General features: G+C 46.9%; 60 protein-coding genes, 5 tRNA genes and 3 pseudogenes (2 of these 68 cut by a window edge). 50 read left to right on the top strand and 18 right to left on the bottom strand.

The window, feature by feature from the left end; genetic code table 11:
• The 20 genes from J4645_RS08770 to tnpA all read left to right on the top strand — a co-directional run.
• Nucleotides 1-366, top strand: the 3' portion of a protein-coding gene (locus J4645_RS08770; protein WP_023214779.1) for a cobalt-precorrin-8 methylmutase. The gene continues 267 nt to the left of window position 1, outside the view; the window shows 366 of its 633 coding nt (coding positions 268-633); its start codon lies off the left edge, out of view; it ends in the stop codon at nucleotides 364-366.
• Nucleotides 366-1,505, top strand: a complete 1,140-nt coding sequence (gene cbiD, locus J4645_RS08765; RefSeq protein WP_023214778.1) for a cobalt-precorrin-5B (C(1))-methyltransferase CbiD — start codon at nucleotides 366-368, stop codon at nucleotides 1,503-1,505. Before J4645_RS08770 ends, cbiD begins: the two co-directional genes overlap by 1 nt.
• Entirely contained in the window at nucleotides 1,499-2,104 is a 606-nt protein-coding gene (locus tag J4645_RS08760; protein ID WP_000958841.1) for a cobalt-precorrin-7 (C(5))-methyltransferase, read from the top strand. Before cbiD ends, J4645_RS08760 begins: the two co-directional genes overlap by 7 nt.
• On the top strand, nucleotides 2,094-2,672 hold the full coding sequence (locus J4645_RS08755; protein WP_000650985.1) for a decarboxylating cobalt-precorrin-6B (C(15))-methyltransferase: 579 nt from the start codon (nucleotides 2,094-2,096) through the stop codon (nucleotides 2,670-2,672). The genes J4645_RS08760 and J4645_RS08755 overlap by 11 nt, the downstream gene beginning before the upstream one ends.
• Entirely contained in the window at nucleotides 2,656-3,429 is a 774-nt protein-coding gene (locus J4645_RS08750) for a cobalt-precorrin-4 methyltransferase (protein WP_000004871.1), read from the top strand. The genes J4645_RS08755 and J4645_RS08750 overlap by 17 nt, the downstream gene beginning before the upstream one ends.
• On the top strand, nucleotides 3,410-4,465 hold the full coding sequence (gene cbiG / locus J4645_RS08745; RefSeq protein ID WP_023214777.1) for a cobalt-precorrin 5A hydrolase: 1,056 nt from the start codon (nucleotides 3,410-3,412) through the stop codon (nucleotides 4,463-4,465). The genes J4645_RS08750 and cbiG overlap by 20 nt, the downstream gene beginning before the upstream one ends.
• A complete protein-coding gene (locus J4645_RS08740) occupies nucleotides 4,465-5,190 on the top strand; it encodes a precorrin-3B C(17)-methyltransferase (protein ID WP_000953637.1) in 726 nt (241 codons plus the stop codon). The genes cbiG and J4645_RS08740 overlap by 1 nt, the downstream gene beginning before the upstream one ends.
• Nucleotides 5,187-5,978: a cobalt-precorrin-6A reductase gene (locus J4645_RS08735; RefSeq protein ID WP_023214776.1), complete on the top strand. Its 792-nt coding sequence runs from the start codon at nucleotides 5,187-5,189 to the stop codon at nucleotides 5,976-5,978. The genes J4645_RS08740 and J4645_RS08735 overlap by 4 nt, the downstream gene beginning before the upstream one ends.
• Before the next feature lie 2 nt (nucleotides 5,979-5,980).
• Entirely contained in the window at nucleotides 5,981-6,775 is a 795-nt protein-coding gene (locus J4645_RS08730) for a sirohydrochlorin cobaltochelatase (protein WP_023181990.1), read from the top strand.
• Complete coding sequence (locus J4645_RS08725; protein ID WP_023214775.1) at nucleotides 6,772-7,485, top strand: cobalt-factor II C(20)-methyltransferase; 714 nt, start codon at nucleotides 6,772-6,774, stop codon at nucleotides 7,483-7,485. Before J4645_RS08730 ends, J4645_RS08725 begins: the two co-directional genes overlap by 4 nt.
• The gene (cbiM, locus tag J4645_RS08720; RefSeq protein ID WP_000764336.1) at nucleotides 7,482-8,219 is read left to right on the top strand and encodes a cobalt ECF transporter S component CbiM; all 738 of its coding nucleotides are present in this window, start codon (nucleotides 7,482-7,484) and stop codon (nucleotides 8,217-8,219) included. Before J4645_RS08725 ends, cbiM begins: the two co-directional genes overlap by 4 nt.
• Before the next feature lies 1 nt (nucleotide 8,220).
• Nucleotides 8,221-8,502, top strand: coding sequence for an energy-coupling factor ABC transporter substrate-binding protein (locus J4645_RS08715; protein WP_000753212.1), 282 nt, complete (start codon nucleotides 8,221-8,223; stop codon nucleotides 8,500-8,502).
• Complete coding sequence (locus tag J4645_RS08710; RefSeq protein WP_000147126.1) at nucleotides 8,489-9,166, top strand: energy-coupling factor ABC transporter transmembrane protein; 678 nt, start codon at nucleotides 8,489-8,491, stop codon at nucleotides 9,164-9,166. The genes J4645_RS08715 and J4645_RS08710 overlap by 14 nt, the downstream gene beginning before the upstream one ends.
• Before the next feature lie 8 nt (nucleotides 9,167-9,174).
• On the top strand, nucleotides 9,175-9,990 hold the full coding sequence (locus J4645_RS08705; protein WP_000881544.1) for an energy-coupling factor ABC transporter ATP-binding protein: 816 nt from the start codon (nucleotides 9,175-9,177) through the stop codon (nucleotides 9,988-9,990).
• Nucleotides 9,987-11,507 (top strand): cobyric acid synthase, encoded by a 1,521-nt coding sequence (locus tag J4645_RS08700; protein WP_000189660.1) that lies wholly within the window; start codon nucleotides 9,987-9,989, stop codon nucleotides 11,505-11,507. The genes J4645_RS08705 and J4645_RS08700 overlap by 4 nt, the downstream gene beginning before the upstream one ends.
• Entirely contained in the window at nucleotides 11,504-12,049 is a 546-nt protein-coding gene (gene cobU, locus J4645_RS08695; protein ID WP_000973188.1) for a bifunctional adenosylcobinamide kinase/adenosylcobinamide-phosphate guanylyltransferase, read from the top strand. Before J4645_RS08700 ends, cobU begins: the two co-directional genes overlap by 4 nt.
• Nucleotides 12,046-12,789, top strand: coding sequence for an adenosylcobinamide-GDP ribazoletransferase (cobS, locus tag J4645_RS08690; RefSeq protein WP_000040002.1), 744 nt, complete (start codon nucleotides 12,046-12,048; stop codon nucleotides 12,787-12,789). Before cobU ends, cobS begins: the two co-directional genes overlap by 4 nt.
• A gap of 26 nt (nucleotides 12,790-12,815) precedes the next feature.
• Entirely contained in the window at nucleotides 12,816-13,886 is a 1,071-nt protein-coding gene (gene cobT, locus J4645_RS08685; RefSeq protein WP_001193968.1) for a nicotinate-nucleotide--dimethylbenzimidazole phosphoribosyltransferase, read from the top strand.
• 77 nt (nucleotides 13,887-13,963) lie between these two features.
• Complete coding sequence (gene ldtA, locus J4645_RS08680) at nucleotides 13,964-14,893, top strand: L,D-transpeptidase (RefSeq protein ID WP_001252827.1); 930 nt, start codon at nucleotides 13,964-13,966, stop codon at nucleotides 14,891-14,893.
• A 293-nt stretch (nucleotides 14,894-15,186) separates the two neighbouring features.
• Nucleotides 15,187-15,645 (top strand): IS200/IS605-like element IS200F family transposase, encoded by a 459-nt coding sequence (gene tnpA / locus J4645_RS08675; RefSeq protein ID WP_023377339.1) that lies wholly within the window; start codon nucleotides 15,187-15,189, stop codon nucleotides 15,643-15,645.
• A gap of 36 nt (nucleotides 15,646-15,681) precedes the next feature.
• Here tnpA and J4645_RS08670 read toward each other — a convergent pair whose 3' ends face one another.
• Nucleotides 15,682-15,855, bottom strand: a complete 174-nt coding sequence (locus J4645_RS08670; protein WP_001542575.1) for an Arm DNA-binding domain-containing protein — start codon at nucleotides 15,853-15,855, stop codon at nucleotides 15,682-15,684.
• A gap of 413 nt (nucleotides 15,856-16,268) precedes the next feature.
• On the opposite strand from J4645_RS08670, the gene J4645_RS08665 reads away from it, so the two are divergent.
• From J4645_RS08665 to arsB, 5 genes are read left to right on the top strand one after another with little or no spacing between them, the layout of a single operon-like run.
• Entirely contained in the window at nucleotides 16,269-16,643 is a 375-nt protein-coding gene (locus J4645_RS08665; RefSeq protein WP_001041817.1) for a helix-turn-helix domain-containing protein, read from the top strand.
• Entirely contained in the window at nucleotides 16,640-17,116 is a 477-nt protein-coding gene (locus J4645_RS08660) for an arsenate reductase ArsC (RefSeq protein ID WP_001101540.1), read from the top strand. The genes J4645_RS08665 and J4645_RS08660 overlap by 4 nt, the downstream gene beginning before the upstream one ends.
• Before the next feature lie 33 nt (nucleotides 17,117-17,149).
• A complete protein-coding gene (gene arsD / locus J4645_RS08655; protein ID WP_000849418.1) occupies nucleotides 17,150-17,512 on the top strand; it encodes an arsenite efflux transporter metallochaperone ArsD in 363 nt (120 codons plus the stop codon).
• Between the two features lie 43 nt (nucleotides 17,513-17,555).
• Entirely contained in the window at nucleotides 17,556-19,316 is a 1,761-nt protein-coding gene (gene arsA / locus J4645_RS08650; RefSeq protein WP_023214958.1) for an arsenical pump-driving ATPase, read from the top strand.
• Between the two features lie 17 nt (nucleotides 19,317-19,333).
• Nucleotides 19,334-20,383: an ACR3 family arsenite efflux transporter gene (gene arsB, locus J4645_RS08645; protein ID WP_001276043.1), complete on the top strand. Its 1,050-nt coding sequence runs from the start codon at nucleotides 19,334-19,336 to the stop codon at nucleotides 20,381-20,383.
• A gap of 18 nt (nucleotides 20,384-20,401) precedes the next feature.
• Here the strand turns inward: arsB and J4645_RS08640 are convergent, their stop codons facing one another.
• Both J4645_RS08640 and J4645_RS08635 read right to left on the bottom strand, forming a co-directional pair.
• Entirely contained in the window at nucleotides 20,402-20,704 is a 303-nt protein-coding gene (locus J4645_RS08640) for an Arm DNA-binding domain-containing protein (protein ID WP_001219028.1), read from the bottom strand.
• A gap of 165 nt (nucleotides 20,705-20,869) precedes the next feature.
• A tRNA-Asn gene (locus J4645_RS08635) sits at nucleotides 20,870-20,945 on the bottom strand.
• A 159-nt stretch (nucleotides 20,946-21,104) separates the two neighbouring features.
• On the opposite strand from J4645_RS08635, the gene J4645_RS08630 reads away from it, so the two are divergent.
• The 4 genes and pseudogenes from J4645_RS08630 to J4645_RS08615 all read left to right on the top strand — a co-directional run bounded on the left by J4645_RS08630 (nucleotide 21,105) and on the right by J4645_RS08615 (nucleotide 23,984).
• Nucleotides 21,105-22,562: an EmmdR/YeeO family multidrug/toxin efflux MATE transporter gene (locus J4645_RS08630; protein WP_001542574.1), complete on the top strand. Its 1,458-nt coding sequence runs from the start codon at nucleotides 21,105-21,107 to the stop codon at nucleotides 22,560-22,562.
• A gap of 140 nt (nucleotides 22,563-22,702) precedes the next feature.
• Nucleotides 22,703-22,778 (top strand) — tRNA-Asn (locus J4645_RS08625).
• A gap of 421 nt (nucleotides 22,779-23,199) precedes the next feature.
• Nucleotides 23,200-23,664, top strand: a pseudogene (locus tag J4645_RS08620) (STM2901 family protein).
• Nucleotides 23,658-23,984: a DUF1493 family protein gene (locus tag J4645_RS08615; RefSeq protein WP_000228161.1), complete on the top strand. Its 327-nt coding sequence runs from the start codon at nucleotides 23,658-23,660 to the stop codon at nucleotides 23,982-23,984. Before J4645_RS08620 ends, J4645_RS08615 begins: the two are co-directional and overlap by 7 nt.
• On the opposite strand, the gene J4645_RS08610 is transcribed toward J4645_RS08615, so the two are convergent.
• A complete protein-coding gene (locus J4645_RS08610; RefSeq protein WP_001531298.1) occupies nucleotides 23,973-24,134 on the bottom strand; it encodes a hypothetical protein in 162 nt (53 codons plus the stop codon). The two genes, J4645_RS08615 and J4645_RS08610, sit on opposite strands and share 12 nt — an antisense overlap.
• 45 nt (nucleotides 24,135-24,179) lie before the next feature.
• Between J4645_RS08610 and J4645_RS08605 the strand changes: the two genes are divergently transcribed.
• The 3 genes from J4645_RS08605 (at nucleotide 24,180) to J4645_RS08595 (ending at nucleotide 27,759) form a co-directional block, all read left to right on the top strand.
• Nucleotides 24,180-25,634: an AMP nucleosidase gene (locus J4645_RS08605; protein ID WP_000428191.1), complete on the top strand. Its 1,455-nt coding sequence runs from the start codon at nucleotides 24,180-24,182 to the stop codon at nucleotides 25,632-25,634.
• Nucleotides 25,635-26,514: 880 nt separating this feature from the next.
• Nucleotides 26,515-27,390, top strand: a complete 876-nt coding sequence (locus tag J4645_RS08600; protein ID WP_023214959.1) for a DUF6387 family protein — start codon at nucleotides 26,515-26,517, stop codon at nucleotides 27,388-27,390.
• Nucleotides 27,391-27,540: 150 nt separating this feature from the next.
• Nucleotides 27,541-27,759 (top strand): AlpA family transcriptional regulator, encoded by a 219-nt coding sequence (locus tag J4645_RS08595; protein WP_023214960.1) that lies wholly within the window; start codon nucleotides 27,541-27,543, stop codon nucleotides 27,757-27,759.
• A 129-nt stretch (nucleotides 27,760-27,888) separates the two neighbouring features.
• Here J4645_RS08595 and J4645_RS08590 read toward each other — a convergent pair whose 3' ends face one another.
• The 3 genes from J4645_RS08590 to J4645_RS08580 form a co-directional block, all read right to left on the bottom strand.
• Complete coding sequence (locus tag J4645_RS08590; RefSeq protein ID WP_023214961.1) at nucleotides 27,889-28,344, bottom strand: DUF4756 family protein; 456 nt, start codon at nucleotides 28,342-28,344, stop codon at nucleotides 27,889-27,891.
• Nucleotides 28,345-28,422: 78 nt separating this feature from the next.
• Nucleotides 28,423-29,223: a hypothetical protein gene (locus tag J4645_RS08585; protein ID WP_023214962.1), complete on the bottom strand. Its 801-nt coding sequence runs from the start codon at nucleotides 29,221-29,223 to the stop codon at nucleotides 28,423-28,425.
• 27 nt (nucleotides 29,224-29,250) lie between these two features.
• A complete protein-coding gene (locus J4645_RS08580; protein ID WP_023214963.1) occupies nucleotides 29,251-29,985 on the bottom strand; it encodes a replication/maintenance protein RepL in 735 nt (244 codons plus the stop codon).
• 851 nt (nucleotides 29,986-30,836) lie between these two features.
• Here J4645_RS08580 and J4645_RS08575 point away from each other — a divergent pair.
• From J4645_RS08575 to J4645_RS08565, 3 genes and pseudogenes are all read left to right on the top strand, one after another.
• On the top strand, nucleotides 30,837-31,106 hold the full coding sequence (locus J4645_RS08575; RefSeq protein WP_023214964.1) for a hypothetical protein: 270 nt from the start codon (nucleotides 30,837-30,839) through the stop codon (nucleotides 31,104-31,106).
• A gap of 84 nt (nucleotides 31,107-31,190) precedes the next feature.
• Nucleotides 31,191-31,595, top strand: a complete 405-nt coding sequence (locus J4645_RS08570) for a hypothetical protein (protein ID WP_024147079.1) — start codon at nucleotides 31,191-31,193, stop codon at nucleotides 31,593-31,595.
• Between the two features lie 36 nt (nucleotides 31,596-31,631).
• Nucleotides 31,632-32,595, top strand: a pseudogene (locus J4645_RS08565) (hypothetical protein).
• 109 nt (nucleotides 32,596-32,704) lie between these two features.
• Here J4645_RS08565 and J4645_RS08560 read toward each other — a convergent pair.
• Nucleotides 32,705-33,574 (bottom strand): restriction endonuclease, encoded by an 870-nt coding sequence (locus J4645_RS08560; RefSeq protein ID WP_023214929.1) that lies wholly within the window; start codon nucleotides 33,572-33,574, stop codon nucleotides 32,705-32,707.
• A gap of 502 nt (nucleotides 33,575-34,076) precedes the next feature.
• Here J4645_RS08560 and J4645_RS08555 point away from each other — a divergent pair.
• The gene (locus tag J4645_RS08555; RefSeq protein ID WP_023214928.1) at nucleotides 34,077-34,607 is read left to right on the top strand and encodes a membrane lipoprotein lipid attachment site-containing protein; all 531 of its coding nucleotides are present in this window, start codon (nucleotides 34,077-34,079) and stop codon (nucleotides 34,605-34,607) included.
• A gap of 11 nt (nucleotides 34,608-34,618) precedes the next feature.
• Nucleotides 34,619-34,894, top strand: a complete 276-nt coding sequence (locus J4645_RS08550; RefSeq protein WP_023214927.1) for a hypothetical protein — start codon at nucleotides 34,619-34,621, stop codon at nucleotides 34,892-34,894.
• Between the two features lie 58 nt (nucleotides 34,895-34,952).
• On the opposite strand, the gene J4645_RS08545 is transcribed toward J4645_RS08550, so the two are convergent.
• Nucleotides 34,953-35,789: a macro domain-containing protein gene (locus J4645_RS08545; RefSeq protein ID WP_023377136.1), complete on the bottom strand. Its 837-nt coding sequence runs from the start codon at nucleotides 35,787-35,789 to the stop codon at nucleotides 34,953-34,955.
• Nucleotides 35,790-35,925: 136 nt separating this feature from the next.
• On the opposite strand from J4645_RS08545, the gene J4645_RS08540 reads away from it, so the two are divergent.
• Nucleotides 35,926-36,435, top strand: coding sequence for a TIR domain-containing protein (locus J4645_RS08540; protein WP_023214926.1), 510 nt, complete (start codon nucleotides 35,926-35,928; stop codon nucleotides 36,433-36,435).
• 131 nt (nucleotides 36,436-36,566) lie between these two features.
• On the opposite strand, the gene tcpC is transcribed toward J4645_RS08540, so the two are convergent.
• Entirely contained in the window at nucleotides 36,567-37,490 is a 924-nt protein-coding gene (gene tcpC, locus J4645_RS08535) for an NAD(+) hydrolase TcpC (RefSeq protein ID WP_024147077.1), read from the bottom strand.
• A gap of 56 nt (nucleotides 37,491-37,546) precedes the next feature.
• A complete protein-coding gene (gene mobQ / locus J4645_RS08530; protein ID WP_023214924.1) occupies nucleotides 37,547-39,049 on the bottom strand; it encodes a MobQ family relaxase in 1,503 nt (500 codons plus the stop codon).
• 645 nt (nucleotides 39,050-39,694) lie between these two features.
• Here mobQ and J4645_RS08525 point away from each other — a divergent pair.
• The 4 genes from J4645_RS08525 to J4645_RS08510 all read left to right on the top strand — a co-directional run bounded on the left by J4645_RS08525 (nucleotide 39,695) and on the right by J4645_RS08510 (nucleotide 44,073).
• A complete protein-coding gene (locus tag J4645_RS08525; protein WP_023214923.1) occupies nucleotides 39,695-40,000 on the top strand; it encodes a conjugal transfer protein TraD in 306 nt (101 codons plus the stop codon).
• Between the two features lie 406 nt (nucleotides 40,001-40,406).
• A complete protein-coding gene (locus J4645_RS08520; protein WP_071667776.1) occupies nucleotides 40,407-40,964 on the top strand; it encodes a type 4 pilus major pilin in 558 nt (185 codons plus the stop codon).
• A 56-nt stretch (nucleotides 40,965-41,020) separates the two neighbouring features.
• Nucleotides 41,021-42,817 (top strand): tail fiber protein, encoded by a 1,797-nt coding sequence (locus J4645_RS08515; protein WP_023214921.1) that lies wholly within the window; start codon nucleotides 41,021-41,023, stop codon nucleotides 42,815-42,817.
• 323 nt (nucleotides 42,818-43,140) lie between these two features.
• Nucleotides 43,141-44,073 carry a hypothetical protein gene (locus tag J4645_RS08510; RefSeq protein WP_023214920.1) on the top strand — a complete coding sequence of 311 codons (933 nt, stop codon included), beginning with the start codon at nucleotides 43,141-43,143 and terminating at the stop codon, nucleotides 44,071-44,073.
• Nucleotides 44,074-44,241: 168 nt separating this feature from the next.
• Here J4645_RS08510 and J4645_RS08505 read toward each other — a convergent pair whose 3' ends face one another.
• The 6 genes and pseudogenes from J4645_RS08505 to mtfA form a co-directional block, all read right to left on the bottom strand.
• Entirely contained in the window at nucleotides 44,242-45,819 is a 1,578-nt protein-coding gene (locus J4645_RS08505) for a hypothetical protein (RefSeq protein ID WP_133184853.1), read from the bottom strand.
• Nucleotides 45,820-45,954: 135 nt separating this feature from the next.
• On the bottom strand, nucleotides 45,955-47,229 hold the full coding sequence (locus J4645_RS08500) for an integrase arm-type DNA-binding domain-containing protein (protein WP_023214917.1): 1,275 nt from the start codon (nucleotides 47,227-47,229) through the stop codon (nucleotides 45,955-45,957).
• Nucleotides 47,230-47,408: 179 nt separating this feature from the next.
• Nucleotides 47,409-47,484: transfer RNA gene (locus tag J4645_RS08495), tRNA-Asn, on the bottom strand.
• A gap of 168 nt (nucleotides 47,485-47,652) precedes the next feature.
• A pseudogene (locus J4645_RS22210) lies at nucleotides 47,653-47,917 on the bottom strand (Arm DNA-binding domain-containing protein); the annotation flags it as partial.
• Between the two features lie 167 nt (nucleotides 47,918-48,084).
• A tRNA-Asn gene (locus J4645_RS08490) sits at nucleotides 48,085-48,160 on the bottom strand.
• Nucleotides 48,161-48,260: 100 nt separating this feature from the next.
• Nucleotides 48,261-49,058, bottom strand: a complete 798-nt coding sequence (gene mtfA / locus J4645_RS08485; protein WP_023214916.1) for a DgsA anti-repressor MtfA — start codon at nucleotides 49,056-49,058, stop codon at nucleotides 48,261-48,263.
• Between the two features lie 88 nt (nucleotides 49,059-49,146).
• Here mtfA and J4645_RS08480 point away from each other — a divergent pair.
• The 5 genes from J4645_RS08480 to J4645_RS08455 all read left to right on the top strand — a co-directional run bounded on the left by J4645_RS08480 (nucleotide 49,147) and on the right by J4645_RS08455 (nucleotide 52,384).
• Nucleotides 49,147-49,236: transfer RNA gene (locus J4645_RS08480), tRNA-Ser, on the top strand.
• Between the two features lie 591 nt (nucleotides 49,237-49,827).
• Nucleotides 49,828-50,247, top strand: a complete 420-nt coding sequence (locus J4645_RS08470) for a translesion error-prone DNA polymerase V autoproteolytic subunit (RefSeq protein ID WP_000394197.1) — start codon at nucleotides 49,828-49,830, stop codon at nucleotides 50,245-50,247.
• Nucleotides 50,248-50,249: 2 nt separating this feature from the next.
• Complete coding sequence (locus J4645_RS08465) at nucleotides 50,250-51,518, top strand: Y-family DNA polymerase (protein ID WP_000457657.1); 1,269 nt, start codon at nucleotides 50,250-50,252, stop codon at nucleotides 51,516-51,518.
• A 454-nt stretch (nucleotides 51,519-51,972) separates the two neighbouring features.
• Entirely contained in the window at nucleotides 51,973-52,185 is a 213-nt protein-coding gene (locus J4645_RS08460; RefSeq protein WP_000208509.1) for a cold-shock protein, read from the top strand.
• 10 nt (nucleotides 52,186-52,195) lie between these two features.
• Entirely contained in the window at nucleotides 52,196-52,384 is a 189-nt protein-coding gene (locus J4645_RS08455; RefSeq protein WP_024131109.1) for a hypothetical protein, read from the top strand.
• Nucleotides 52,385-52,644: 260 nt separating this feature from the next.
• Here J4645_RS08455 and ompS1 read toward each other — a convergent pair whose 3' ends face one another.
• Entirely contained in the window at nucleotides 52,645-53,841 is a 1,197-nt protein-coding gene (gene ompS1 / locus J4645_RS08450) for a porin OmpS1 (protein ID WP_023214915.1), read from the bottom strand.
• 649 nt (nucleotides 53,842-54,490) lie between these two features.
• Here ompS1 and drpB point away from each other — a divergent pair.
• From drpB to J4645_RS08435, 3 genes are all read left to right on the top strand, one after another.
• Nucleotides 54,491-54,790, top strand: coding sequence for a cell division protein DrpB (gene drpB / locus J4645_RS08445; protein WP_000107430.1), 300 nt, complete (start codon nucleotides 54,491-54,493; stop codon nucleotides 54,788-54,790).
• A gap of 91 nt (nucleotides 54,791-54,881) precedes the next feature.
• Nucleotides 54,882-55,577, top strand: a complete 696-nt coding sequence (locus J4645_RS08440) for a phosphohydrolase (protein WP_208208950.1) — start codon at nucleotides 54,882-54,884, stop codon at nucleotides 55,575-55,577.
• A 73-nt stretch (nucleotides 55,578-55,650) separates the two neighbouring features.
• Nucleotides 55,651-55,847, top strand: the start of a protein-coding gene (locus J4645_RS08435; protein WP_001157312.1) for a DNA cytosine methyltransferase. Its footprint extends 1,234 nt past the window's final position; only the first 197 of its 1,431 coding nucleotides appear in the window; it begins with the start codon at nucleotides 55,651-55,653; its stop codon lies beyond the right edge, outside the window.

The following is a 55,847-nucleotide window of genomic DNA, read 5'->3' as shown; positions in this document are numbered from 1 at the left end:
AGATTACTGGCGACGTTTGGCGGCGAGTGTCGCTGTTATATCAGCGATCCGCGCGTGGTGCGCGCCGCAAAAATGCAGGGGATTACCCGTTCAATGGCCGCCGTCGATATCGCTATCGCCGAGGAGGAGAAAAACAAGCTCTTTGTTTTCGGTAATGCGCCGACGGCCCTGTTCCGTTTGCTTGAACATAACGTGACGGTGAGCGGCGTGGTGGGCGTACCGGTAGGCTTTGTCGGCGCGGCGGAGTCCAAAGAGGCACTCACCCATAGCCATTTCCCCGCGGTTGCCGCGTTAGGGCGTAAAGGCGGCAGTAACGTGGCTGCCGCTATCGTCAATGCGCTGCTCTATCACCTCCGGGAGGCCTGATGAGCGAGCTTTCTTTTGACGCGCCGGTCTGGCACCACGGTAAAGCGTTACGTAAAGGATATACCACCGGTTCCTGCGCGACGGCGGCGGCAAAAGTCGCCGCGCTGATGGTATTGCGTCAACATCTGATTCATCAGGTCTCCATCGTCACGCCGTCGGGCGTCACGCTATGCCTGAACGTGGAGTCGCCGCACATTGAAGGCCAGCAGGCGATAGCCGCAATTCGTAAAGATGGCGGCGATGATGTGGATGCCACGCACGGAATGCTGATTTTTGCCCGCGTTACGCTCAACGACAGCGGTGAGATTACGCTCACTGGCGGCGAAGGTATTGGTACGGTAACGCGTAAAGGGGTTGGGCTGCCGCTCGGGAGTGCCGCCATCAATCGTACGCCGCGCCATACCATTGAGTCAGCGGTGCGCGAAGCGATAGGCCCGGCGCGTGGGGCCGATGTGGAGATTTTTGCCCCGGAAGGCGAAGCGCGGGCGCAAAAAACGTATAACTCGCGGCTTGGCATTCTTGGCGGCATTTCCATTATTGGCACTACCGGCATTGTGACGCCGATGTCGGAAGAAAGCTGGAAACGCTCGCTATCGCTGGAACTGGAGATCAAACGGGCGTCAGGATTAACGCGGGTGATACTCGTGCCGGGCAACCACGGCGAACGGTTTGTTCGCGAACAAATGGGCGTCGACACACAGACGGTCGTCACCATGAGCAATTTTGTCGGCTACATGATTGAAGAGGCGGTACGGCTGGGATTTTGCCAGATAGTGCTGGTGGGGCATCCTGGAAAATTGATCAAAATCGCCGCCGGGATCTTTCATACCCATAGCCATATTGCCGATGCGCGCATGGAAACGCTGGTCGCGCATTTAGCTTTACTGGGCGCGCCGCTGGAGTTACTCACCCTGGTCAGCGATTGCGATACCACCGAAGCGGCAATGGAGCACATTGAAGCATATGGCTTCGGGCATATCTATAACCATCTTTCCAGGCGTATTTGTTTGCGAGTCATGCAGATGCTGCGTTTTACCAAAACGCCGCCTGTCTGCGACGCCATCCTGTTTTCTTTTGATAACCATATTCTCGGCAGTAATCGTCCCGTCGACGAGATTGCTAAGGAGCTGCAATGCTAACGGTCGTGGGTATGGGGCCCGCTGGACGGCATTTGATGACGCCTGCGGCGCTGGAAGCGATAGACCACGCCGATGCGCTGGCAGGCGGTAAACGCCATTTGGCGCAGTTTCCGGCGTTTGGCGGCGAACGATTTACGCTGGGCGCGGATATTGGCGCGTTGTTGTCCTGGATTGCCGCCCGTTGGGATAAAGGGATCGTGGTGCTGGCCTCCGGCGATCCGCTGTTTTATGGCATCGGTACACGCCTGGTGGCGCATTTTGGTATCGAACAGGTTCGCATTATCCCTGGCATCAGCGCCGTACAGTATCTGTGCGCACAGGCTGGAATTGATATGAATGACATGTGGTTGACCAGTAGCCACGGTCGTTGCGTCAGCTTCGAGCAGTTAGCGAACCATCGCAAAGTGGCGATGGTCACGGATGCCCGCTGCGGGCCGCGAGAAATCGCGCGGGAACTGGTCGCGCGCGGTAAAGGGCATCGCTTGATGGTGATTGGTGAAAATCTGGCGATGGAAAATGAGCGGATCCACTGGCTACCCGTCAGTGCGGTCAACGCCGACTATGAAATGAATGCAGTGGTGATCCTGGATGAAAGATGAGCTTTTTCTGCGCGGCGAGAATGTGCCAATGACCAAAGAGGCGGTACGGGCGCTGGCGCTGTCGAAACTTGAGCTCCACCGCGCCAGTCACCTGATTGACGTCGGGGCGGGAACGGGAAGCGTCTCAATTGAAGCGGCGCTGCAATTTCCTTCGTTGCAGGTGACGGCTATCGAGCGTAATCCTGCCGCGCTACGGCTGCTTGATGAGAATCGTCAGCGCTTTGCCTGCGGCAATATCGATATTCTCCCCGGCGAAGCGCCAATGACCATAACCGGGAAAGCCGATGCGGTGTTTATGGGCGGCAGCGGCGGGCATCTGACGGCGCTGATTGACTGGGCGATGGGCCATCTGCATCCCGGTGGCCGTCTGGTGATGACCTTTATCTTGCAGGAAAACCTTCATAGCGCGCTGGCGCATCTTGCGCACATCGGCGCATGTCGAATGGACTGTGTACAGCTTCAGCTTTCATCGTTAACGCCGCTGGGGGCGGGACACTATTTCAAACCGAACAATCCTGTTTTTGTTATCGCCTGTCAGAAGGAAGAAAACCATGTCAGAGACATTTGATCCACGCTGTGTATGGTTCGTCGGCGCCGGGCCGGGCGATCGCGAGCTGATCACGCTTAAAGGCTACCGCCTGCTGCAACAGGCGCAGGTAGTTATCTATGCCGGTTCGCTGATCAATACCGAACTGCTGGATTACTGCCCCGCGCAGGCAGAACGCTACGACAGCGCCGAACTGCATCTTGAGCAGATTATCGAGCTGATGGCCGCGGGCGTGAAAGCGGGAAAAACGGTGGTGCGGTTGCAAACGGGCGATGTCTCGCTGTACGGCTCCGTGCGTGAGCAAGGCGAAGAGTTAACCCGCCGTGGTATCGACTGGCAGGTAGTGCCTGGCGTCAGCGCGTTTCTCGGCGCTGCGGCGGAGCTGGGTGTGGAATATACCGTACCGGAGGTATCGCAGAGTCTCATTATTACCCGTCTGGAAGGGCGTACGCCAGTACCGGCGCGCGAACAACTGGAGGCGTTCGCCAGTCACCAGACGTCGATGGCGATTTATCTTTCCGTTCAGCGTATTCACCGGGTGGCGGAACGTCTCATTGCCGGCGGTTATCCGGCAACTACGCCTGTCGTGGTCATCTATAAGGCTACCTGGCCGGAAAGCCAGACCGTTCGCGGCACGTTAGCGGATATTAGCGACAAAGTACGTGATGCTGGCATCCGTAAGACGGCGCTAATCCTGGTCGGGAATTTTCTGGGTAAGGAGTATCACTACTCAAGACTTTATGCAGCGGACTTTAGCCATGAATACCGTAAAGCCTGAATCCATTGCGTTGTTTTGCCTGACGCCCGGCGGCGTGGCGCTGGCAAAGAGACTCGCCGCGATGCTGCCGTTAACCTGCTTTACCAGTGAAAAACTGCGGGAAGAGGGATTTATTCCCTTCGATGGCGGATTCGCTAATACCGCCCGGCAGGCTTTTACCACTTATACCGCGCTTATTTTTATCGGCGCGACCGGCATTGCCGTTCGTGTCCTGGCGCCGTTAGTGAACGACAAGTTCAGCGATCCGGCGGTGGTCGTCATTGATGAACGTGGTCAGCATGTCATTAGCCTGCTTTCCGGTCATGCGGGCGGGGCCAATGCCTTGACGCGCTACCTGGCAGGAATGTTAGGCGCCGATCCGGTGATTACCACGGCAACGGATGTCAATGAGATGTCCGCGTTGGACACCTTAGCTTTCCAGCTTAACGCCCGCATGTCCGATCTTCGAACGGCGGTAAAAACCGTTAACCAGATGTTGGTCAGTCATCAACGTGTAGGGTTATGGTGGGATGCCGAACTAACGGAAGAGATCGGCCAGTGTGATATTCGCGGTTTTATCCCTGTTGATGATTTGCAGCGGTTGCCTGAGCTGGATGCGCTTATCTGCGTCTCTTTGCGTAATGACCTCCCTGAGCTTCCCGTACTGCACTGGAAACTGGTGCCCCAGCGTGTGGTGGCGGGAATTGGCTGTCGCCGCAATACGCCATTTCCCCTGTTAGCGACATTACTGGCGCGCCAGCTTGAAGCGCAGAAACTCGATCCGCTGGCGTTAAAAGCGATTGGCAGCGTCACGCTCAAAAAAGGGGAGCCGGGGCTTATTCAGCTCGCCTCCTGCTGCCGCGTGCCTTTTAAAACCTTTACCGCCGAAGCGTTGCGCGAATTCGAACACCATTTTCCCGGTTCTGGCTTCGTCAGAAAAACGGTGGGCGTTGGCAGCGTATCCGGCCCGGCTGCGTGGTTATTAAGCCAGGGACAATTGTTAGGCGAGACCCTGCGAGAACAGGGCGTCACTATTACTTTAGGAGTTGCACACTGATGTTGAGCGTAATTGGTATTGGCCCCGGTTCGCAGGCAATGATGACGATGGAGGCGATTGAGGCGCTTCAGGCGGCGGAAATCGTCGTGGGCTACAAAACCTATACCCATCTGGTTAAAGCATTTACCGGCGATAAACAGGTGATCAAGACCGGCATGTGTAAGGAAATTGAACGCTGCCAGGCGGCTATTGAACTGGCGCAGGCCGGGCATAACGTCGCGCTCATCAGCAGCGGGGATGCGGGAATTTACGGCATGGCGGGTCTGGTGCTGGAACTGGTCGGCAAGCAAAAACTGGACGTCGAGGTGCGGCTCATTCCTGGCATGACCGCCAGCATCGCCGCCGCCTCTTTACTGGGCGCGCCGCTGATGCATGACTTCTGCCATATCAGCCTCAGCGACCTGCTGACCCCGTGGCCGGTAATTGAAAAGCGCATCGTTGCCGCCGGAGAGGCAGACTTTGTTATCTGTTTTTACAACCCGCGCAGCCGCGGGCGCGAAGGGCATCTGGCGCGCGCGTTTGACCTGCTTGCCGCCAGTAAAAGCGCGCAAACGCCGGTTGGCGTGGTGAAATCCGCCGGACGTAAGAAAGAGGAAAAATGGCTGACTACGCTCGGCGATATGGATTTTGAACCGGTAGATATGACCAGTCTGGTCATTGTTGGTAATAAAACGACCTATGTTCAGGATGGGCTGATGATAACGCCGCGAGGTTACACGCTGTGAATGAGGGAGATGTGCTGGTGGTGGGCGGCACCAGCGATGCGCGCGCGTTATGCCGACAACTGGATGCGGCGAACGTCGCATACACCTTATCCGTGGCGACGCCAGCCGGAAAAGCGCTGGCTGGCGACATTAAAGGACAGGTGCGCTGTGGTCGTCTGGAGTACGGGCAGATGGTCGCCTGGCTAAAAGAAAACCGTACTCGCTGGGTAATAGATGCATCGCATCCTTATGCAGAAATGGTCAGCCATAACCTCCTTCGCGCCTGTGAAACGGCAGGCGTGTTGTTAAGTCGTTATCAGCGTCCGGAGCAGCTTAGCAATCTGACGCATCCGCTTCTCTATACGGCGCGCAGTATTGCCGATGCCTGCGAGATAGCGAGGCGTTTTGGTTCGCGCGTGTTACTGACGACCGGCAGTAAAGATCTGGCCGTCTGGCGTGCCGGGCTGGCGGAAAAAACGTTGCTGGCGCGCGTACTGCCCGTGGCGGAGGTGATTCAACGCTGCAGCGAACTGGGGTTCGGCGTTGGAGAAATTTTCGCATTGTGTGGGCCGTTCAGCGCTGATTTTAACGCCGCGTTTTACCACCAGTGCCGGGCCGACGTGGTCATTACCAAAGCGTCCGGCGCGGAGGGGGGATATCAGGAAAAAGTTCAGCCCTGTCTGGATGCGGGCATTCCCTGCATCGTTATTGCGCGCCCGACGCCACTTGTGACGGGTGATGAGTTACTGGAAAGCCAGGCCGCCTTTGCGCAGCGTTTATCGCGCTGGCTGGCCGCAGCTAAGGAGTAAAAATGAAAAAAGCGCTTCTGGTGGTCAGTTTTGGCACCAGCTATCACGACACCTGTGAAAAAAACATTGTGGCGTGCGAACGTGATCTGGCGGCGTCCTGTCCCGATCGCGACCTGTTTCGCGCCTTCACTTCCGGAATGATCATTCGCAAGCTTCGCCAGCGTGACGGTATCGACATCGATACGCCATTACAGGCTTTGCAAAAGCTTGCCGCACAGGGATATCAGGACGTGGCGATTCAGTCGTTGCACATTATTAACGGCGACGAATATGAAAAAATTGTCCGTGAAGTACAACTCTTGCGTCCGTTATTCACTCGCCTGACGCTGGGCGTGCCGCTGCTGAGCAGCCATAACGATTATGTGCAGCTAATGCAGGCGTTGCGACAACAGATGCCATCGCTCAGACAAACGGAGAAAGTCGTTTTTATGGGCCACGGCGCCAGCCATCACGCATTCGCAGCTTATGCCTGCCTCGATCATATGATGACCGTGCAGCGCTTTCCGGCGCGCGTCGGCGCCGTAGAAAGCTACCCGGAGGTCGACATCCTGATCGACAGCCTGCGTGACGAAGGCGTCACCGGCGTACATTTGATGCCATTAATGCTGGTGGCGGGCGATCACGCCATTAATGATATGGCTTCAGACGACGGCGACTCATGGAAAATGCGCTTTAACGCGGCGGGCATTCCGGCGACGCCGTGGCTGAGCGGGCTGGGAGAAAACCCGGCTATCCGGGCGATGTTTGTCGCGCATTTGCACCAGGCGCTGAACATGGCGGTAGAGGAGGCGGCATGAACGGTAAATTATACGCATTAAGTACCGGGCCAGGCGCGCCCGACCTGATAACCGTCCGCGCAGCGCGGATTCTTGGCTCGCTGGACATTCTGTATGCGCCCGCCGGTCGTAAGGGGGGCGATAGTCTGGCGCTGTCGATTGTGCGCGACTATCTCGGCGAGCAGACGGAAGTACGTTGTTGCCATTTCCCTATGAGCGCTGACGGCGCCGAGAAAGAAGCGGTCTGGAACGAGGTTGCCGCCGCGCTTACCGTAGAGGTGGAAGCGGGTAAACAGGTCGGTTTTATTACCCTGGGCGATGCGATGCTATTCAGTACCTGGATTTTTTTACTCCAGCGAATCGGCTGCCCGGAGTGGCTGGAGATTGTCCCCGGCGTCACGTCCTTCGCCGCGATAGCCGCCCGCGCGAAAATGCCGCTCGCCATAGAACGGCAATCGCTGGCGGTTATTTCTTGTACCGCGCCGGAAGCGGAAATAGCCCAGGCGCTACAACAGCATGATAGCCTGGTGTTGATGAAAGTGTATGGCCGATTCGCCCGTATTAAAGCGTTGCTGGCGCAGGCTGGCCTGCTGGAATGCGCCTTAATGATGTCCGAGGCCACGCTGCCCGGCGAGCAGTGCTGGCGCCATCTCCACGAGGTCAACGATGATCGACCGTTGCCCTATTTTTCGACCATTCTGGTCAATAAACAGTGGGAGTATGCAGAATGAAACTTGAACAGCAGCTTCGACAGTTGTCTTTCAGTGGACTGGCTGCAGCGCTATTGCTGATGGTTGTCCCGCAACAGGCGTTTGCGATGCATATCATGGAGGGCTTTTTACCGCCAGTGTGGGCGCTGGCCTGGTGGTTACTGTTTTTACCCTGCTTGTGGTATGGGCTGGTGCGCTTACGGCGTATTGTGCAGGAGGATAATCATCAGAAGGTACTGCTGGCGCTGTGCGGCGCGTTTATTTTTGTCCTGTCCGCGCTCAAAATTCCGTCGGTAACGGGGAGTTGTTCACATCCGACCGGCGTTGGTCTGGCGGTTATTTTGTTCGGGCCCGGGGTGGTGGCGATTCTCGGCGCGGTTGTGCTGTTGTTTCAGGCGCTATTGCTGGCGCACGGCGGCCTGACGACGCTTGGCGCAAATGGAATGTCGATGGCGGTGATTGGCCCGGTTGTCGGTTATCTGGTGTGGAAAATGGCCTGCCGTGCCGGACTGCGCCGCGATGTCGCCGTTTTTCTGTGCGCGATGCTGGCGGATTTGGCGACCTATTTTGTGACTTCAGTCCAGCTTGGCGTTGCGTTTCCCGATCCCCATGCCGGAGCGACAGGGTCTGTTGTGAAGTTTATGGGGATTTTCTGCCTCACACAGATTCCTGTCGCCATTGCCGAAGGTTTATTAACCGTCATGATTTATGATCAGTTAACCAAACGGCAAGTGATTACCGTACAAGGACATTAAAATGAAAAAAACGTTGATGTTGTTAGCGATGGTGGTGGCGCTGGTGATTCTGCCGTTTTTTATTAACCATGGCGGTGAATATGGCGGTTCAGACGGCGAAGCGGAAAGCCAGATTCAGGCTATTGCGCCGCAGTATAAACCCTGGTTTCAGCCGTTATATGAACCCGCCAGCGGTGAAATTGAAAGCCTGCTGTTTACCCTTCAGGGCTCTCTTGGCGCGGCGGTGATTTTTTATATCCTGGGGTATTGCAAAGGTAAACAACGCCGTGATGACCGGGCTTGATCGACTCAGCTATCAAAGCCGCTGGGCACACGTTGCGCCGCAGCGCAAGTTTTTGCTGTGGCTGGCGATGATGATACTGGCGTTTGCTCTGCCGCCTGTAGGGCAGGGCATTGAGCTGCTGATCATTGCCGGATTGAGCTGTTGGCTATTGCGCATATCCCTCTGGCGCTGGTGTCGATGGATGGCGATACCTTTTGGATTTTTGTTGGTCGGCGTGATAACGATTATCTTCAGCATCAGCCGCGAGCCGCAAATGCTGCTGGCTGGCATATCTGTCGGGCCATACTGGATCGGGATTACCCGTGCGGGCGTGGTTACGGCGAATGAAACGTTCTGGCGTAGCCTGACGGCGCTGTCCGCGACGTTGTGGCTGGTGATGAACCTACCGTTTCCGCAGTTAATTAGCTTGCTTAAGCGCGCGCATATTCCACGCCTGCTTACTGAGCAAATCCTGTTAACGTGGCGCTTTCTCTTTATTCTTCTGGATGAGGCGGCGGCAATTCGTCGCGCGCAAACGCTGCGTTTTGGTTATTGCAGCCTGCCGAACGGCTATCGATCTCTGGCAATGCTGACTGGACTCCTGTTTACGCGGGTGTTAATGCGTTATCAGCAAATGACCACCACGCTGGATATCAAACTGTATCAGGGTGATTTTCACCTGTAAGGACTATTATGCTTGCCACTTCAGACCTGTGGTTTCGTTATCAGGATGAGCCGGTACTTAAAGGGTTAAATCTGGATTTTTCGCTTTCGCCTGTTACCGGTTTGGTGGGTGCGAACGGCTGTGGGAAGTCTACGCTTTTTATGAACCTGAGCGGCCTGTTGCGTCCGCAAAAAGGGGCCGTGTTGTGGCAGGGAAAACCGCTGGATTACAGCAAGCGCGGACTACTGGCGCTGCGCCAGCAAGTTGCGACGGTTTTTCAGGACCCTGAACAGCAGATTTTTTATACTGATATCGATAGCGATATTGCGTTTAGTTTACGTAATTTGGGGGTGCCGGAAGCGGAAATCACGCGCCGCGTCGACGAGGCGCTAACGCTGGTTGACGCCCAACATTTTCGCCATCAGCCCATTCAGTGTTTGAGTCATGGGCAAAAAAAACGTGTGGCTATCGCCGGAGCGCTGGTGCTACAGGCGCGCTATCTATTGCTGGATGAACCCACTGCTGGTCTCGATCCCGCAGGGCGCACTCAGATGCTTGCTATCATCAGGCGGATTGTGGCGCAGGGCAATCATGTCATTATCTCCAGCCATGATATCGATCTTATTTATGAAATTAGCGATGCCGTATACGTGTTACGTCAGGGCCAGGTCCTGACGCATGGCGCGCCTGGCGAGGTTTTCGCGTGTACGGAAGCGATGGAACAAGCGGGGCTAACCCAGCCCTGGCTGGTCAAACTTCATACTCAACTGGGACTGCCGCTGTGTAAAACAGAAACGGAGTTTTTTCATCGAATGCAAAAGTGCGCATTCAGGGAGGCGTCATGACACAGGCAGTTATGTTGCAGGGGACGGCATCCGACGTCGGCAAAAGTGTGCTGGCGGCGGGTTTATGCCGCATTTTTTATCAGGATGGTCTGCGTACCGCGCCGTTTAAATCGCAAAATATGGCGCTTAATTCTGGTATTACGCCGGATGGCAAAGAGATGGGGCGGGCGCAGATTTTTCAGGCGGAAGCCGCGGGGATCACGCCAGATGTGCGTATGAATCCGGTGCTGCTCAAACCGACCAGCGATCGCCAGGCGCAGGTCGTGCTGATGGGGAAAGTGGCGACCAATATGGATGCGGTTAGTTACCATGACTATAAACCGCGTTTGCGTGAGCAAATCCTTGCGGTCTATAACAGCCTGGCGCAGGAATATGACGTTATTGTGCTGGAAGGCGCCGGAAGCCCGGCGGAAATCAATCTGCGCGATCGTGATATCGTCAATATGGGAATGGCGGAAATGGCCCAGTGTCCGGTTATTCTGGTGGCGGATATCGACCGGGGCGGCGTATTCGCCGCTATTTATGGCACGCTGGCGCTGTTGCATAAACAGGAGCGTGACAGAGTAAAGGGCGTCATTATCAACAAATTCCGCGGCGACGTGGCACTACTCTATTCCGGTATCGAACAAATCGAATCGCTTACCGGCGTCCCGGTCCTGGGCGTGATGCCGTGGCTGGATGTGGATCTGGAAGATGAGGATGGCGTCGCGCTGCAAAACGATAAATATCGCGGTAACGCCCCCCGTGATATCACTATTGCCATTGTGCAACTGCCACATATTTCTAACTTTACGGATTTTAACGCTCTGGCGGCGCAGCCGGATGTGCGCATACGCTATATTCGCCGCCCGGAAGCATTGACTGACGTTGATCTGGTGATCCTGCCGGGCAGTAAGAATACGCTGAGCGACCTCGCCTGGCTGCGCGAAAGCGGGATGGCGGATGCGGTATTGCAGACACATCGGCAGGGCGTGCCGGTGATGGGAATTTGCGGCGGCTACCAGATGCTGGGCGACACCATTGTGGATGAGGTGGAGTCGGGGCTGGGTACGCAGCCGGGCCTGGGGCTGCTTAATACGATCACTCGCTTTGCACAGGATAAAACCACGACGCAGGTTAACGCGACAATGTCAGACGAGCTGCCCGGCTGGCTGGCTGCCGCAGCGGGGCTACCGGTACGCGGTTATGAAATTCACATGGGGGAAACGGTGCTGCAGGAAGGATGCTGTACGGCCATGACGTTACAGAAAAATGGATGCTCTGTGGCGGATGGTGCGGTCACCGCCGACGGACTGGCGTTTGGCACTTACCTTCACGGCCTGTTTGACAGCGATGCGTTTACCCGTGCGGTGGTCAATGGGTTACGGGCACGAAAAGGGCTTGCGCCGTGGGAAACGACTTTTTGTTATGCGGAGCATAAAGCGCGGCAATTTGATCTGCTGGCGGAAGCGATGCGGCAACATATTGATATTGATAAAATTTATACCATCATGCAACAACATCAGGAGCCGGTATGATGATTCTGGTGACGGGCGGGGCGCGTAGTGGTAAAAGCCGTCATGCTGAAACCTTAATTGGCGATGCGCCGCAGGTACTGTATATCGCCACCTCGCACATTCTTGATGACGAGATGGCGGCGAGAATTCAGCATCATAAAGATGACAGGCCGGCACACTGGCGGACCGCAGAATGCTGGCGGCATCTTGATACGTTGATTACCGCGGATCTTGCCCCTGACGACGCGATTTTACTGGAATGTATTACCACCATGGTGACGAATCTGCTGTTTGCGCTGGGAGGAGAAAACGATCCCGAACAGTGGGATTACGCGGCGATGGAGCGCGCCATTGACGATGAAATTCAGATTTTAATTGCAGCCTGCCAGCGCTGCCCGGCGAAAGTGGTACTGGTGACAAATGAGGTGGGAATGGGGATCGTCCCGGAAAATCGTTTGGCGCGCCATTTTCGTGATATTGCCGGTCGGGTCAACCAACGACTGGCGGCAGCGGCGGATGAGGTCTGGCTGGTGGTCTCAGGTATTGGAGTCAAAATTAAATGAGTAAGCTGTTTTGGGCCATGCTCGCTTTTATTAGCCGCTTGCCCGTGCCATCACGCTGGTCGCAGGGACTGGATTTCGAGCAGTATTCGCGTGGGATCGTGATGTTTCCCTTTATCGGGTTGATTCTGGGGGGCGTAAGCGGCCTGATTTTCATCCTCCTGCAATCCTGGTGCGGTATTCCGCTAGCGGCGTTGTTCTGTATTCTGGCGCTGGCGCTGCTGACCGGTGGTTTTCACCTGGATGGGCTGGCCGATACCTGTGATGGCATTTTTTCCGCGCGCCGCCGTGAGCGAATGCTGGAGATTATGCGCGATAGTCGTCTGGGAACCCATGGCGGGCTGGCGCTTATTTTTGTGCTACTGGCAAAAATTCTGGTGGTCAGCGAACTGGCGTTACGTGGAACGCCAATGTTGGCGGCGCTGGCGGCGGCCTGTGCGGCTGGGCGTGGCAGCGCCGTTTTATTGATGTACCGTCATCGCTACGCCCGTGACGAGGGGCTCGGCAATGTATTTATCGGTAAAGTCAGCGGACGGCAAACCTGCATTACTCTGGGATTGGCGGTAATCGTCGCCACGGTATTACTGCCTGGTATGCAAGGACTGGCCGCAATGGTGGTCACACTCGCGGCGATTTTCATCCTTGGCCAGTTGCTTAAACGTACGCTTGGCGGTCAAACCGGCGATACGCTGGGCGCGGCGATCGAACTTGGCGAACTGATCTTTCTGCTGGCTCTGTTATGAGCCGATTATTACGGACGAGACATCTTATGCAGACACTACACGCTTTACTCCGTGACATTCCTGCGCCGGACGCCGAGGCGATGGCGCGTGCGCAGCAACATATTGACGGCCTGCTCAAACCGCCGGGCAGCCTAGGCAGACTGGAAGCCTTAGCCGTTCAGCTCGCGGGAATGCCGGGGCTTAACGGTACGCCGCAGGTAGGTGAAAAGGCGATGCTGGTGATGTGCGCCGACCATGGCGTCTGGGATGAAGGCGTAGCGGTTTCGCCCAAAATCGTGACGGCGATTCAGGCGGCGAATATGACGCGGGGAACAACCGGCGTATGCGTGCTTGCCGCTCAGGCCGGTGCGAAGGTGCATGTCATTGATGTTGGTATTGATGCTGAACCTATTCCTGGCGTAGTTGATATGCGCGTCGCGCGCGGCTGCGGAAATATTGCCGTTGGCCCGGCGATGAGTCGCTCGCAGGCTGAGGCGCTTTTGCTGGAGGTTTCCCGCTACACCTGCGACCTGGCGCAACGCGGCGTGACCTTATTTGGCGTAGGGGAGCTGGGAATGGCGAACACCACGCCAGCCGCCGCGATGGTCAGCGTTTTTACAGGAAGTGATGCAAAAGAGGTGGTGGGGATTGGCGCGAATCTTCCGCCTTCCCGCATCGATAATAAAGTGGACGTCGTGCGGCGGGCGATTGCGATTAATCAGCCCAATCCGCGCGATGGCATTGATGTGTTGTCGAAGGTGGGTGGTTTCGATCTGGTCGGGATGACCGGCGTGATGCTTGGTGCGGCAAGGTGTGGCTTACCCGTATTGCTGGATGGCTTTCTTTCCTACTCGGCAGCGCTGGCGGCCTGTCAGATTGCGCCTGCGGTGAGACCTTATCTGATCCCGTCGCACTTTTCGGCGGAAAAGGGTGCCCGCATCGCGCTCGCGCATTTGTCTATGGAACCCTATTTGCATATGGCGATGCGGTTAGGTGAAGGAAGCGGCGCGGCGCTGGCGATGCCGATCGTGGAAGCCGCGTGCGCCATGTTCCACAACATGGGGGAGTTGGCGGCCAGTAATATTGTCCTGCCGGAGGGGAACGCAAACGCAACATAACCCGGGCGCACAACACCAGCCATGTGAGAAAAAAGCTATACTTAACGCACACCTGCCGCGACAAAGGAAGGGATATAATGCGTCGTATCACACCTTTTTTTCCGTTTTTCGTCTTGTTGGTAAGCCATTTCTCGCTGGCTATAAGCTATCCGTTGCCGCCCGAAGGCAGTCGTCTGGTAGGACAGCCTGTCACAATCACCGTACCGCAGAACAATACTCAGCCCTTAGAGTCATTTGCCGCCCGCTACGGTCAGGGGCTGAGTAATATGCTTGAAGCGAATCCCGGCGTGGATGTGTTTTTACCTCAGTCTGGTTCCACACTGGTGGTGCCGCAGCAGTTGATTCTGCCTGACACCGTTCGTGAAGGTATTGTGGTAAACGTCGCCGAGATGCGCCTTTATTATTATCCCGCAGGCACGAATACGGTTGAGGTGCTACCTATTGGTATTGGTCAGGCTGGCCGTGAAACGCCGCGCAACTGGGTAACTGCGGTTGAACGCAAACAAGATGGACCGGTTTGGGTGCCAACGGCTAATACGCGTCGGGAATATGCTAAAGAGGGAAAAACGCTGCCCGCGATGGTGCCTGCGGGGCCGGATAACCCTATGGGGCTATACGCAATATATATCGGCAGGTTATATGCCATCCATGGCACTAACGCTAACTTTGGCATTGGCCTTCGCGTCAGTCAGGGCTGTATCCGTTTACGCAATGACGATATTAAATATTTATTCGACCATGTTCCTGTAGGAACCCGCGTTCAGATTATCGACAGGCCCGTTAAATTTTCGGTAGAGCCGGATGGCAGTCGTTGGCTGGAGGTACACGAACCGCTTTCTCGTAACCGTGCTGAATTTGAGTCAGACAAAAAAGTTCCATTGCCCGTTACGCCAGTGCTGCGCACGTTTATCAAAGGGGATGACGTTGATACTTCGCGGGTTAATGAGGTGCTGGAGCGCCGTTCCGGAATGCCGGTCAACATTAGCGCGGGCAGGTCTGGCCTTTAAATATCCTGCCACATTGCTGGTTTTCATGGGCTGGAGTATCTGTATTAGTAGTGAGTGTCATGGCAGGGGCTTCATTTTCTCAGCGAACCGCGAGCCCTCCGATTAAGCTCAAAGTCATAAATCTTTTCTCCGGCATCGCCGGAGATTTTTGTCTATGGAAAACCCCCAGCTAGGCTGGGGGTTCCGGAAAGCTTTCAGCTTTAAGCCAGTTATTAAAACCCCTTTTGATTTGTTAAAACATCTTGCGGTCTGGCAACTGCAAAAGTTCAACAAGAAATCAAAAGGGGGTCCCAATGGGGGACGAAAAGAGCTTAGCGCACACCCGATGGAACTGTAAATATCACATAGTTTTCGCGCCCAAATACCGAAGACAAGCGTTCTATGGAGAGAAGCGTAGGGCAGTAGGCAGCATATTAAGAAAATTGTGTGAATGGAAAAACGTACGAATTCTGGAAGCGGAATGTTGTGCAGATCATATTCACATGCTTCTGGAGATCCCGCTGAAGATGAGTGTGTCGAGCTTCATGGGATATCTGAAGGGTAAAAGTAGTCTGATGCTTTACGAGCAGTTTGGGGATCTAAAATTCAAATACAGGAACAGGGAGTTCTGGTGCAGAGGGTACTATGTCGATACGGTGGGTAAGAACACGGCGAAGATACAGGACTACATAAAGCACCAGCTTGAAGAGGATAAAATGGGTGAGCAATTATCGATCCCTTATCCGGGCAGCCCGTTTACGGGCCGTAAGTAACGAAGTTTGATGCAAATGTCAGATCGTATGCGCCTGTTAGGGCTCTCTTATCCACCGCGCCGAGTATTCTTTTCGGTCGAAATGATATTTGAGATACCAGAGGCGGGAACCGCCCGGACTGACAAGCAGATACAGACCGTGAGAAGCGGTCAGTTTAAAGGGAGTTGGTGAAGGTTTAGTAGCGCGGATTTTACTGTCAGTAAGGGGCATGTGGTGATCACTCCTTTATCTAACTGAAATGACCCCAAATCAGACCACCAATTTGTCCCGATGCGGAGAGATAAATCAATATGCACTGAGACAGTTTTCTACGCTAACTCTCTGAATCAAAATACTATTGAGACATGCTGAGATGCCTGAAAACAGGAATTTGGCTCCTCTGACTGGGTGCGTTTTTTATCTCATTGAATAATAAAATATTTATTTTCTAAATTCAAAATAAGGCCCTTATAAAAGCCCCGATCGTAATGATGCACTAAGAATGTGATTTTTATCACATTTTAAAAGTGGGATTATTTCCCCCCATCTTGCCATTTCCACTAGATATTATTAACGGATACTTGAATTAATTCGATTATTCAATAATGATTGAAATATTGAATCATAGAGGGCCGCCCCACATTATGAACAAACAAACTGCCACAACCATCTTTGAATCCCTCTCCTCCGGCGTGCGTCTGGATGTATATCGCCTCCTGATCAAAATGGGTACCGAGGGCATGGTTGCCGGGGAGATCGCTTCAACGCTGGATATCCCGCCGACTAACTTATCGTTTCATTTAAAGGCGTTGACGCAGGCCGGGATGCTGACGGTAGAACAGGAAGGTCGTTACCAGCGTTATCGTGCCAACATCCCACTGATGCTGGATTTAATCGGCTGGCTGACCGAGGAGTGTTGTTCAGGCCACCCGGAACAATGCGCAGGTTTTCGTTCGGCTTCTTCCTGCTCAGAAGCCGTTTTACCACCACTCAACACCACGAAAAAGAGTAAATCATGAACGTACTTTTTCTCTGTACCGGCAACTCCTGCCGTTCCGTGCTGGCCGAAGCCACGTTTAACCATCTGGCTCCAGCCGGATGGCGCGCCATGAGCGCAGGCAGTCACCCGGCGGGTTACGTACATCCCCGAGCACTGGCGTTGTTGGCGCGGGAAGGCATTTCAACAGAAGGCTATTTCAGCAAATCGTGGAACGATCTGCCGCAGACGCCGGATATTGTCGTGACAGTCTGTTCAAACGCTGCCGGAGAAACCTGTCCGGCCTGGCTCGGTAACGTGATGCGTACCCATTGGGGCGTTGACGATCCGGCTCATGCTACCGGTAGCGATGCCGAAATCGATGCGGCTTTTGTCACTGCTTACCAGACATTACGTGCGCGTATTGAAGCCTTTCTGGCGCTACCGCTGAATGAATTACTGCACGATCGCGCTCGTCTGAAAGTCGAACTGGATCGTATTGGCGAAATTTTTTAACGACCTATATTTCAATAGTTGATGGAGAGTCAAATGAAGACGATTCAGATTTTCGATCCCGCTTTATGTTGTTCTTCCGGCGTCTGTGGCCCGGAAACCGATCCGGCGCTGGTCGCATTCGCCGCTGATTTTGAGTGGGCCAGAACGCAGGGCGTCAATATTGAGCGTTTCAATCTGGCACAGCAACCATTGCTCTTCGCACAGAACGAAATCGTTAAAGGCTTTCTGGCCCGTTCCGGCAAAGAGGCGCTACCGCTGATTCTGGTGGATGGTGAAGTCGCACTGGCTGGTCGTTACCCTCGCAGAGAGGAACTGGCGCGCTGGATGGGGCTTACCGTCTATTCGAGTTTTACGCCAGCGACTTCCTCCTGTTGCGGTGGCGATAAGTGCTGCTGATGGACTGATTTCCCGCTTTATTTAATTTAAAGGAGTCTTTTTTATGCTGATGCTTCGGCAGGTGCCCCCCTTTTTGTTTTTTACCGGTAAAGGCGGTGTGGGTAAAACATCGCTGGCCTGCGCTACCGCGATTCATCTGACCGCTTCCGGCAAGCGCGTATTGCTGGTCAGCACCGATCCGGCGTCCAATGTCGCGCAGGTATTTGAACAGACCATCGGCCACCAGATAACCCCGATTGCAGCGGTTAACGGACTGTCCGCGCTGGAGGTCGATCCGTCCGCCGCCGCTGCGAAATACCGTGAGCGCATTGTCGGCCCGGTGCGTGGCATTCTGCCGGATGACATCGTGGCGGGTATCGAGGAGCAGCTTTCCGGTGCCTGCACCACCGAAATTGCCGCCTTTGATGAATTCACCACGCTGTTGACCAATCAGCAACTGCGCGATGAGTACGACCATATTGTGTTCGACACCGCGCCGACCGGGCATACGCTGCGAATGCTGCAACTGCCCGGCGCATGGAGCGGCTATCTTGACAACAGCCAACACGGCGCGTCCTGTCTCGGACCGCTGGCCGGGCTGGAAAAACAGCGCAGCCAGTATCGCGCCGCCGTGGACGCACTGGCGAATGCAGAACTGACGCGCATGGTGCTGGTCGCCAGAGCGCAGACCGCAACGCTGAAGGAAGTATCGCGTACGTATGACGAACTGGCCGCCATCGGCCTGACGCAGCAGTATCTGGTCATTAACAGCCTGTTGCCTGAGCAGGAAACTGCGCACGATAAGCTGGCGCAGGCACTGTATCAGCGTGAACAACAGGCGCTGCAACATTTACCTGATAATCTGCGCATATTGCCCTGCGATCGCCTGCCGCTAAAACCGTTCAATATGGTGGGTCTGTCGGCATTACGTGGCCTGCTGGACGACAGCGCAACAGGCGCTCCGATGGAAACCGGAGATATCTCCCCCGTAGATCTCCCTTCATTGTCATCACTAATAGACGGATTCGCATCTCAGGGATATGGCCTGATCATGCTGATGGGCAAAGGCGGCGTGGGGAAAACCACGCTGGCTGCGGGGATTGCCGTTGAACTGGCCCGTCGCGGTCATCCGGTACATCTGTCCACATCCGATCCGGCGGCACACCTGACTAACACGCTGGACGGCTCATTCGACGGTCTGACCGTCAGCCGTATCGATCCGCAGGCCGAAACCGAGCGTTACCGGCAGCAGGTGATGGCTGAGCAGGGTAAAAACCTCGACGAACAGGGGCGCGCCGTTCTGGAAGAAGATCTGCGTTCTCCCTGCACGGAAGAAATTGCCGTGTTTCAGGCATTTTCCCGCATCATTCAGGAGGCAGGTAAACAGTTCGTCGTCATGGATACCGCACCAACCGGCCATACGCTGCTGCTGCTTGACGCTACTGGCGCTTATCATCGCGAGATTGCCCGACTGGCCGGTGAGCACTGTCAGCCCGTACTGACGCCCATGATGCGTCTACAGGACAGCGAACAGACAAAAGTTCTCATCGCCACGCTGGCGGAAACCACGCCGGTGCTGGAAGCCGCCCATTTGCAGGACGATCTGCGCCGCGCAGGGATTGAACCTTGGGGTTGGGTGATTAACAACAGCCTGATCAATACGCCGACCACATCGCCGCTGCTGCGCCAGCGCGCCGAACGTGAACGACCGCAGATTGATGCCGTCTGTACCCACCATGCCCGCCGCTGCGCGCTGGTGCCGCTACAGGCCGAAGAGCCTGTTGGTGTCGAACGTTTGCTACAACTGAGCACAACGGGAAAATAAACCCAAAGGAGTCTGCTATGTCCGCACAAACCCAGGCCGCTCCGGCCATGAACCTGTTTGAACGTTACCTGAGCGTCTGGGTTGCGCTCTGCATCGCCATCGGCATTTTGCTCGGACAGGTGGTGCCGGGCGTCTTTCGCGTTATCGGCGGTCTGGAGATCGCCCGCGTCAATTTGCCGGTCGGTTTACTTATCTGGGTAATGATTATTCCTATGCTGCTGCGCATTGATTTCGGGGCGCTGGGTCAGGTCAAAGCGCACTGGCGCGGGATCGGCGTAACGTTGTTTATCAACTGGCTGGTTAAACCCTTCTCAATGGCACTGCTTGGCTGGCTGTTTATCCGTTATTTATTCGCACCGTGGCTACCCGCCGATCAGCTTGAAAGCTACATCGCTGGGCTTATTCTGCTGGCCGCCGCGCCCTGTACGGCGATGGTGTTTGTCTGGAGCCGACTCACTAACGGCGACCCTTATTTCACGCTGTCGCAGGTAGCGCTGAACGATGCCATCATGATTTTCGCCTTTGCGCCGATTGTTGGGCTGCTACTCGGCCTGTCCTCCATTACCGTACCGTGGGCTACGTTGTTGACCTCTGTGGTACTGTACATCGTTGTGCCGGTTATTCTGGCCCAGCTCTGGCGTAAGGCTCTGCTACGCAAGGGGCAAGCGGCATTCGATAATGCGCTGACGAAAATCGGCCCGTGGTCAATGGCGGCATTACTGGCAACGCTGGTGTTACTGTTTGCGTTTCAGGGCGAAGCCATTCTGCAACAGCCGCTGGTCATTGCCCTGCTGGCGGTGCCGATTCTGATTCAGGTGCTGTTTAACTCGGCACTGGCCTATGGGTTGAATCGACTGGTGGGCGAAAAGCACAATATTGCCTGTCCATCCAGCCTGATCGGCGCATCGAACTTCTTTGAACTGGCTGTCGCAGCGGCAATCAGCCTGTTTGGTTTTCATTCCGGTGCGGCGCTGGCGACCGTGGTTGGGGTGCTCATTGAGGTGCCGGTGATGCTGCTGGTTGTGCGAGTGGTGAATCGTTCGAAAGGGTGGTATGAGAGAGCTTAGCGGAGATATTATCCCTCTCTAATTATCCGTTCGCGGCAAACATTCAGGCAGTTTCTCAAGGGGCAGGGCCGGGTAATGCTGTGTTTCAGGCGGCGTGAACTCACCATCCAGATTTTTCGCAGAGTTCGACCTGATTAACTGTTTTTTCACCGCATAAGGGCCAAAAGCCAGCTTCTTTTCTTTCCCGTCAATGCGGTACTTCATGTACCAGAGCTTTGAGCCGTTGGGTTTGATCAGCAGGTAGAGTCCTGAACTGTCGGTAATCTTGAAGGATTTATCGGTGGGTTTGATCTTGCGGATAGCGGTATCGGTTAATGCCATCGGCGGGGGCTTCATTTTCTCAACGAACCGTGAGGCCCCCGATTAAGTCCCCAAAAACCATGGATGTCAAAAAACCCGGCAAACCTTATCAGGTCAACCGGGTAAAGATAAGTTCTTGTTTTTTAAACGTCTCCGGACTCACCAGGATGTCCCGAAACTAAAATCTGGCTCCTCTGACTGGACTCGAACCAGTGACATACGGATTAACAGTCCGCCGTTCTACCGACTGAACTACAGAGGAATCGTGTGGGGTCGTATATTAGCGGCGGAAAAATTTTTGTCAAACCCCATTTAACCCCTTACAGATTCGATTGCGGGTTATCTCATCACTTTGTTGCATTTGCAGACATTTTTTCTGCAAAAAGCTTTGCAGCCTTACGATTTCTCGCTCATTATTGAAATGTGGTTTCAACTCTCTTCTTTAAGGTCCATTTTGAACGTCTCCACTGCCTTACGCCAGGTTGTCGTCCGTACGCCCTGGTATGCCAAACGCAAGAGTTACAAGGTGTTGTTCTGGCGTGAAATCACCCCACTTGCTATCCCCATTTTTCTGGAAAATACCTGTGTTTTGCTAATGGGCGTGCTCAGTACTTTTCTCGTCAGTTGGCTGGGCAAGGAAGCAATGGCGGGCGTGGGGCTTGCCGACAGTTTTAATATGGTAATTATGGCTTTTTTTGCGGCTATCGATCTTGGTACTACGGTGGTGGTCGCCTTTAGCTTGGGCAAGCGCGACAGGCGACGGGCAAGGGCGGCGGCGCGCCAGTCGCTGGTGATTATGACGCTATTTGCCGTTGTGCTGGCAGTGGTCATTCATTATTTCGGCAGTGAAATTATTAATATTGTCGCAGGCGAGGCGACGCCAGAAGTAAAGGGGCTGGCGTTAACGTACCTTGAACTGACAGTGCTGAGTTATCCGGCTGCGGCAATTGCGCTAATCGGTAGCGGCGCGCTGCGTGGGGCAGGGAATACGAAAATCCCGTTGATGATTAACGGCGGGATGAACATTCTCAATATTATCATCAGCAGCATCCTGATTTACGGGGCTTTCTCCTGGCAAGGGCTGGGTTTTGCCGGCGCGGGGCTGGGATTAACCATTTCGCGCTACATCGGCGCGGTAGCGATTATTTGGGTGCTGATGATTGGTTTTAATCCGGCGCTGCGCATTCCGCTGAAAAGCTATCTGAAGCCGCTGAATTTCGGCATTATCTGGGAAGTGATGGGTATCGGTATTCCGGCGAGCATTGAATCAGTGCTGTTCAACGGTGGCAAGCTACTGACGCAAATGTTTGTCGCAGGAATGGGCACTAACGTTATTGCGGGTAACTTTATTGCCTTTTCCGTGGCGGCGCTTATCAACCTGCCGGGTAACGCCCTTGGTTCGGCGTCGACTATTATCACCGGTAAGCGTCTTGGTACCGGACAAATTGGTCAGGCAGAGCGTCAACTGCGCCATGTATTCTGGATGTCGACTATCGTACTTACGGCAATCGCCTGGGGGACAGCGCCGTTCGCGGGTCTGTTTGCCTCATTTTATACCCAGGAGCAGGACGTAAAAGAGGTAGTGAAAGTTCTGCTCTGGCTTAATGCTGCCTTTATGCCAATTTGGGCGGCCGCGTGGGTGTTGCCGTCGGGTTTTAAAGGCGCGCGCGATGTGCGATTTGCGATGTGGGTATCGATGCTGGGGATGTGGGGCTGTCGCGTTGTGGCAGGGTATACGCTTGGTATTGTGCTGGGTATGGGGGTTGTAGGGGTTTGGCTGGGGATGTTTCTTGACTGGGCCGTGCGCGGCGCATTGTTTTACTGGCGTCTGGTAAGCGGGCGCTGGCTGTGGAGGTACCCGCGCGTAAAGAGGGAGTAAGCGCTTTTTGCTGTGAAAATCATCAGGAAACGGTGAATTTTAACCGAAGTGTGGAATAAAACAGCAAACGAACTTTTTTTGTGAAAACAGGCTTTGACAAGCCAGGGGCACCTCGTTAATATTCGCCCCGTTCAAACGATTCCTCTGTAGTTCAGTCGGTAGAACGGCGGACTGTTAATCCGTATGTCACTGGTTCGAGTCCAGTCAGAGGAGCCAGATTTTAGTTTCGGGACATCCTGGTGAGTCCGGAGACGTTTAAAAAACAAAAAATTATCTTTACCCGGTTGACCTGAGAAGGTTTACCGGGTTTTTTGACATCCATAGTTTCTTGAGGGCTTAATCGGAGGCTTCACGGTTCGTTGGAAAAATGGAGCCCCCACGTATGGCATTAACCGATACCGCTATCCGCAAGATCAAGCCCGTATCAGTATGCTGACATATAGATGTGTTCGGTTCAAACGGAGCGATCACACAAGCTTGCCAGGTGATGCCCCTGGTGGGAATCGCGACTGTCTCTTTCATCTGATTTCAGATATTTTCCGTGATCTTGATCCGTTCTTTCCCAAAAGATTGATTTCTTTCATTCGAAACAAGGCTGTACAATAAGTAAACCAAAATAGCAGCTATAGAGTTTCTAATGGATACAGTAGAAGAACTAAATGGAACATACTTCTATGCAGGAAAATCCAATCTGAATGCTGCCGAACTTCTGTTTATGATTTTTGTGAGAATACCGCAAGCCAGTTTGGGATTGGTGTTGCAGATTTCGGGGCCGTTGTTGCTCTGGTATCAGGTCGCAATAATCTCTGGACAAGGGCGAAACCCGCTGGAGCGACTAAAGGCACATCATACGCGTCCAGGACTGCACGTGCAGTGTTTAAAAAGTCAAAATTTCCCTTTGGAATATCCCTTCCGACATGGTTAGGGCGGTTACACCCCGTGGACAGCCAGACGTGTTATGGTTCGTAACATTGCGCCGTTTGTTGGACGTTCCATTCCTTTGATCGGGGAAATTATCCTTGCCGCAGATGTGTCACAAATAACATATCGCACTATACGCGACTACAATACCATTGCTCGGGGCAATGATAAGTTATGGTAGACAATATTGAACAGCAAGTTTACGAGCTTGTACGGCCTTATGTTGGCACATATCTGTTCAACATTAAGCAAGTGGAATTAACACCAGAGATTGACCTTGATACTGATCTGAGCATTGATGAACTTGAAGCCGAAGATCTCATGAATAAATTCTTCGAGAAACTCAATGTCGAGCGAGGTAACTTCAGAATAGAAACCTATTTTCCTAATCACCCTTTTTCATGGCATCCGTTCAAGAAAACGGAGCCTGTACCCGTCCCAGATTTCACTATCAGCATGCTGATCGAGTCAGCAAAAGCCGGGAAATGGTTATATGACTAATTGTAATGAACTTAACAAATGGCTGTACCAGTACCCTTCTTTTTGAGCGATGATGGTGGCGCTAAGATAGTTCTCTTTTCTTTTTAAAGGGTTCATGTTTACTGCCGCCGCCCTTACGCTAACCCTTTTAGTTTCTTCCTTTGCTGTCATACTATCGAATGACGTGCCTCACCTGTGAACGCTAAGGAGAATAATATGGAAAATAAAGGCACAAACCTGACGCCCGAGCAGGCGCTGGATCGCCTGGAGGAGCTGTACGAGCAGTCGGTTAACGCGCTCCGTGAAGCCATCGCTGACTATGTTGATAACGGCACGCTGCCCGATCCCCATGCCAGGCTTAACGGACTGTTTGTTTATCCTTCGCTGTCTGTAAGCTGGGATGGCGCGACACCGAACCCGCCTAAAACACGCGCTTTTGGACGCTTTACTCATCCCGGCTGTTATACCACTACCGTTACGCGGCCTGCGCTATTTCGCGCTTATCTTCTGGAACAGCTTAACCTCGTTTATCATGATTATGGCGCGCATATTGCGGTGGAGGCCTCGCACCATGAGATCCCGTATCCTTACGTGATTGACGGCTCAGCTCTGACGCTGGATCGTTCTATGAGCGCCGGGCTAACGCGCCATTTTCCTACCACAGAACTGGCGCAGATTGGCGATGAGACGGCAGACGGTCTGTTCCACCCCGGCGAATTCTATCCGTTATCGCACTTCGACGCGCGTCGTGTTGACTTCTCGTTGGCCCGGTTACGGCACTATACCGGTACGCCGGTTGAACATTTTCAGCCCTTCGTTTTGTTTACCAACTACACCCGCTATGTCGATGAGTTTGTGCGCTGGGGATGCAGCCAAATTCTTGATCCTGACAGCCCCTATATCGCGCTTTCCTGTGCCGGCGGAATTTGGATCACGGCAGAAACGGAAGCGCCGGAAGAGGCTATTTCCGATCTGGCCTGGAAGAAACATCAGATGCCCGCCTGGCACCTGGTAACGGCAGATGGGCAGGGGATTACGCTGGTAAATATCGGCGTCGGCCCTTCAAATGCTAAAACGATTTGCGACCATTTGGCCGTGTTGCGGCCTGACGTCTGGCTTATGATTGGGCACTGTGGAGGGTTACGAGAAAGTCAGGCGATTGGTGATTATGTGCTGGCCCATGCCTACTTACGCGATGATCATGTGCTGGATGCTGTTCTGCCGCCTGATATTCCTATTCCAAGCATTGCGGAAGTACAGCGTGCGCTGTACGACGCTACCAAAGCGGTTAGCGGAATGCCCGGCGAAGAGGTGAAACAGCGACTGCGCACGGGAACAGTCGTCACCACGGATGATCGTAACTGGGAGCTTCGTTATTCCGCATCGGCGCTGCGATTCAACCTTAGCCGCGCGGTTGCGATTGATATGGAGAGCGCGACGATTGCAGCCCAGGGCTATCGCTTTCGTGTGCCTTACGGCACGTTGCTTTGTGTTTCTGACAAACCTTTACACGGTGAAATTAAACTGCCCGGGCAGGCAAACCGGTTTTATGAGGGGGCTATTTCAGAACATTTGCAAATTGGTATTCGTGCTATTGATTTGCTACGCGCAGAAGGTGATCGTTTGCACTCACGTAAATTACGCACGTTTAATGAGCCACCGTTTCGCTAACGAAATGAGCTGTCGCCTGCTGTTGGACAGGAGCGGAAGAGGCGTATTTATATGATATGGAAAGTGGCTGAATGAAGCCTTAGCGGGAGGCGATTCCGCATCCCGCTAAGGCCTTATTGTGCCGCGAGCTTCATCACCATCGCCGGAGACCTGTCACCGATAATCGCCTCTACGTCAGGAAACGCGCCGGAAGGCGAAAACATTGCGCCACACTTCACGCTCCTTGAGCGCCTGACCCACAAGCCCGGATTGACAAGCAGATACCGACCGTGAGAAGCGGTCAGCTTAAAGAGGTGTCAGAAGGCTTGATACTGAGGATTTTCGCGTTGGACAGGGATATAGGGTGGTCACGTCATTATCGAACTGAAATGACCCCAAATCAGACCACCAATTTCGCCGGATGCGCAGGGAAAACCAGACACACATCGGGAAAGATTTTCACGCTAACTTATTGAAACCTAACTGAATAGTGACTTATAAGTACGCCTGAAAACAGGAATTTGGCTCCTCTGACTGGACTCGAACTTCATCTGTAGCTCCTGTTGTTAGTGGCTTTCAAAAAATGGTGTCTGTTTTTACCATCATATTTACCAGCATTTTTAACGCTGTATTACAATAAAGTCAATTATTATCAATTAGTTATGACAACACGCTTCACTGAACCTCACTCAACGATCTTCCTGTGCTACTACAAATTTTATCTTGTTTATTCAACAGATTACCGCTATTGCCCGATATGCTTCCTCCCGGAAAGATAAGTAAGGGCAGAACAATACGTTATGACCAATGCTGAGAACGCCAGCCATCTTTATTCCCTTTCTCTATGCTGCTGAATGCGTTAACGTCAATGTAATGAACATCAACATTTTTAGGGAAAAGAATGACAAAAAGAATGGCTGTTGCGGATATAGTGGAAGCATTAAGCAAATGGTTTGATGTTAGCCGTTATGATGCGCTGAAAAACCTCACTCTGGAACAAATTTATGCGGAACTGGAAAGGCGCATGTTTGCCTACAAAGCCAGACAGCAATGGGAAACACTGGATGATAAGCATCGTAATGCCGTTATTCACCATGATGCTATGATCCACTCTGGTAGGGTCTTGATGGAGGATAAATGGATCTCTGATAGCCACATGCTGGCTCATAGCTATGCCGTCAGGCCAATGACAAGGGATTCACTGTTTAACTATGGACGGGCAATGTATCGACTGGAGAATACGCCTTCAGAAGAAAATGTTTCAATGAGTTCGGATTACATATCTGAATACCTGAAACAGGGAGGGCTGAACCCTGCTAACAAGATGCTGATTGAAATTGATTTGGAAGAAGCCAGTAGTGACGATCTGGCTGAACACCTGAAAGTGCTTATCAATCAATGGCAGAAGCACCTGAAAGTGCCTAAACCACCGGAAAAAGATTTTCGTTTTGGTCATAAAATATTCCAGAAGATACTCGATTACAAGATTATCCCTCTAATGGACCTCATAGCTTGGGAACAGCTCAACAATCAGAAAATCAAATACCCTGTATTGGCTGGTATCCTACACCCTGATATGCGTTATGCCAGAGGTAGCGAGCAAATCAAAGACACTGATTATCCGCTTGCCCACGGTTTTTTAAACAATGACAATTATTTCAAGTCATTGAATGATTTTTTCATAAAAAATAATCTGGTGAAAAACTCGCCTATTCTTGATGTCATCGCAATGAATGACAAACCAGAAACAAAAAAGAAAACAAGGGACATCCACTAACCCTGAACTTCCCCTGTATTCATATCATATAAACATCCCCTAAATTCACTGGTCCTGAACATCCCTCCGGTTCAGGGCTGGTGAACCAACCTAGTTTTTCACAAGCGATCTCCATACAATTATCTCCATCGAATAACACGGGAGATAAATATGGTTAAAAGAGAAATAAAAGCAAAGACAACGTTTATCCGTTTGCCAGAAGTAATAAAACGCACCGGATTTGGTAAAACGTGGATTTACGAGCTGATTAAGGCTGGGCGTTTTCCATCTCAGGTGAAAACAGGGATAAGAGCAGTGGCATTCATTGAAAGTGAGATTGATGAATGGATTGAAGCTACTATCCAGAGCTCACGCCAGAACGCTGCATAAAACAGAAACAAGATCTCGTGACGAATAGAGAACTATTCGCACAGGGGATCTTATTACCCTAAACAATAAACATCCCATTTGACACGGATAACATAGAGCTGTTCTTTAACGAGACATTTTTCTACGCTTTTAGCTTGATGGCTCGAACTCTGACGAGATGTGAGAGAGTTGCTCAAGACTTTGTTCTATGGAACGCTGGAACTCAATAGCGGCTTCTGTACGCTGTTTTATGATTAGGGATATTATTTCTTCATCACTCTTTTCTGAAATGGCCTTACGGTATAATACACGTTCGTTGAACAGATCAAGATTACCTGATGATCTTGCTGACGTATTAGCTTTTGAACTACTGATGGGATTTAACTCGTCAATAAAGTATTCAATAAGAGATTCTCTCTTTTTTTCAAGTCTGCGAAGTTCAGTGTGTGCAGATTTAAACTTTTGGGCTTTTATTAAAGGAATACCATCGGAGCGTAGTCTACGATATTCATTTCTGTATTCCTCAATCGTAATATGTTTTTTTAGTTCTTTGACTGTATTTACGTATTCGATTAAATCACTGTTGTCTGTTTTTACTTTTCTCATATGAGACCTTGTTAATAAAAATAGTGGATATATTATATATTACGAGGTATGGCATAAGTGTCAAATTCCGGTAGGGAATTAAATAAGGTGAAGTATTTTATATTGTTCAAAAATCAACTCACCCATTTCAGTATAGATTTCGACCTTACCAACTTTACCATCTGGTCTTTTGATTGAATAGCGGATTAATCTTTCATTATAATATTTTTCTAACAAGTCAGGTCGTTCAGTAAAGTATCTTGATTTTGTGGAACGATCTTTCAGATAGTCGCAGCTTGAACAAACCTGCTTTTTGAAATCCTTCTCAGATAAACCACTTTCTTTTATTTTTGAAGAAATAAAAGCCTTTAAAGGTCGTTCATACTCATCTCTTTCTTTCGCTTTGCGTATTTGTTCTTCTTTCTTGTGCTGTTGTTCAATACGGTAAAGTCTGCCTTGTTCTTCCTGCGCTCGTATTATATCCTCTTGGATTATTTTACTAATGATTGTGGCAGGAACAACACTGATACCTTCAGACCACCCCTGATAAGGATTATTGTTTTGTATATTTCGGACTGTAGCAGATATTCTGTCTATATCCAGTTCTTTATCAAAGGAAACAATACGTTGTCCGTTTTCTTTTGATATGAGCTTAGCCGTGTTTACAGGGGATTCAAGACCCTTTAATTTGAATGTGGCTACGGCACTGTTGCGACTTCTATAATATAATGCTTGTTTCTTATCTCCAATATAGCATTCAAGGTAAGAGAAAATCTTAAACTCCTGAATGCCAAATGTTTCCTCAAGCATAGTCATCTGCTCAGCCAATATATTTAGTATATCACTCTTGGATAGTTTTTCGTGGAGCTTAATCTCAAGCGAACCGGGTAGTTTTTTCATTGTTATTTCCTTGTTGTTGTTATTTTATCAGGATACTTTCTGCATATGAGAGTCTGCGTCAACAGCGTTTCTTCTTGCTTCCTCATTTTCCTTTGTTCTTTTATATACTTTTCGTGGTTTATCAATATGTATGCTATTGTTGGTATTAGGAACAGCGTTATTCTTTTTCTTCTTACTGAAAACAAATGCGTCAGTATAGATTTCTTTGGTTTCAGTTTCTAAGGAAAGGGTTCTTCTTTCACTTTTTGACATAGCTGAATAACTTTCTGGATACTGTTCTATTTCTGCGCAAAGATTGCGAGCGTTGCTCAGTTGTTCTTTACGTTTCTGATCCAGTTGATGGCTCATTCCTTTTGCGAAGATATTAGAGTTGATGTAGAGATGTCCATGATGCTCGACGAGTATTCCTTTCTGCCTGAGTTTTTTGAAAATGTTAGACATATTACCGGAAGCGATATTCAGTGCTTTGCACAGTGATGATTGTGAAAGATTAATCAGGTTCCCAAACTCCATATATTCCAAGATATATGTTAATACGCGGAATTCATTCTTAGAAATATCAAGGTCAGAAAAAATACGAAAGTTGGAAGTAAAAGCAAATACATAAGGTTGCGAAAACGAGATTGCTTTATCTTCCTCAGAAGAAATAACTGTCGTTGATTTTATTTCTTTGTTTTGTAGCAAGCGCTTTGCGATATCAATCTTTTGCTCGGTGGTTAATGATTCAAATAAGTGTAATAGATCAGCATCATTTGTATTCATATTATTCTCTCTTATTATTTTTGTTATATGTATTTTAATACTATGCAAAAAAATGAAAGTCAATAGTAGAACTATAAATAAAATAGAAAGTTTATTCTTATGACAATATTATATGTTAAAAAAACTATGTTCGAGCATAGAGCTTGCTATGTTCGAACATAGGACGGATCTATGTTTGAACATAGGAGTTTGCTATGTTCGAACATAGGAAAAAAAGTTGCGAAGCCGCTATATTACTGGTCCGGGACTATGCTTATAATTAAATAATTAGTAAGAAGTTAAGAGAGTCCAGTTTTACTTTTGTGTTATGTTTTAGTGGTTTTACAAGGGATGTGGTATTCCTTAATAACTGCTATCAGCGAAGTGATTGTGTTGAACAATCACAAACCGCTGCTTTTTATTGTGAGAGCTTAATTAATATTCCTTTTACTTTATATGCGTCTTCGACGCGATCTTTTTTGGATAAATCCATCATTAACAGGGACAAGCCCTGTCCAGCAAAGTGATTGTTGGCAACAATCACGAAGTGCTGCTACTAAGGATATAGTTTTTCTATGCGTTTAAGAGCAAATGCTATATGTCAGAGGGAAATACTATGTTCGAACACAGGATCTGAATTCTAACTTGATAATGAAAATAGTTCCAATAATGTTCGAATAGATTCCATCAATATCGAAGTTAATGAATAAATGCCAGTGTCAGGGCGTAGCCGTGTGCAAGCACAGAGATAAAGATTTTTTCAAAAAGAAGTTTAAAAATAAGAAACAAAATCATGAAGAAAATACAAATATATTTGATTTTTACGCTTACGATGGAGTATTAACCAGTAATAAATAAAAAAGGAAAATACAATGAACAATATCAAAATGATCACACTCTTCCATCCCCATGACAAAACACCATTTATGATCTCTATTGTAAGCAAAGTAGAAGATACAGACCACGGATTGAAATTAACTCTTGAAAACGGCAACAACATTTGTGTCAATAATTATAGTCATTATCTGTTATCAGAGTGTGCAAGTCGTTGCGATAAAGACAGGTTGAAAAATATTTATATCCGTTTGGTTTCAGAAATCACACAGATGAGTGAAGAAACTATAAAATCGCAAATGTTATAAAACTTTTATCAAAATACCATAAATATTTTTGATATTATGATTAGTTGCATGGTATTAAATAAAAACAATAACAGGAAAAATATCATGCTAAAAATAAAAACAAAGATCTACTTGCCTACAACTTTAACAGGAAACATGGATAAACACTATATCCCTGTTTTAGAGGATTTAAGAAAAGCGATATATAGCGACAGAATGTTATCAAGGCTTGCAGATAGTGGCAATATTGTAATCCATAGTTCACTTGGATATCCGGTTGCTAAATATAAAAACACGGGGATTAGCATAGGTATAGAACCATTAAATCCGATGATAAGACAGGATCTAACTCTTGGACATATCGTGGTAGTCAGAAACGGAAAAACATCTCAGGAAATTAATGGATTACTTAACAAGCCATTGCCAAAAGCGATAAGCATCTTTAAGGAACATATCAATGAATATGAACCAGTAAAAAGTAAAATGCGACAAGTGGCAGTGTTCTGGTAAAATGCGTTGTCTGATAACGTCAGGAGGCGATGAGCGATGGAAGGTAAGTTAATTTTCTGTTCCGATGCAATACTGCGGTTTCAGTCCGATTACGATGAAACCGCTGCCGTTCCATTGCTATCCATCCAGAACGCGATAGCCAATACCGATCCCTTCTTTCTTCTCCGTTTCTTCCACCACACCGTTCTGATTGAAGAAGGAACAACGCTGGCAAGTATCTTTCTGGCAATAGAACCGTGGAAGGCTTTGTTAGCGGCTTATCTGGACAGAAATGTTGGTGCTTATATAGATGAGGTTAAAAAACCGTCCGGGCCAACGACATTGGGATATTGAATGGATTGGGATTGATCGTCGTAGCATGGTTTACCGCGCTTATAAACGTCAGGACATGCAGGATGGTGAGGATTTTTCTGACTATTTAAACCGGGAACGCGTTCTGACCGATGAATTTGAGATTGAAAGTGGCTGTGAGGCTTCTGGCTTCATTAAAGGTGATAAAGAACGCTGGAGCATCAGTGGTGATGTTCACGAGATAAAGAATCTGCCTGTAATCCTCTATAGCAAACAGACATTGATGACTTCATCGAAAGACGGTTTGCTGAAGAAAAACGTATCGGGTGTGAAGAGTTCCAAGCACAGTTGCTTCGTTTATGGCGATACCTCGTTTTCTTTCAGTGAGGTTATGGAAGCCATCTTCATTAGCGGGCTGTTCTTCTATGCGCCAAGAGACGCCGCCAGTAGTCTTGATGAACTGAAAGCGAGTTTGGCCGGACTGGAAGAAGAACTGACCGAGGTATCAAAAACGGAGCTGGTAGCCAATGAAACAGATAAAGAACCTACTATAGTCGTAGCTGAAGGTGCTTTTGATTCGGCCACTGCTCACATGGAAACAGAAGCTGAGGAGTGGCAATCCATTAAGAAGCTGTGCCAGCGAGAAGGTGAGCTACCTATACGTATTGGTGGTATCAAAATAGCGGAGCCTCCAGAGCAATATTCATAACTAAATGGTTTTTAGTAGTCATTAAAAATCAACTAAAACTGTACTTTCGATACAGTTTATTTTTATGCAAATAATAAATGCATTAAGAGTTCTCATTACGATGGAATATTTATTTTACAATGCCATTTTTCAATACCCATTTTTTCTTCCCTGTTATGAAATCTTCTACAATGGCCTTGATTTGTTCAGAGAAATCGACTTGGAAAATGTTCGCTATTGGCCTGTAGTACATATATTTACAACTATAACCTTTAATTTTTATTTTAATGCTTGAGTCTGCGCTTTCAATATGACCATTTTCAATTTCTTCAGTATATGCGTTTTCTCCGTATTTCATGTTATTATCTTTTTTGTGAAGTAGTTTCGATAGATCATGAATACTGTAACGCTCGTTGTTGTTTACATTACAAATGAAAATGGAATCTGACTTTTCAGTTTTAAAAATATTTCCTATGCTTTGTGCTGTATAGGTATTTTGTGATTTCAACCATTCCTGATCAATATTTAACTCGAAACTGAATATTTTTGGAGGGATTTGGAAGGGTATATTAAAGTTGATTGTCTTTAAATATGGAGTTCCATCTTCATCCGTCCAGTCTTGTTCTTGCTGATCTCTGATAACAAGCAGTTGAATGTTATGTTGCTCTGCTTTTATCTTTGCGCCACTCTGATATCCTGTCCGTGTTGCATAAATTAAGTTTAAACCCGGTATATCATTTGTTTTGCTGATAAAAGCATCTATCTTTTCAATAGACACCCGGGAGGAATAGTCCTTACACTCAATAACTGAACGATAGGTATGGCCTCCGATTTCAAACTCCCAATATATGTCAAATTCTCTGTCAATACCTGAACGGTCTTTGATCTTTTTATTTTTCTCAATATTTATATTTTTAAGGCTAGGGACATTTCCTGCATTAATTAAAGAACGTTGGATATCTCTGACAAGTTCTTCATATCCTTTTCCTGAATTAGCCATGTGAGAATCCTTATATCTGTTATCTCTCAGATCAATTTAATACCAAATAATGGCAAATGCTATCATTGTCGTTAAACCCGATCAATCATTTTGCCGCTCCTCAGCGGAAGGTCATTCTCCAGAAATATCACAGATTATCTTCTCTATATTGCTACCTGCTGCTAAAGCAATATTGTAGCTTATCTTGATAATAAAAATCACCCGTAGTGCAGAACGATGCCACTCACTTCCTCTCCATATATCCCACTCGCACTCGTTCAGCAAGGTGAGTAGTTATAAAAATCGATCGGTATAACAGATCAATAAATTATTTATGATAGACAAAAACTATCAATTGATCATCATCGATCGATAGAAACAATATGACGAATAGAAAAAATAATTTAATTATATCAATTTGTTAGTTACTGATATCGATCGCGAAAGTCGGTTCTCTCCTTGCATGGCACTCATCCGCTGCTAGCAGGACGGCGCTGTTCGCTATCACAAAGGAGATAGGAAAATGAAGAAGATTTTACTCGTTGCTGGCACAACTCTGGCGCTGGCGGGATGTGGTGAAAAAGGCGATTTCGAGAAGGCGATCAACGCCAAAATTGGGCAGAACAAATACTGCTACTCACTGGATAACAATAATACCAGCTTCCCCATCCATCTTGCCAAGCCACGGCTTGATTCGACTGGCACAGGCACGAATTCAGTGATCCTCGATGGATTTGTTGAGCAGGGAATGATGGTCTTTGAGCAGGGCTATGATTCGAACGTCTTAGGGATAACAGACGAAGGAGTAAAAGCTAAAGTCTGGAGCACAACAGACGGTGCTTGTGTCGGTCGTCGTGCTGTTGACGAGATCAAGGAATGGACGGAACCGGGTAACGGCGGTCAGAAGGTTGTTCGCGTATCTTATACATGGAAGCTGGTTGACGTTCCGGACTGGATTGACAAAAAAGCGTTCGCCAACGTTAAAGGGATGAATGAACCTGCTGATGGCGCAATGAATCTCTTTAAAACCAGCAATGGCTGGAAAGCCAACTAAAGGGACCGTTCATGGAAAACAATACCATCAAATGCCCGTTCTGTTTTAAAGAGAGCCAGCGCGGGGTTCATGTTTGCACAGGTTGCTTAGCGACTGTGTCATATGGTGCCTACCCCAAGTGGTATGCTTTCGTGAGTATTCTGTTGTCTTTTGGTCTATCTATTCTTATTGGTATGTCAACAGGTATGGCTGGAGCTACTATCAGCCTTCCGATAATTGCTATTGTAGGGTTTGTTGCTGGCAAAGTTATTTTTGCTGATAATATAGTGTTTAGGCGAAGGATGTAAAAAGCGAAAAAATCATATAATGGGCGACGTTTCATGGTTCGCCCATATATAAATATGACTAAAGACCATTTCTCGCTGATTTTATATCCAATAAGTTTATTTTATCTATCTTATCTTTGTGAATAACGATAGTAAGCTTTGCCGGAAATTTAAACCTCATTTCACTTATTCTAAAAGTCCACAACATTATTTTAAGTAAATCCTCATCGCTAATATTTTTATGCTCCTTTATTCTAGTGATTCCAGATCCAAAGATAGGAACAGAGACACTTTTTTGTGCATATATACGATTAACTTTGTCCCAAAAATTTATTAAAAATGCTAGATAATCCGGCATTGTAAGAAAAGCTCTATTTTTATCGTCAAATTTTGAAAACGCAGTTAATAGATAATCACTATTAACGAAGATAGTTCCTAGCGAATATTTTTGTGTTTTACCCACTTTTCTTTTATGGTTAACCTCAAGCAGTTCATCTTCTTCAAAATGATGATTTGAAATACGATGGTCTAAATCAGATACGGATCCCGCTAAATAGTTATCAATATATAATCCATTAAGTGAATTATGAGAAATGACAACATCATCAACTTGCGTGTCAAAATATTCATTAAAAGCAATGACCTTGAATCCATCTTGTCTGAATAAATCACCTGCTTTTACAGTAACAATGCTGCCCTCAACATCTAAATTAACTTCCGAAAGATTATTTGATTTAAACCATATGCCGAAATACAGTAAGAATAAAATAATTAAAAATATAATGCCAAGTGTTAGTTTGTTTTCTGTTGGAATGTCTACGAAAATCAAAAAAAGTGAAAATATGGTACTTATAGTTGATGTGTAGTCTGAAAATTTTTTAAGTATACGCTTATCGAAAAAGTTAACTTTCGCCATTTTTGTACCAACCTTGTTAATTATATGTAATTCAAGTGTGTTGATAGTGGTTTCTTATAAATGATGTTTACACTATCTGATATATAAGGTATTTTCAACATGTTGTTACTAATGTTGACTGCTTCATGGGGACTATATGAGTTATCGTAATAAGACATATGTGGCTTTTGCAAGTGAAGATATAAAGTTTTATCGTTTAATGGAAGCATGGAAAGCAAATGAAAACATAGACTTTAACTTTTTTGATGCTCATGATCTCTTTATTTCAAGGGATACAAGTAAGCCTGAAACCATAAAGCGAAACCTCCGCGAAAGGATGAAAAATGCTAAACAAGTAGTACTGTTGGGAAGTGGTAATACTAAGAGAAAAGGTAGCGATGGAGTATCGTTTCTTGCCCATGAAATAGATCTTATCGTAGAATTTAATCTTCCTGTTGTAATAGCTAATTTAGACGGAGATAGAACAGTCGATAAGAACTTCATTCCTAAACCGCTTTTAGATTTAGAGCATTATACAGTATCTGTCTCCTTCCAACCTAAAATTATTAAATATGCATTAGATAATTACTGTGTTAACTATTACTCAAGTTCAAATAGTGGTAGTTATCTATACCCTACATCTGTTTATACTAAGTTAGGCCTGTAATATTTCAACGTATACTAAACAATATGTGGAATGAGCACGGAACACTCATTCCATAACAAACATACTATTTAGATGCGTTAATACAATTGATTTTATGCATCGAAGATATTAAATACTTATGGTTTATTGTTTTATCTTCTCCTGTATGCTATCTCAGCCAACTCTCTTGCTATTTCCTTAACGCTATATAAAGAAGTTTGCAGGGCCATTTTATCCGCCAAATAATGGCTGTATTTAGATACCTCTTGAGCATTGATATTATGCCAGATTGGCAATATAATCTTATTATCATCATACACTGCACGATTAATTAAACTATCTAATTCGTATTGTGTCCATTTTTTGTTTAGAAAGTTATGAGAAAGTATGACTATGCCATAATTTGCTTTTCTTAGGCCTAAATCAATATTTCTCCTTAAGCTATCGCCGACTTCAAGTGTCTGTTCATCATACCAAATAATTACACCAAGTCGATTTAACTCGTCTACCAGTGGTCTGACAAAAGTATCTTTATCCTCATTTGCATGCGATATGAAAAAATCATAGTGCGTATTATTGTTATCTTGCATGACGTCATTCTGTATTTCATATGGTTGATGAAAAATTGCTTGTAATTTTGCCCAGTCTATTTCTGCTAAAATTTTATTATTGCGATAAAATAGTTTTTGGGAAGGGAAATCAATATCCGAAATGTAAATGATAAATATATTGTTTATTTTCCTTGCGTCAACCTCCTTCCACTCCCATCTATAATCGTGGATATAAGAAATTGATGCTTGAAAATAATCATTGGAAGTTAAATTACCTGCACGAAATGTCGCATTACTAGTATTAAACGCGAGGTATGAGTTACCTTCTCCACTGAAAATAATATTATATCCCTCTTTCAATAGATATGAACGAATCTCTTTGGTTTTTAGGTGCTGTTTCCATGCGAGGAATAAAAGGAATGGAATTGCTATTGAAAGAAAGATGAAGAAAAGGATATTATATATATTGTTGTCCAAAACATTCACCAAGCATATAAAAAATTCTATATTTCCATATGTTATCACATTTTGAACCTATGTAACATGCATTTGATTAAAAATTAATAGTGGGGATAACATTACTATTTGATGTTAGATTTTCTGTTAGTTGGTTTTAACTTTGGCATAGAAGGTTTTCCACCAATAGATAGTATAAATTCCATGTGTTTGTTGACCTCCGTTTGTTCTTGCTCAGAACGATTTGGGAAACGAACAGTCTTATTAATATCTGATTCGTTAACGTGGACTTCTGCTTCTGGTGATGTTTGGTCATTGTTAAATTTGGCGCGTTTTTCAAACACTGAGCGTGGAACATTGACACCCAACACTTCATCATAGACATAGTTCTCTGCGACACGCTTATCATGATCAGCATCAGTGGTATCGGGTTTCCTTCTGGCCCATATAAATTTCTCTCTTATATATCCTACTATCAGTAGCGTGAAACGTTTAAACAAACCATTCTGGCGGGGCTTAGTCTGTTTTCTACTCCTCATAGGAGCACGGTTCATCGCTCTGGTGTTTTGAAGAGATGGGATTTTCAATTTAGTGGATGCATTTGGTTCAGGCGCAACCAGAACAGGAGTTCCTTCTCCTACCATACCAACTTTACTGGTTTTATTGGGATCACGGTAAGATTTTGCTGCTGGTTTTCTGTATGGTTCTGATGTCGTCATAACAGGCTGCAGTTCTTTTGTTGCCGGGAAGTCTGGTAGAACAATCTCTTCTGGTTCAGCAAGATGTGTAATCGTAAAACTTCTAACATCGACGACGATCTCCAGTGGCAGTTCACTGAATGTGGTGTAGACCTTCTTAGCTTCTTCAATTTGATGATTGCGTAGGGCTTGTTCAGCAGCTCGTTGTTCCTGTGACTCGGTGTCATTCCACTTGGCACGATGAACACGCTGCATTGCTGGACGATTGGTTTCCGTTGCCTTGGCAAGCCAGAATGCTTTTTCTTCAGCGCTGAATGCTTCTTCTGCCTGAGCAAGGGCATCAGCACATTGCGTCCTGAGAGAGCGGTGATCGATACGTTCTTCACTGCCTGAGGCCTCAAGGTAGCTGTTCGACATCGTTGCCCACGACTCACGCCATTGGAGCATCATCTTCTTATCATTCCAGCTTCTGTCTTTTTTACCGAAGCCAGCAGTGGTGATAGTTTTCAGGGTTAACATGATGTGAGCGTGTGGATTCTTACCATCTAAATCGTGGAATGCGATATCAGCAATCATTCCTTTATCAACAAAGTTCTTCTGGCAGTATTCGGCAACTAATTTTTTCTTGTCATCATTGCTGAGTTCTTCGGGGATAGCGACATCAAAATAACGGGCTGTTTGACCATTGTTCTGGCGTTCCACTCTTTCAACTTCATTCCATAACGCTGAGGAACTTTCAACAATATGAGCAGGAGCGGAAACAGGAGCCAATATAATATGACCATGAAGATCTGAGCGATGACTAAAATCGTATGTTTCACCAATGCGATCATCTGTAATACGTGTACGGGCATGGTAGGCAGCTTTCGCAACGGAAGTCATGCCTTCGCTTCGTTTTACTATTTTAAAATCCAGATGAAAAATCGCCATTAAAAATATAACCTCAAATAAAAATGCTGCTGTTAGTTTTTCGCCAGAAAAACTTCGGGGTTGACGTTGACCTTGGTTTTGCTTTTAGCCTGCGGCAGCAACCGTCGGTAGACCCCACACACTGCGTAGCAGTGTATAGGTGGGCATTGTCTTTAAAAAAATAAACCAATGTAAAAACTTCCCCTTAGTTAATTAATACGAAATATACTGATGGTTGTAAAACAATATGCCGGATTAAGAGGCGCAAACTGGATTAAAGGTGTAGGTTTCACGTCTAAAGGGAAAATAGAGTAAAGAAAAGGCCCGTAAGGGCAAAAGAAGTATTAATTGTTCCCGCCGTAAGGCGGGATAGCTAAATTTGATAAAAAATACCAATAAAACAAGGAGTGTTATGTGTTGCACAATTCACAGGTCAAGACCTGAAAACAGATTTAAAAAACAACAGGTAAAAATAAAATAACAAAAGTACAAAAATAAGTAACGCGGAGAGTGTCGAATGTTTTGTATTAGTGATTACTATCGCATGTGTTGCACTATTTTATTTATGGATGCTCCAGAACTATTCCTTCTGACAAAACGGTGTAAATTTGACGTTATTTATCTTTGTGATAATTAAAATAAGATATAACAATCGAAGGAGGTAGTATGGATAATGAAAGCAAAAGATCAAGAACAGAAAAAACATTAAAGCAGAAAGTAGCATTTGCTCAACTTGAGCTTAACCGACTTAAGTCAATGGAGAAATCAGAACAAAAGAAAGTTGAAACAAGGCTTAAGATTATTCTTGGGGCAGAAGTAGCCAAGGCTATGAATTGTGGTGTCGAACAGGTGGATAAGGAACTTGTTATGGGTATTTTGCTTTCAGCATCTGAGTTGAATGATATTGAAAGAATCAAATATATAAAAGCAGGGAGATGGTTTCTTGCTCAAATGGATGGCAGACAAAAATAAAAAATATTAAATAAATTTCATGACAGGGGTTGATATCTAATTAATATCTGTTATCTATATAAAAGAACAGAGCGCAGGATAATCCTTTATTAATACATATTTTTTCCTTTTCAATCAATCATGCGTTCTGTTCGACCAGTAATCTGTTAATTTTTATCTTTATGTAGTAAACGTCATTATTACTTTTTCATCGGATATGATTATATATCTCATGGGAAGGTGATAATGACAAACGCTGTGATAGTAAATGTTGTATTTAAATCTCCCCAAAGGCAAAGAGCGATCTTTGCCTTTTTCAATTCATCCGTCTATCAGATAGAGTTAAATATATATTACGCCATCTATTGCCAGATATGAGAGAAGCGTTATAACAGAAGGTATCATTAAAACAAAAAAGGAGATAATAATGGTTTTATTAAATAATAAAAGAAAAAGCAAGAAAGGTTTCTCACTACTCGAACTATTACTTGTGTTAGGTATCATTGCGGCATTAGTCGTTGCGGCTTTTATTGTGTATCCAAAGGTTCAGGCTTCACAAAGAGCGCAAGCGGAAAGTAATAACATAGCCACCATACAGGCAGGTGTTAAAGCACTCTATACGTCAGCATCCAGCTTTACCGGATTAACGAACACAGTAGCTGTTCAGGCAAAAATCTTCCCTGATAATATGTTAAGTGGAACAGGCAATGCAGCTAAACCAATTAACACATTCAAAGGGAACGTGACGCTGGCTGCGGCAGCTACAGGTCCGTCATCTGCGGCAGGTTCTTCTTTCACTATCACATATGACAATGTGCCAGCAGCAGAATGTGTGAAAATAACCACAGCGGCGGCAGGCAATTTTTACACTGCTAAAGTGGGTTCTAAAGTAGTAAAAGCTGCAGATGGCACCCTTGATGTAGCAGCTACCGCCGCAGCATGTAATAACGCCACAAGTAATACATTAGTATTCACGTCTATTTAATTAAAGGGGCACTTTATGCCCTTTTTGAATCATATTTTCAGATGGGAGATATAATTATGATAAGGAAAAAAGGATTTACTCTATTAGAGATCACCATCGTTTTAGGTATAGGTTCTCTTATTGGTTTTATGAAGTTTCAGGACATGAGGAAAGAACAGGAAGCAGTAATGGCACAGGCGGTAGGCTCTCAAATGAAACAGGTTGGCGAAGCAGTTAACCGTTATATTAGCATTCGCTATGATAAGCTTTCCACACTGTCATCTTCACGCAGTCAAAGTAGCGATCCGGGACCAAGAACCTGTACGGCTAATGGCTGTGAAATCACTTACCAGACGCTGGTGAATGAAAGTCTCTTGCCCTCTACATATGCGGGAGTTAATGCCCAAAAGTCTTCTTATAAGATCCTGTTAAAGCGATCAGGCGTATCACCAAACTATGTTATCAATGGTTTGATTGCTACGACGATACCTTGGGTCGAAGGTGGAAAAAACCGATACGACCTGTTAGGAAAATCGATGCAATCAGCAGGTATTGATAGCGGTATGACGAAATCGCCTGCTCAGGCATCAGGATATAATGGAGTGTGGACAGAAAAGTCTACTGATTACCCGGCAATTAATAAAGCAGGATTACTGGTTTACCGTGTGGGCTATGATAGTTCTATGTATTCTGTTTACTTGCGTCGCGATGGAACATTACCTATGACTGGAAATCTCAATATGGGCACTAACGATATTAATAATGCCAAGAACATTACCGCATCGGGAACAGGGAGTTTTGGTGGGGATGTCTCTTCCGAAGGGAAAATAACCGCAGCACAAGAAATAATAGCACATAATGGTTATGGTGATGCCATCCGTTTTGGCGGCGATGCTGCTAATAACGACTATGAAATAACCATGTCTAAGGATAAGACCTTATCTATTCATATGGCAAGCAATCGAACAGATCTCACTACGCTGAAAATTAGTGGAGGGCTGTCTACGATTGGTAATGGAACGATTAGTGGAACATTAGATACAGGTAAAAGTATCACATCCGGTGGACAATTTAATGGTCATAACGGTGGTGGTGATAGTTTCAGTATTGGTGGTGGAGATGCTAACGATTATGAGTTCAGATTGGATACTGTTAAGCCGCTAACCATCTGGCGAAATGGTGGCACCAGCACTGAAACAAGGCTTCAGGTTTTTGGGAAACAAACCAACCAAGGTGATTTTGCTATTACTCCGGGGACAGGAAGCACTGGTAGTATTGCAGCATCTGGAAATATTCAGGGACATACTCTACAACCTACATCGACGAATACAACTGGTGGGACATGTCCAAGTATTGGCCTGATATCTAAAGACAACATGGGGAATATATTATCCTGCGTTAATGGAAAATGGTCTGTTGTCAGCAACTTGCCTGTTGGTTCACCTGTTCCTTGGCCTTCAAATACAGCGCCTGTAGGTTGGTTAATATGCAGGGGACAATCTTTTAATACTGCCCTATACCCTCAGTTAGCAAAAGCCTATCCAAGAGGAAGACTTCCTGATTTAAGAGGAGTATTTATTCGAGGACTGGATTCGGGAAGAGGACTCGACTCAGGAAGAACTATTAATTCTTATCAAAATGACCAGATTCAAAATATTACAGGTCATATGGCGGCTGATGTATCACAGAGTGGAAACATCGGTAAATATGTGGGTGGCGCTTTCGCGGATAGTGGTGCGTTAGGTGAAGGTGATGAAGGTCATAAAAGCAATGAAGTAAGGAAATATACGTTTGATGCTTCGAGAGTCGTTCGGGCAGGTAATGAAACAAGACCTAAGAATGTTGCCATGAATTATATCGTGCAGGCACAATGACTATTTATGGGGATATTATATGTATTAGCTCAGACTTGATCTGACAGTTTTCACTGGCAGCACATAATCAAATCTGACAGTCTGTTTTGAGCTAATAGCGGAAGCTCAAAGGGGCATCAATAACATTGCTGTGTGTTCATCAACAAGGAGTATGTCACCTCCGTGTAGGGGGCCAAATACTGTGTGCAACAACACGATAGAATCACTGGCTACAGTGATTAAAATTATGCATGGCTATAAAATCCCTTAAGTGTTAACTTAATTTATTGATATCTCAATTAAATTATGATAAATAAAAATTTTAACATAAAGATGGAGTTAACATGGAATGGAGATTTTTAGGCTCTTTATCAGATGCTAGGAGGGCTGGCTGTAGCGGAGTTTATCTTATTGTTCATCAAGGGCTTTTTAATCGTGTTGTTTATGTTGGGGTGAGTTGTAATGTAGGGAGAAGGATTAATGAACATTATGAAGGCTACCTGAGAGGAAACCGAACAATTTATAATGCAGGCCACAATGATGACGTGTATCGTCTTATGTCAACTTACAAGATTCGAAACCATATAAAATACTATCAATCCTTAGCAAGGGATTATGAAATATGGGGTTCAACTACACTGCATTTTGATACACCTAAGAATATTTTAGCAAAGAACCAAACTTTTGATGCCACATGGGAGAGTATTGCATTTGAAAAGTATATCCCTCAACTGGTAGTGTGGGCCCTTCCAATGGCTAATTACTGTTATTCAAATGCAACTAAAATTGAAAGTGTAATCCAGTCAAAGCTCATTAAATCTTTTGATTTAAGTGGTTTTTTTAATGCTAAATACGTAAGCATTTTGGGTAAAATTGAAAAGCCTTATTTAAAAAAGGTTAAATGTCTTATTATTGACGTTCCTGATGTAGACTCGGCATCCAAAATTATTTTTAGCAATTTATATTCTAAAAAAATTGATGAAAACTTTTGCAGAGAGTTCCATTCACAGTTTGAAAGTGAAATTTCTCAGAGGGAAAAAGGAATTCAGAGAAGGCAAGAGATTAGGAACCATAAAATTTCTCTCCATGAAAATTATGGCAAGCCTTGGACTTTAAAGGAAATGGAGAAACTAAGAGTTATGTTGGTAGATTTTGATATGTCCCCAACAGAAATATCTGATTACCTTGGAAGGGGACCTCGCTCTATTTCAAAAAAAATAATCGAAAATGATAAAATTACTAACCACAAGTGGCGAGAGAGCGTCGGATGGTTGTGATGTTGCATAATAATGACTGACACAGCAATGGCACAGATCTGCCTGCCAGATTAGATTTAGATCTGTGCCATTACTGTGTCAGATAAAATCTGAGCTAATACATATTATATGTAATAATAATGGAAAACTTACAATTTGACTTTTGTCAGAAATTTACTATAGTTTGAACTATACAGTATTTTGTTTTAAAACTTGCTTTAACGGAATGTTTTTAATAATTAAGTCATATTTTATACTTATCATATTTTTCTCTAAAAATGGTTTTAATGCTTCTTGTATAATATGCTCTCTAAATATCAGGCATCTATGTGGTGCCTGTACAGTTTTGTATTCTGCTATACCCTCTAACTCGATAAACCTTTCATGTGGAGGAAATGTCTTCAATAGCCTATCAAATAAATAATACATGCTGATCCCCTTGCCTGTAGAAACCTGATCAACTATTTCAATGATTGTGCTCATGACAAGTATGCTCCATCTTTGAAACATCCATAAAAAAGGATATTCTATTCTTTCTTTTAAAATAGCCGGAATCTTAGGCCATTTTTGTGTGTCTGTTGGTCTAAATATGTTATTTTTGATTAACCATTGGCACCATTTACGATAGTCTTGATTGTAAAATTCTTTATTTGCGTCCAAGTAATTATAAGATAAATGCTTAAGTTGATTTGATATGAATATTGTTTGCGATTTTGTATGTATCTTTTCTTTGCAACTATTTATAAATATGCTATATAACCGAGACTTCTCTTTTTCCAGCGAGGGATGTCTTAGCCATTGCCATTCTGGTTTATTTTGATGATTAGGGTAGCTTCGAATGATAATGCTACCTTGAGGATAGTCAGATAAATTTAATTTATTATCGGAAAGTGAGTATATAATCCATATCACATATTTGTCATCATTTCGAATGATCTCACCTTTAAGCACAAATGATTCCAAATTTTGTTGTATCAGTTCTATTTTATCAAGAGGACGATTTTTCTTATTATATAATGATACGATTTCTGAGAAATGTTCATTGGATTCTGTATAGGTGAACTCATGTTTGATACTTGGTAAAAATATAGTTTTTTCTTTTAACAGTTTACGAATCGCGACTTCTGCGCTTTTGGTTCTTTTCGTTCGTCTTTCATTATTCTCTTTTATTAACTCTTGCTCATAGTGAGATATAACCTTTTCTTTTTCATTATAATAAAACCATTCATATGGGATTTTATTTTCTTTGATTCTCTCTAACCATTCGATAATGTCAATATCATCGGAGTATTCAAAGGTTAACTCAATGGAGTTAATTTTGCTGTTTTTGTAAAAATCTATTTTTTCTTGTTCGCATTTATGGGTGACACATATTTCTATATAAAAATCACCAATATTAGTATTGATATATACGTCAGAGATAAATTTTCCTATGCGCTGTTCTAACCTTGAGGATAATACACTTACTTTCACTGGAGGGGTTTTTAATACTACGCCATGATATTCAAACTCTTCTGGTGGAATCACAATCTCAGCTAAACTCAGAAAGTAATGCTGCATAGCTAAATGCAGTTGAGTCATTAAACATGGACGGCTTTCTACAAAATTTCTGTGAGCAAAATGATGCTGTCTTTGTGTTCCTCCATTTCGAGCAGTAAGTTCGTCATTACAAGCTTTGCAAATACAATTACATTTTGCTCCGTTCGGAACGCTATCGACATGCATAATCTTTTTTGTATCTTTATCTATAGCGTATTCAATAAGCAAAATATAATCCCCAACTTTCTATAATCGCTGATGACAGGATAATATTTTAGTTTAATCAATTCAATTGATTGAACATTTTTTGTCAAAGTAGGCACTGGAAGGTCAGTGCCCGATTCCACGTGAATAACATTGTCATTACTTTTGATTAGCAAACTCAAACGGCCTGACCATCCCATTCCGATTCGCATCAAGAAAATCAGCCCACCACTGAAGCATCAGGCGGCGTTGGTCAAGATGCTTGGCTTTGTGGGTATAGGCAGCGCGAACGCTGTTGCTTTCCTTATGGCTCATCTGAAGCTCTACAGCATCTTCTGACCATAAGCCAGACTCAATTAAGGCGCTACATGCCAGTGTGCGGAAACCATGACCGCAGATGTCCTGTGTGGTGTCATAGCCCATCTTACGCAGCGCCTTGTTGATGGTGTTTTCACTCATGGGTTTGAATGAGTCATAACAGCCGGTAAAAATTAATCCGGCTTCGTTACCTTCTTCATAGGTAAGCTGGCGGATCTCTTTCAGTATCTTAAGAGCCTGCCTGCAAAGGGGAACGAAGTGCTGACGTTTCATTTTAGCTCCACGAGTCGAGTGCTTGACGTTTTCAATCGCTTCCCGCTGTTCGGGGATCACCCATAACTTACTTTTGAAGTCGATTTCCGACCACCGGGCGAAACGAAGTTCGCTGGAACGAATGAAGATCAGCAGATTGAGTTTAATCGCTAGCGTAGTCAGTCCACGACCTTTGTAGGCATCAATACGTTCAAGCAGTAGCGGGATCTCTTCCAGCTCCAGTGCAGGGCGGTGTTCCGTCTCTGGTTTCTGGACAGCTCCTTCCATATCATAGGCCGGATTATGACGCATAAGCTTTTGCTGGACGGCATGACGTAGGATCGCGGTGATGTATTGCTTAATCCGCATGGCAATTTCAAGGTAGCCGAGTGTTTCCGCTTTTTTGACCGGGACAAGCAGATCACCCGTATCCAGTTCTGAAACGTTTCTGTCGCCTATATCCGGGAAGACATAGGTTTCAAGGCGCTTCCAGACAGTATCGGCGTAATCTTCTGACCATTTTGTTTTGGTGGCAAACCAGCTTTTGGCGACGACACGGAACGAGCGGGTTTTATCCCGCTTCTCCTGAAGGACTTTTTCATCAGCCTGTTTTTTAGCGTTCGGGTCAATCCCCTGAGCCAGCAGCCTTTTGGCCTCGTCCCGGCGTTGTCTGGCATCGGCAAGTGAAACCGCAGGGTAAACCCCAATGGAAAACACCTTCTGTTTGCCATCAAAGCGATAGCCTAACTGCCAGTATTTTGAACCGTTAGGATGCACCAGCAGATAGAGGCCAAACCCGTCAGTGAGCTTGACGGCCTTTTCCGATGGTCTGGTATTTTTTACTTTGGTATCAGTAAGTGACATGACGGTTCCCTCCGCGTGCTGGTAAAACACAAATCGAACCAGCTTTACCAGCATTTTTACCAGCAAAAGGGTATGGCTTCGAGTGGTTTTTAGTGAACGAGAGTGAACCTGAAGAAGGGAATAACCAGTTGATATAAATGCAGAAAGCAGACGTCAGTGAACGTCTGCTTTCCTTAATTTGGCTCCTCTGACTGGACTCGAACCAGTGACATACGGATTAACAGTCCGCCGTTCTACCGACTGAACTACAGAGGAATCGTGTGAACGGGGCGCATAGTAACGATGTGTGATCGGCTTGTCAAAGGGGGAAATAAGATTACGCGTTTGTTTGCTGACAAAAACAACAAAGCGTTGAAGTTTTGATCTAATCCCTGCTTTGCTCCGGCATGGCGCAACTTTGTCTGTAATTACACAAGTCAAATTTTCCTGAAGGATTTTTTCATCAGCCTGTTTTTTTGCGTTCGGGTCAATCCCCTGAGCCAGCTACCTTTTAGCCTCGTCACGGCATTATCTGGCATCGGCAAGCGATACAGCAGGGTAAACCCCAATGGAAAACACCTCCTGATTGCCATAATAGCGGTAGCCCAACTGCCAGTATTTCGAACCGATAGAGGCCAAACCCGTCAGTGAGCTTGACAGCCTTTTCCGCTGGTCTGGCATTTTTTACTTTAGTATCAGTAAGTGACATGACGGTTCCCTCGGCGTACCGGTAAAACGCAAATCGAACCAGCTTTACCAGCAAAAGGGTATGGCTTCGAATGATTTTTAGTGAACGAGGGTGAACCTGAAGAAGGGGATAATCAGTTGATATAAATGCAGAAAGCAGACGTCAGTGAACGTCTGCTTCCCTAAATTTGGCTCCTCTGACTGGACTCGAACCAGTGACATACGGATTAACAGTCCGCCGTTCTACCGACTGAACTACAGAGGAATTGTTTCAACGAGGCGCATAATACTGGGCCCGCTATAACGTGTCAACAGTAAAATTAACGCGCCAATTCAATTGGTTAATTAACCCACAAAGTGAGGAATTAATGTTCGGATTCCTCGCCGTAGTCGCCTTCGGCAGCGCTTACCCGTAAGCGCTGAGAAGGATCCTGGCGATAGAACTGGCAAAAACGCTGCCATAGCGCCGGGAAACGTGGAGCAAACAGTTCTGGCGCGCTGAAAAAATACTCTGACAACACGGCAAAACATTCTGCAGGGTCGGTGGCGGCATAGGCATCTATACTGGCAGCGCTTTCGCCAACAAGATCGATTTCATCCTGAATATTATTCATTGCCGCGTGGAGATCGTGTTCCCAGCCAGCCACATCGCGCAACGGGATGAAAGGGATGCCGCTGGCGCGATCGCCATTACGCATATCCAGTTTGTGCGCGACTTCATGAATAATGAGGTTGAAACCTGAAGCATCGAACGAGTCCTGGATATCCAGCCAGTTCAGAATGATGGGCCCTTGTTGCCAGCTTTGTCCCGACTGTACGACACGCTGGCTGTGCACCAGACCTATGTCATCTTCCCATTCATCATCTACCACAAAGGGCGCGGGATAAATGAGCACTTCATGAAAACCATCAAGCCACTCAATACCGAGCTCCAGGATCGGTAAGCAAAAAATTAACGCAATACGTGCACTTTTTAACGAGTCGAGCTCAAATCCCTGTAGCGCTACCAGTCTTTTCTGCTGCAAAAAACGTTCGGCTAGCGCAATAAGCCGAGCCTGTTCTTGCGCGGTGAGGTTTACCAGAAGAGGTATAGCCAGCGCATCATTCCACGGCCAGTCTTCGTTCTGGGTTATTTCTTGTGCTTTCCAGGGCCACTTAATCATCGTTTTGCTCGTAAACTCGTCACTTGAACAAAATTACCCGAATAGGGTCTGTTAAAATGCCAAATTACCTGGCATCATTGCAACATACGGAGAGATGCCGGAGCGGCTGAACGGACCGGTCTCGAAAACCGGAGTAGGGGCAACTCTACCGGGGGTTCAAATCCCCCTCTCTCCGCCACAATTCAAACACTTAGCTCATCTTCTTTCAGCGATCAGTCTCACACTTAGAATACACTTAGAATATTCTGTTAGAATATTACGTGAAAAACGTATCGCCATCTTATGCTTTTTCTGCCAGAAGAGGGGGCCAGGGATAGTGTTATTTTTACTTTTCGATCATAAGTCAACTCCTGGTTTTCTGCCCCCGCTCTTTCGCCGTACCCCATCTGGATTAATATTGATGTCACTAGCGGCGATTTAACGCCGCCGTCCTCGGTAATCGTCGCACCCGGCCTGTTGCCCGAAATGTTCTCCTGTAGACATGGGCGCAGGGCGAAAGATTAATTGCTGTCAGGGAAACGCGCTGGCGCGTGGCGATAACTTACGCTGCGGGGCTGTCGACGCTGTACAGAAAATGTGGCCTCCAGACTGGCTTAAATATGCACACATGACAATACAACCGGAAAATTTACAAAACCCATAATTTGAACTGAGAGAGAAACTTACAAACGAAGCGACGAAGATTTAAACAGCCGTAGCGACTCCGGTATCTTGCGCGCATGTTTAAATAATACTACTGTATATAAAAACAGTATTCGAGGTATGGATTATGGAATTTTTCAGACCTACAGAGTTGCGCGAAATTATTCCTCTCCCATTTTTCAGTTACTTAGTGCCGTGTGGATTCCCCAGCCCCGCAGCGGACTACATTGAGCAGCGTATCGATCTTAATGAGTTGCTCGTTTCTCATCCCAGCTCAACATATTTTGTCAAAGCCACGGGTGATTCAATGATTGAAGCAGGCATCAGCGACGGCGACCTGCTGGTGGTGGATAGCTCACGGAACGCTGACCACGGTGACATTGTAATTGCGGCAATTGAAGGAGAGTTCACCGTAAAACGGTTGCAGTTGCGCCCGACAGTGCAGCTAATCCCCATGAACGGCGCCTATCGACCTATACCTGTCGGCAGTGAAGACACGCTCGACATATTCGGGGTGGTGACCTTTATCATTAAAGCGGTCAGTTGATTATGTTCGCGCTCTGCGATGTTAATAGCTTTTACGCCTCCTGCGAAACGGTCTTTCGTCCTGATTTATGTGGCCGACCGGTGGTGGTGTTATCAAACAATGATGGCTGCGTTATCGCGTGTAGCGCCGAGGCGAAACAGCTTGGTATCGCACCAGGTGAGCCATTCTTCAAACAGAAAGAACGCTTCCGGCGATCCGGTGTTGTTTGCTTCAGCAGTAATTACGAGCTTTACGCTGATATGTCGAACCGGGTAATGACCACACTCGAGGAGATGGCGCCGCGGGTAGAAATTTACAGCATTGATGAGGCTTTTTGTGATCTGACGGGAGTACGAAACTGCCGGGATCTGACAGATTTCGGGCGCGAGATAAGAGCGACGGTCCTGAAGCGCACGCACCTGACTGTCGGTGTAGGCATTGCCCAGACGAAAACCCTTGCCAAGCTGGCTAACCATGCTGCGAAAAAGTGGCAGCGCCAGACCGGCGGGGTGGTTGACCTATCGAACATCGATCGCCAGCGTCGGCTACTGGCCCTGATACCCGTAGAGGATGTCTGGGGTGTCGGCAGGCGCATCAGTAAGAAGCTCAATGCCCTGGGCATCAAGACTGCTCTCGATCTCTCTGAACAAAGTACCTGGATCATCAGGAAACACTTCAATGTCGTGCTGGAGCGTACCGTGAGAGAGCTTCGCGGAGAGCCATGTCTGGAGCTTGAAGAGTTTGCGCCGGCAAAGCAGGAAATCGTTTGTAGCCGCTCTTTCGGCGAGCGGGTCACAGACTATGAGGAAATGCGCCAGGCTGTTTACAGCTACGCTGCGCGCGCGGCAGAAAAACTCCGCGGCGAGCACCAGTACTGCCGTTTCATTTCAACATTCGTCAAAACATCACCCTTTGCCCTGAACAAGCCCTACTACGGTAACAGCGCCGCGGTGACGCTTCTCACCCCCACGCAGGATTCACGCGACATTATCAATGCGGCTGTGAAGTGCCTGGATAAAATATGGCGCGACGGCCATCGCTACCAGAAAGCGGGGGTGATGCTGGGTGACTTCTTCAGTCAGGGCGTAGCGCAACTCAACCTTTTCGACGATAACGCGCCGCGCGCCGGTAGTGCGAAGTTGATGGAAGTACTGGACCATCTTAACGCAAAAGCCGGGAAGGGGACGCTGTACTTCGCCGGGCAGGGGATGTCGCAACAGTGGGCTATGAAGCGAGAAATGCTTTCGCCTCGGTACACCACAAGATACTCTGATCTACTGCGTGTTAAGTAACTTGTGCGATCAATGCATGAGATAGTTGCCAAATCATCCCCGTTCTCTAACCGGTTTTGGTCGCACAAGATCACAGGAACCTCTCACGATGATGCGCATGTATTCTGGTTTACGACATCAGAAAATGTGGCGCGTTTATTGCCAGGTAGGCGTTGGGAGACGTAACTTATTTACGCCAGGTTTCAGCCGTAGCGACGGGCATGGATAAAAAGAGTATGGCAATCAGCGTGATAATGCTAAAAAACAATTAATATTTTTTTAACAAAACTAAAGCTTGCTATGTGCAGTTAACCATGCGTTAATGGTTGTGCGGTTTGATACAAACTTATCTGAAGTAGTGATTGTAATATTTCTCATCATTTGTTCCTCTTGAGATCTCCTTTAGGTTTTTTTCTCTCTGATAATTTTCTTCAGGCCATTTTGCCCAAGGGCTCATTCAAAAGGTAACAATATTATGACGACGAAAATCACTGGTTTAGTAAAATGGTTTAACCCTGAAAAGGGCTTTGGTTTCATTACGCCTAAAGATGGCAGCAAAGATGTGTTTGTGCATTTTTCCGCCATTCAAAGTAATGAATTCCGCACTCTGAATGAAAATCAGGAAGTGGAGTTTTCAGTAGAGCAGGGACCAAAAGGTCCATCAGCGGTCAACGTTGTGGCGCTTTAAGGTATCTGATATTACTAATAAAATTCACTTCCGGTGTCCATGTTGCCATGGTTCACAATACAGAACATCGACATTCGATGTTACTGAGCAAAACCCATTTGGCGCGAAATGTATTTTTTGTAAGTCAACCATGATCACTTTTGATAATGTTGGATTATACATTCGCTCAGGACAGGTTCCGCCAGATTTTAGAAAATAATTCATATCAGCTCCGTACAGGAGCTTTTTTTATGCCCGGATGATTATCATCTATAGACGCTGGCATCCATCATCTATAGTGGCATTTTCCTTTCCCCAAAAGTGTTATTTCTCTTGCAGACAGCGCCTGAAAAGAGCGAAATTGTCCTCATCTATCCGATGAAACCAGGTCACCTGTCTTTGCGCCGTTATCCGTTATTTAATTCTTGCCCTATAATAACAAGCCCGCGCTAAGCACGGGCTTGAATAACATAAAGCGTCTTAGAACTGGTAGACCAGACCAACACCTACGATATCATCGGTTGCAATACCGTTGTTTGCGTAGAAGTCATCATCTTCGTCCAGCAGGTTGATTTTATAATCAACGTAGGTGGACATATTTTTGTTGAAGTAGTAAGTCATACCAACGTCAACATATTTAACCAGATCTTTGTCGGTGTAACGATAGTTACCACGGCTATCCATATCCTGGCCGCCTAAATCTTTGCCCTTAGACTGCAAGTAGGCGATGGACGGACGCAGACCGAAATCGAACTGATACTGCGCAACCACTTCAAAGTTCTGGGTTTTGTTAGCGATACCGCCGCCACCGCCATCGCCACCGCCATAATAGGTCATGTTGCGGGTTTCAGCGTACATGGCCGCCAGGTAAACATTGTAGGCGTCATATTTGGCACCTACGGTCCAGGCTTCGGCAGTTTCACCGCCGGCATAGCTATTGCCATAGTAATGATGGCCATCACCACGCCCACTAGCAACCTGATTGTCCGTACGGTCAGAGGAAGAGTAGGCCGCCCCCAGGCTTAACCCGAAGTCAAAGTCGTAGGAGGTAGACATACCGAAACCGTCGCCGTTTTCACGGGCCAGTTTGCGAGTACCACTATCTGCATCGCTGCCGTTGGTTGTTCCTTCGCCTGCGCCAGGATCTTCATTATTACCCTGGTACTGCAACGCGAAGTTCAGGCCTTCCACCAGACCGAAGAAGTCGGTATTACGGTAGGTAGCAACGCCGTTGGTTCTGCCCAGCATATAGACATCGGTCTGGGTATAAGTATCACCGCCGAATTCCGGCAGCGCATCGGTCCAGGCTTCAATGTCGTAGATAACACCATAGTTACGGCCATAATCGAAAGAGCCGTACTCGCCGAATTTCAGACCGGCAAAGCCCAGACGAGTCCAGGAGTTTGCACCTTCGCCTTCGGTGGTGTTTACCTTAATGTTGTATTCCCACTGACCATAGCCGGTCAGCATATCGTTGATTTGCGTTTCGCCTTTAAAGCCAATACGGGCGTAGGACTGGTCGCCATCGTCGCCTGCATTGTCAGAGAAGTAACGCAGACCATCAACTTTGCCGTACAGGTCGAGTTTGTTGCCATTTTTATTATAAATTTCAGCCGCATTTGCTGCGCCTGCCACTAATAACGCCGGGACAAGCAGTGCCAGAACTTTTCTGTTCATTATGTATTCCCTTATGATAATAATTTATATGAATATGTAGCCACTTCAACAAAACTACAAATTGATACTATTCTATGAAGTTCATGGAATTTAAAAAATAACATGTAACAAAGGTATTTAAAATATTTCAATTTGTTTCTGTTTGGTTTTTTATAATACAGACTATATAAGTAACTAAGAATATATATTCTATAATTATCATTTTTTATCAATGGGTTATGTGTTTTTATTTGATGTTTTTTGGCGTGAATATAATTTGTTTTTTATATGTATTTCATGATTTGATTATGAAAAAGCATAAAAAAAACCGGCATAAATGCCGGTAATGTGGGTAATGATAAAATAAATGATAAAAGGCTAATAACCGAATCATTCTGACACTTAATGCTAATAAAATAAAACGCTATCGCGGTGCGTAAAAATAAGTTGTTCTGGTTATGGGTTATTCTGCATCAGAGTGCGATTCAATCACCATTCCCTTATTTAACAGCAGGTTCAGCGCCTGACGTAACATTATCTGAGAATAAACTATTTGTGGAATGAATAACCAGAACAGGTGGATAAGGTATTTTATGGTCGAAATGTGACTAATGTCACATTATAATGTAATTAATGTCATATGACTTACATCACAAAAGCGGAGTAAAGTTTGAGTACCAGGGAGGACAACGCCACCCGTAGCATGGGTGGCAAATTAGCGTTATGGGTTTTTTATACCTTTTGCGGCTACTTCATCTGGGCGATGGCGCGTTGCGTGTGGCTGATGTCCGCCATACAAACCGAGCCGGTTCTCGGCCCAATCAGCACTCCTGGCAGCGCAACGGAAAAATGGCTTAACGCGCTTTCGCTGGGCGTCGTCTGGCTTATTCTGGGGAGTATTGCCTGGTATACCCGGCCTCGCAAAAACAGGGCTTATCCCGCCGACACTAAGCCAGAAACGCGCAAGTAAGCAGGGATGTAAAGTGGTGGCGGATATGTCAGGATAGCGAACCCTGTGCTCAGGCATGTAATAAAAATGGTCTGCTATAAAGAGAGGGCGTATGGACTCAGGATACTGGCAATCGCAGTTTGAAGACTGGCTACGTCACCACCATCAGGAACAGGATGCCGCCCATGACATCTTCCATTTTCGTCGTGTTTGGGCAACCGCGCAAACGCTGGGGGAAAACAGTCCTGTCGACTGGCTGGTGGTGCTATCGGCATGTTATTTCCATGACATCGTCAGCCTGGCGAAAAATCATCCGCAGCGGCATCGTTCTTCCATTCTGGCGGCGGCAGAAACCCGGCGTATTTTTCTGCGGGATTTTCCTGACTTTCCGGCAGAAAAACTGGCGGGCATTTGTCATGCTATCGAAGCGCATAGTTTCAGCGCAAAAATTGCGCCCACCACGCCAGAGGCAAAAATCGTGCAGGATGCAGACAGGCTGGAGGCATTGGGTGCCATTGGTCTGGCGCGGGTCTTTGCGGTCTCCGGCGCGCTGGGCGTAGCGCTGTTTGATGCCGACGATCCCTTTGCCGACAGACGGCCTCTTAACGATAAGCAATTCGCGCTCGACCATTTTCAAACCAAACTGCTGAAACTGCCGCTGACGATGCAGACCGAACGGGGCAAGTACCTGGCGCAGTGTAATGCGGATTTTCTGGTGTCGTACATGGCGAAACTGAGCGCTGAGCTGAAAGGCGACTATGAAACACGGGATGAGGCGGTCATCCAGATGTTTGCTACGCATCAGTAACCCCTGCCGCTGAAACGTAAACCGCGTCATTTTATGTTAGTCTGTCGGCAATTATTTTTGGCCGGTTAAATGTATGCAGGAAAATATTTCAGTAACACACGCCCGGAACCTCATCGCCGACGACGCCGGAAGCGAGATCCAGGCGATGCTGAGTCAATTGCTGGAAATCTACGATGTTAAAACGCTGGTGGCGCACCTTAACGGCCTGGGCGAACAGCACTGGAGCCCGGCCATCTTAAAGCGCGTAATGATGAACGCGGCATGGCATCG

The sequence above is a fragment of the Salmonella sp. 32082101201600294FB01SM01 genome (assembly GCF_017572865.1).
GTDB lineage: Bacteria > Pseudomonadota > Gammaproteobacteria > Enterobacterales > Enterobacteriaceae > Salmonella > Salmonella enterica.
The sequence above is the reverse complement of the archived record's forward strand: the minus strand, read 5'-3'. Positions and strand labels throughout refer to the sequence as shown.

Excerpts from the sequence above, each read along its gene's own strand:
- J4645_RS08440 (WP_208208950.1), top strand. The coding sequence starts at position 54,882 with ATGGACTCAGGATACTGGCAATCGCAGTTTGAAGACTGGCTACGTCAC.
- ldtA (WP_001252827.1), top strand. The coding sequence starts at position 13,964 with ATGCGTCGTATCACACCTTTTTTTCCGTTTTTCGTCTTGTTGGTAAGC.
- J4645_RS08640 (WP_001219028.1), bottom strand. The coding sequence starts at position 20,704 with ATGGCATTAACCGATACCGCTATCCGCAAGATCAAACCCACCGATAAA.
- J4645_RS08725 (WP_023214775.1), top strand. The coding sequence starts at position 6,772 with ATGAACGGTAAATTATACGCATTAAGTACCGGGCCAGGCGCGCCCGAC.
- J4645_RS08715 (WP_000753212.1), top strand. The coding sequence starts at position 8,221 with ATGAAAAAAACGTTGATGTTGTTAGCGATGGTGGTGGCGCTGGTGATT.
- J4645_RS08615 (WP_000228161.1), top strand. The coding sequence starts at position 23,658 with ATGGTAGACAATATTGAACAGCAAGTTTACGAGCTTGTACGGCCTTAT.
- J4645_RS08630 (WP_001542574.1), top strand. The coding sequence starts at position 21,105 with ATGTGGTTTCAACTCTCTTCTTTAAGGTCCATTTTGAACGTCTCCACT.
- J4645_RS08560 (WP_023214929.1), bottom strand. The coding sequence starts at position 33,574 with ATGGCTAATTCAGGAAAAGGATATGAAGAACTTGTCAGAGATATCCAA.
- J4645_RS08730 (WP_023181990.1), top strand. The coding sequence starts at position 5,981 with ATGAAAAAAGCGCTTCTGGTGGTCAGTTTTGGCACCAGCTATCACGAC.
- cobS (WP_000040002.1), top strand. The coding sequence starts at position 12,046 with ATGAGTAAGCTGTTTTGGGCCATGCTCGCTTTTATTAGCCGCTTGCCC.
- J4645_RS08555 (WP_023214928.1), top strand. The coding sequence starts at position 34,077 with ATGAAGAAGATTTTACTCGTTGCTGGCACAACTCTGGCGCTGGCGGGA.
- J4645_RS08590 (WP_023214961.1), bottom strand. The coding sequence starts at position 28,344 with ATGAGAAAAGTAAAAACAGACAACAGTGATTTAATCGAATACGTAAAT.
- J4645_RS08525 (WP_023214923.1), top strand. The coding sequence starts at position 39,695 with ATGGATAATGAAAGCAAAAGATCAAGAACAGAAAAAACATTAAAGCAG.
- J4645_RS08665 (WP_001041817.1), top strand. The coding sequence starts at position 16,269 with ATGAACAAACAAACTGCCACAACCATCTTTGAATCCCTCTCCTCCGGC.
- J4645_RS08580 (WP_023214963.1), bottom strand. The coding sequence starts at position 29,985 with ATGAATACAAATGATGCTGATCTATTACACTTATTTGAATCATTAACC.
- J4645_RS08520 (WP_071667776.1), top strand. The coding sequence starts at position 40,407 with ATGGTTTTATTAAATAATAAAAGAAAAAGCAAGAAAGGTTTCTCACTA.
- cbiG (WP_023214777.1), top strand. The coding sequence starts at position 3,410 with ATGAATACCGTAAAGCCTGAATCCATTGCGTTGTTTTGCCTGACGCCC.
- J4645_RS08585 (WP_023214962.1), bottom strand. The coding sequence starts at position 29,223 with ATGAAAAAACTACCCGGTTCGCTTGAGATTAAGCTCCACGAAAAACTA.
- J4645_RS08460 (WP_000208509.1), top strand. The coding sequence starts at position 51,973 with ATGACGACGAAAATCACTGGTTTAGTAAAATGGTTTAACCCTGAAAAG.
- J4645_RS08465 (WP_000457657.1), top strand. The coding sequence starts at position 50,250 with ATGTTCGCGCTCTGCGATGTTAATAGCTTTTACGCCTCCTGCGAAACG.
- J4645_RS08600 (WP_023214959.1), top strand. The coding sequence starts at position 26,515 with ATGACAAAAAGAATGGCTGTTGCGGATATAGTGGAAGCATTAAGCAAA.
- J4645_RS08760 (WP_000958841.1), top strand. The coding sequence starts at position 1,499 with ATGCTAACGGTCGTGGGTATGGGGCCCGCTGGACGGCATTTGATGACG.
- J4645_RS08570 (WP_024147079.1), top strand. The coding sequence starts at position 31,191 with ATGCTAAAAATAAAAACAAAGATCTACTTGCCTACAACTTTAACAGGA.
- J4645_RS08610 (WP_001531298.1), bottom strand. The coding sequence starts at position 24,134 with ATGACAGCAAAGGAAGAAACTAAAAGGGTTAGCGTAAGGGCGGCGGCA.
- mtfA (WP_023214916.1), bottom strand. The coding sequence starts at position 49,058 with ATGATTAAGTGGCCCTGGAAAGCACAAGAAATAACCCAGAACGAAGAC.
- tnpA (WP_023377339.1), top strand. The coding sequence starts at position 15,187 with ATGGGGGACGAAAAGAGCTTAGCGCACACCCGATGGAACTGTAAATAT.
- cbiM (WP_000764336.1), top strand. The coding sequence starts at position 7,482 with ATGAAACTTGAACAGCAGCTTCGACAGTTGTCTTTCAGTGGACTGGCT.
- J4645_RS08575 (WP_023214964.1), top strand. The coding sequence starts at position 30,837 with ATGAACAATATCAAAATGATCACACTCTTCCATCCCCATGACAAAACA.
- ompS1 (WP_023214915.1), bottom strand. The coding sequence starts at position 53,841 with ATGAACAGAAAAGTTCTGGCACTGCTTGTCCCGGCGTTATTAGTGGCA.
- J4645_RS08670 (WP_001542575.1), bottom strand. The coding sequence starts at position 15,855 with ATGCCCCTTACTGACAGTAAAATCCGCGCTACTAAACCTTCACCAACT.
- J4645_RS08710 (WP_000147126.1), top strand. The coding sequence starts at position 8,489 with ATGACCGGGCTTGATCGACTCAGCTATCAAAGCCGCTGGGCACACGTT.
- J4645_RS08605 (WP_000428191.1), top strand. The coding sequence starts at position 24,180 with ATGGAAAATAAAGGCACAAACCTGACGCCCGAGCAGGCGCTGGATCGC.
- J4645_RS08755 (WP_000650985.1), top strand. The coding sequence starts at position 2,094 with ATGAAAGATGAGCTTTTTCTGCGCGGCGAGAATGTGCCAATGACCAAA.
- J4645_RS08705 (WP_000881544.1), top strand. The coding sequence starts at position 9,175 with ATGCTTGCCACTTCAGACCTGTGGTTTCGTTATCAGGATGAGCCGGTA.
- mobQ (WP_023214924.1), bottom strand. The coding sequence starts at position 39,049 with ATGGCGATTTTTCATCTGGATTTTAAAATAGTAAAACGAAGCGAAGGC.
- J4645_RS08500 (WP_023214917.1), bottom strand. The coding sequence starts at position 47,229 with ATGTCACTTACTGATACCAAAGTAAAAAATACCAGACCATCGGAAAAG.
- J4645_RS08510 (WP_023214920.1), top strand. The coding sequence starts at position 43,141 with ATGGAATGGAGATTTTTAGGCTCTTTATCAGATGCTAGGAGGGCTGGC.
- J4645_RS08750 (WP_000004871.1), top strand. The coding sequence starts at position 2,656 with ATGTCAGAGACATTTGATCCACGCTGTGTATGGTTCGTCGGCGCCGGG.
- J4645_RS08700 (WP_000189660.1), top strand. The coding sequence starts at position 9,987 with ATGACACAGGCAGTTATGTTGCAGGGGACGGCATCCGACGTCGGCAAA.
- J4645_RS08740 (WP_000953637.1), top strand. The coding sequence starts at position 4,465 with ATGTTGAGCGTAATTGGTATTGGCCCCGGTTCGCAGGCAATGATGACG.
- arsB (WP_001276043.1), top strand. The coding sequence starts at position 19,334 with ATGTCCGCACAAACCCAGGCCGCTCCGGCCATGAACCTGTTTGAACGT.
- cbiD (WP_023214778.1), top strand. The coding sequence starts at position 366 with ATGAGCGAGCTTTCTTTTGACGCGCCGGTCTGGCACCACGGTAAAGCG.
- J4645_RS08545 (WP_023377136.1), bottom strand. The coding sequence starts at position 35,789 with ATGGCGAAAGTTAACTTTTTCGATAAGCGTATACTTAAAAAATTTTCA.
- J4645_RS08660 (WP_001101540.1), top strand. The coding sequence starts at position 16,640 with ATGAACGTACTTTTTCTCTGTACCGGCAACTCCTGCCGTTCCGTGCTG.
- J4645_RS08470 (WP_000394197.1), top strand. The coding sequence starts at position 49,828 with ATGGAATTTTTCAGACCTACAGAGTTGCGCGAAATTATTCCTCTCCCA.
- J4645_RS08540 (WP_023214926.1), top strand. The coding sequence starts at position 35,926 with ATGAGTTATCGTAATAAGACATATGTGGCTTTTGCAAGTGAAGATATA.
- J4645_RS08550 (WP_023214927.1), top strand. The coding sequence starts at position 34,619 with ATGGAAAACAATACCATCAAATGCCCGTTCTGTTTTAAAGAGAGCCAG.
- J4645_RS08595 (WP_023214960.1), top strand. The coding sequence starts at position 27,541 with ATGGTTAAAAGAGAAATAAAAGCAAAGACAACGTTTATCCGTTTGCCA.
- arsA (WP_023214958.1), top strand. The coding sequence starts at position 17,556 with ATGCTGATGCTTCGGCAGGTGCCCCCCTTTTTGTTTTTTACCGGTAAA.
- J4645_RS08515 (WP_023214921.1), top strand. The coding sequence starts at position 41,021 with ATGATAAGGAAAAAAGGATTTACTCTATTAGAGATCACCATCGTTTTA.
- arsD (WP_000849418.1), top strand. The coding sequence starts at position 17,150 with ATGAAGACGATTCAGATTTTCGATCCCGCTTTATGTTGTTCTTCCGGC.
- cobU (WP_000973188.1), top strand. The coding sequence starts at position 11,504 with ATGATGATTCTGGTGACGGGCGGGGCGCGTAGTGGTAAAAGCCGTCAT.
- cobT (WP_001193968.1), top strand. The coding sequence starts at position 12,816 with ATGCAGACACTACACGCTTTACTCCGTGACATTCCTGCGCCGGACGCC.